This window comes from Streptomyces sp. NPDC029159 (assembly GCF_055564055.1).
This window is the reverse complement of record NZ_JBVHWT010000004.1, coordinates 226,809-283,245: the sequence shown is the minus strand read 5'-3', so window position 1 is coordinate 283,245 and position 56,437 is coordinate 226,809. Positions and strand designations below refer to the sequence as shown.

48 protein-coding genes and 1 tRNA gene (2 of these 49 only partly in view) are annotated in these 56,437 nt (G+C 72.3%); 22 read left to right on the top strand and 27 right to left on the bottom strand.

Translation table 11 applies throughout. The annotated features are described in order from the left end of the window. Together ACZ4U4_RS10860 and afsR are read right to left on the bottom strand one after the other, a co-directional pair. Nucleotides 1-70, bottom strand: the 5' end (the start) of a protein-coding gene (locus tag ACZ4U4_RS10860) for a laminin G (protein WP_467871548.1). Its footprint begins 206 nt before the window's first position; 70 of the gene's 276 nt are visible here — the first part of the coding sequence; its start codon is at nucleotides 68-70; its stop codon lies beyond the left edge, outside the window. Between the two features lie 215 nt (nucleotides 71-285). Further along, nucleotides 286-3,258: an SARP-family global regulator AfsR gene (afsR, locus tag ACZ4U4_RS10855; RefSeq protein ID WP_467871545.1), complete on the bottom strand. Its 2,973-nt coding sequence runs from the start codon at nucleotides 3,256-3,258 to the stop codon at nucleotides 286-288. A 480-nt stretch (nucleotides 3,259-3,738) separates the two neighbouring features. Here afsR and ACZ4U4_RS10850 point away from each other — a divergent pair, with 480 nt between their 5' ends. The 7 genes from ACZ4U4_RS10850 (at nucleotide 3,739) to ACZ4U4_RS10820 (ending at nucleotide 13,549) form a co-directional block, all read left to right on the top strand. Next, nucleotides 3,739-4,980: an amidohydrolase family protein gene (locus tag ACZ4U4_RS10850; RefSeq protein ID WP_467871543.1), complete on the top strand. Its 1,242-nt coding sequence runs from the start codon at nucleotides 3,739-3,741 to the stop codon at nucleotides 4,978-4,980. A 164-nt stretch (nucleotides 4,981-5,144) separates the two neighbouring features. After that, a complete protein-coding gene (locus ACZ4U4_RS10845; protein WP_467871540.1) occupies nucleotides 5,145-6,095 on the top strand; it encodes a TIGR03619 family F420-dependent LLM class oxidoreductase in 951 nt (316 codons plus the stop codon). 60 nt (nucleotides 6,096-6,155) lie between these two features. Further along, entirely contained in the window at nucleotides 6,156-6,941 is a 786-nt protein-coding gene (locus ACZ4U4_RS10840) for an SDR family NAD(P)-dependent oxidoreductase (RefSeq protein WP_467871537.1), read from the top strand. 182 nt (nucleotides 6,942-7,123) lie between these two features. Continuing rightward, nucleotides 7,124-8,251, top strand: a complete 1,128-nt coding sequence (locus tag ACZ4U4_RS10835; protein WP_467871531.1) for an LLM class flavin-dependent oxidoreductase — start codon at nucleotides 7,124-7,126, stop codon at nucleotides 8,249-8,251. Nucleotides 8,252-8,390: 139 nt separating this feature from the next. Next, nucleotides 8,391-10,130 (top strand): N-acyl-D-amino-acid deacylase family protein, encoded by a 1,740-nt coding sequence (locus ACZ4U4_RS10830; RefSeq protein WP_467872090.1) that lies wholly within the window; start codon nucleotides 8,391-8,393, stop codon nucleotides 10,128-10,130. Next, nucleotides 10,127-11,617, top strand: coding sequence for an aldehyde dehydrogenase family protein (locus ACZ4U4_RS10825; protein WP_467871529.1), 1,491 nt, complete (start codon nucleotides 10,127-10,129; stop codon nucleotides 11,615-11,617). The genes ACZ4U4_RS10830 and ACZ4U4_RS10825 overlap by 4 nt, the downstream gene beginning before the upstream one ends. Nucleotides 11,618-11,971: 354 nt before the next feature. Then, complete coding sequence (locus ACZ4U4_RS10820) at nucleotides 11,972-13,549, top strand: APC family permease (RefSeq protein ID WP_467871526.1); 1,578 nt, start codon at nucleotides 11,972-11,974, stop codon at nucleotides 13,547-13,549. A 102-nt stretch (nucleotides 13,550-13,651) separates the two neighbouring features. On the opposite strand, the gene ACZ4U4_RS10815 is transcribed toward ACZ4U4_RS10820, so the two are convergent. Then, nucleotides 13,652-15,172 (bottom strand): CehA/McbA family metallohydrolase, encoded by a 1,521-nt coding sequence (locus ACZ4U4_RS10815; RefSeq protein ID WP_467871524.1) that lies wholly within the window; start codon nucleotides 15,170-15,172, stop codon nucleotides 13,652-13,654. A gap of 209 nt (nucleotides 15,173-15,381) precedes the next feature. Between ACZ4U4_RS10815 and ACZ4U4_RS10810 the strand changes: the two genes are divergently transcribed. From ACZ4U4_RS10810 to ACZ4U4_RS10800, 3 genes are all read left to right on the top strand, one after another. Beyond that, nucleotides 15,382-16,206, top strand: coding sequence for a TIGR03619 family F420-dependent LLM class oxidoreductase (locus ACZ4U4_RS10810; RefSeq protein ID WP_467871522.1), 825 nt, complete (start codon nucleotides 15,382-15,384; stop codon nucleotides 16,204-16,206). Between the two features lie 219 nt (nucleotides 16,207-16,425). Beyond that, the gene (locus tag ACZ4U4_RS10805; RefSeq protein ID WP_467871519.1) at nucleotides 16,426-16,830 is read left to right on the top strand and encodes a VOC family protein; all 405 of its coding nucleotides are present in this window, start codon (nucleotides 16,426-16,428) and stop codon (nucleotides 16,828-16,830) included. Between the two features lie 39 nt (nucleotides 16,831-16,869). After that, nucleotides 16,870-19,530 carry a bifunctional FO biosynthesis protein CofGH gene (locus ACZ4U4_RS10800; RefSeq protein WP_467871516.1) on the top strand — a complete coding sequence of 887 codons (2,661 nt, stop codon included), beginning with the start codon at nucleotides 16,870-16,872 and terminating at the stop codon, nucleotides 19,528-19,530. A gap of 70 nt (nucleotides 19,531-19,600) precedes the next feature. Here ACZ4U4_RS10800 and ACZ4U4_RS10795 read toward each other — a convergent pair whose 3' ends face one another. Further along, nucleotides 19,601-19,864: a hypothetical protein gene (locus ACZ4U4_RS10795; protein WP_467871513.1), complete on the bottom strand. Its 264-nt coding sequence runs from the start codon at nucleotides 19,862-19,864 to the stop codon at nucleotides 19,601-19,603. Between the two features lie 300 nt (nucleotides 19,865-20,164). On the opposite strand from ACZ4U4_RS10795, the gene ACZ4U4_RS10790 reads away from it, so the two are divergent. Next, a complete protein-coding gene (locus tag ACZ4U4_RS10790) occupies nucleotides 20,165-21,286 on the top strand; it encodes an ADP-ribosylglycohydrolase family protein (RefSeq protein ID WP_467871510.1) in 1,122 nt (373 codons plus the stop codon). Between the two features lie 61 nt (nucleotides 21,287-21,347). On the opposite strand, the gene ACZ4U4_RS10785 is transcribed toward ACZ4U4_RS10790, so the two are convergent. From ACZ4U4_RS10785 to ACZ4U4_RS10760, 6 genes are all read right to left on the bottom strand, one after another. Continuing rightward, the gene (locus ACZ4U4_RS10785; protein WP_467871508.1) at nucleotides 21,348-22,916 is read right to left on the bottom strand and encodes a sodium:solute symporter family protein; all 1,569 of its coding nucleotides are present in this window, start codon (nucleotides 22,914-22,916) and stop codon (nucleotides 21,348-21,350) included. Nucleotides 22,917-23,315: 399 nt separating this feature from the next. Further along, nucleotides 23,316-23,792 (bottom strand): DUF2690 domain-containing protein, encoded by a 477-nt coding sequence (locus ACZ4U4_RS10780; protein WP_467871506.1) that lies wholly within the window; start codon nucleotides 23,790-23,792, stop codon nucleotides 23,316-23,318. A gap of 464 nt (nucleotides 23,793-24,256) precedes the next feature. Continuing rightward, nucleotides 24,257-25,480, bottom strand: a complete 1,224-nt coding sequence (locus ACZ4U4_RS10775) for an aminotransferase-like domain-containing protein (RefSeq protein ID WP_467871503.1) — start codon at nucleotides 25,478-25,480, stop codon at nucleotides 24,257-24,259. 191 nt (nucleotides 25,481-25,671) lie between these two features. Beyond that, a complete protein-coding gene (locus ACZ4U4_RS10770; protein ID WP_467871500.1) occupies nucleotides 25,672-25,872 on the bottom strand; it encodes a DUF397 domain-containing protein in 201 nt (66 codons plus the stop codon). 265 nt (nucleotides 25,873-26,137) lie between these two features. Next, on the bottom strand, nucleotides 26,138-27,004 hold the full coding sequence (locus ACZ4U4_RS10765) for a helix-turn-helix domain-containing protein (RefSeq protein WP_467871497.1): 867 nt from the start codon (nucleotides 27,002-27,004) through the stop codon (nucleotides 26,138-26,140). A gap of 307 nt (nucleotides 27,005-27,311) precedes the next feature. Then, entirely contained in the window at nucleotides 27,312-28,079 is a 768-nt protein-coding gene (locus tag ACZ4U4_RS10760) for a GOLPH3/VPS74 family protein (protein ID WP_030289299.1), read from the bottom strand. 237 nt (nucleotides 28,080-28,316) lie between these two features. On the opposite strand from ACZ4U4_RS10760, the gene ACZ4U4_RS10755 reads away from it, so the two are divergent. Further along, nucleotides 28,317-31,292 (top strand): D-alanyl-D-alanine carboxypeptidase family protein, encoded by a 2,976-nt coding sequence (locus ACZ4U4_RS10755; RefSeq protein WP_467871494.1) that lies wholly within the window; start codon nucleotides 28,317-28,319, stop codon nucleotides 31,290-31,292. A gap of 416 nt (nucleotides 31,293-31,708) precedes the next feature. Further along, nucleotides 31,709-33,232, top strand: a complete 1,524-nt coding sequence (locus ACZ4U4_RS10750; RefSeq protein WP_467871492.1) for a glycosyltransferase family 39 protein — start codon at nucleotides 31,709-31,711, stop codon at nucleotides 33,230-33,232. Between the two features lie 171 nt (nucleotides 33,233-33,403). Here ACZ4U4_RS10750 and ACZ4U4_RS10745 read toward each other — a convergent pair whose 3' ends face one another. Continuing rightward, nucleotides 33,404-33,715 (bottom strand): hypothetical protein, encoded by a 312-nt coding sequence (locus ACZ4U4_RS10745; protein ID WP_467871489.1) that lies wholly within the window; start codon nucleotides 33,713-33,715, stop codon nucleotides 33,404-33,406. A gap of 407 nt (nucleotides 33,716-34,122) precedes the next feature. On the opposite strand from ACZ4U4_RS10745, the gene ACZ4U4_RS10740 reads away from it, so the two are divergent. Together ACZ4U4_RS10740 and ACZ4U4_RS10735 are read left to right on the top strand one after the other, a co-directional pair. Continuing rightward, nucleotides 34,123-34,926 carry a hypothetical protein gene (locus ACZ4U4_RS10740; protein ID WP_467871487.1) on the top strand — a complete coding sequence of 268 codons (804 nt, stop codon included), beginning with the start codon at nucleotides 34,123-34,125 and terminating at the stop codon, nucleotides 34,924-34,926. A gap of 127 nt (nucleotides 34,927-35,053) precedes the next feature. Further along, nucleotides 35,054-36,397 carry a sensor histidine kinase gene (locus tag ACZ4U4_RS10735; RefSeq protein WP_467871485.1) on the top strand — a complete coding sequence of 448 codons (1,344 nt, stop codon included), beginning with the start codon at nucleotides 35,054-35,056 and terminating at the stop codon, nucleotides 36,395-36,397. Between the two features lie 100 nt (nucleotides 36,398-36,497). On the opposite strand, the gene recQ is transcribed toward ACZ4U4_RS10735, so the two are convergent. The 4 genes from recQ to ACZ4U4_RS10715 form a co-directional block, all read right to left on the bottom strand. Further along, the gene (recQ, locus tag ACZ4U4_RS10730; protein ID WP_467872088.1) at nucleotides 36,498-38,528 is read right to left on the bottom strand and encodes a DNA helicase RecQ; all 2,031 of its coding nucleotides are present in this window, start codon (nucleotides 38,526-38,528) and stop codon (nucleotides 36,498-36,500) included. 293 nt (nucleotides 38,529-38,821) lie between these two features. Beyond that, complete coding sequence (locus ACZ4U4_RS10725; RefSeq protein WP_467871483.1) at nucleotides 38,822-40,468, bottom strand: caspase, EACC1-associated type; 1,647 nt, start codon at nucleotides 40,466-40,468, stop codon at nucleotides 38,822-38,824. After that, nucleotides 40,465-40,833, bottom strand: a complete 369-nt coding sequence (locus tag ACZ4U4_RS10720) for an effector-associated constant component EACC1 (RefSeq protein WP_467871480.1) — start codon at nucleotides 40,831-40,833, stop codon at nucleotides 40,465-40,467. Before ACZ4U4_RS10720 ends, ACZ4U4_RS10725 begins: the two co-directional genes overlap by 4 nt. Nucleotides 40,834-41,036: 203 nt before the next feature. Beyond that, nucleotides 41,037-41,468, bottom strand: a complete 432-nt coding sequence (locus ACZ4U4_RS10715) for a DUF2000 family protein (protein ID WP_467871477.1) — start codon at nucleotides 41,466-41,468, stop codon at nucleotides 41,037-41,039. Between the two features lie 49 nt (nucleotides 41,469-41,517). Here ACZ4U4_RS10715 and ACZ4U4_RS10710 point away from each other — a divergent pair, with 49 nt between their 5' ends. Together ACZ4U4_RS10710 and mobA are read left to right on the top strand one after the other, a co-directional pair. After that, nucleotides 41,518-42,339, top strand: a complete 822-nt coding sequence (locus ACZ4U4_RS10710; RefSeq protein ID WP_467871475.1) for a helix-turn-helix transcriptional regulator — start codon at nucleotides 41,518-41,520, stop codon at nucleotides 42,337-42,339. 259 nt (nucleotides 42,340-42,598) lie between these two features. Further along, nucleotides 42,599-43,432: a molybdenum cofactor guanylyltransferase gene (gene mobA / locus ACZ4U4_RS10705; protein WP_467871472.1), complete on the top strand. Its 834-nt coding sequence runs from the start codon at nucleotides 42,599-42,601 to the stop codon at nucleotides 43,430-43,432. 111 nt (nucleotides 43,433-43,543) lie between these two features. On the opposite strand, the gene ACZ4U4_RS10700 is transcribed toward mobA, so the two are convergent. Beyond that, a tRNA-Arg gene (locus tag ACZ4U4_RS10700) sits at nucleotides 43,544-43,616 on the bottom strand. Nucleotides 43,617-43,858: 242 nt separating this feature from the next. Between ACZ4U4_RS10700 and ACZ4U4_RS10695 the strand changes: the two genes are divergently transcribed. Genes ACZ4U4_RS10695 through ACZ4U4_RS10685 form a run of 3 tightly spaced genes read left to right on the top strand, consistent with a single transcriptional unit; the run spans nucleotide 43,859 to nucleotide 45,475 of the window. Further along, complete coding sequence (locus ACZ4U4_RS10695) at nucleotides 43,859-44,557, top strand: class I SAM-dependent methyltransferase (RefSeq protein WP_467871469.1); 699 nt, start codon at nucleotides 43,859-43,861, stop codon at nucleotides 44,555-44,557. Nucleotides 44,558-44,559: 2 nt separating this feature from the next. Then, the gene (locus ACZ4U4_RS10690) at nucleotides 44,560-45,153 is read left to right on the top strand and encodes a nitroreductase family protein (protein ID WP_467871467.1); all 594 of its coding nucleotides are present in this window, start codon (nucleotides 44,560-44,562) and stop codon (nucleotides 45,151-45,153) included. Next, nucleotides 45,122-45,475 carry a DUF6092 family protein gene (locus ACZ4U4_RS10685; protein ID WP_467871464.1) on the top strand — a complete coding sequence of 118 codons (354 nt, stop codon included), beginning with the start codon at nucleotides 45,122-45,124 and terminating at the stop codon, nucleotides 45,473-45,475. The genes ACZ4U4_RS10690 and ACZ4U4_RS10685 overlap by 32 nt, the downstream gene beginning before the upstream one ends. A gap of 22 nt (nucleotides 45,476-45,497) precedes the next feature. On the opposite strand, the gene ACZ4U4_RS10680 is transcribed toward ACZ4U4_RS10685, so the two are convergent. After that, nucleotides 45,498-46,508: a methyltransferase gene (locus tag ACZ4U4_RS10680; protein ID WP_467871461.1), complete on the bottom strand. Its 1,011-nt coding sequence runs from the start codon at nucleotides 46,506-46,508 to the stop codon at nucleotides 45,498-45,500. After that, nucleotides 46,505-47,230, bottom strand: coding sequence for a tRNA-dependent cyclodipeptide synthase (locus ACZ4U4_RS10675; RefSeq protein ID WP_467871459.1), 726 nt, complete (start codon nucleotides 47,228-47,230; stop codon nucleotides 46,505-46,507). The genes ACZ4U4_RS10680 and ACZ4U4_RS10675 overlap by 4 nt, the downstream gene beginning before the upstream one ends. A 199-nt stretch (nucleotides 47,231-47,429) precedes the next feature. On the opposite strand from ACZ4U4_RS10675, the gene ppk2 reads away from it, so the two are divergent. Beyond that, nucleotides 47,430-48,263, top strand: coding sequence for a polyphosphate kinase 2 (gene ppk2 / locus ACZ4U4_RS10670; protein WP_467871456.1), 834 nt, complete (start codon nucleotides 47,430-47,432; stop codon nucleotides 48,261-48,263). Nucleotides 48,264-48,274: 11 nt separating this feature from the next. Here the strand turns inward: ppk2 and ACZ4U4_RS10665 are convergent, their stop codons facing one another. The 6 genes from ACZ4U4_RS10665 to ACZ4U4_RS10640 form a co-directional block, all read right to left on the bottom strand. Continuing rightward, nucleotides 48,275-49,516, bottom strand: a complete 1,242-nt coding sequence (locus ACZ4U4_RS10665) for a cytochrome P450 (RefSeq protein WP_467871454.1) — start codon at nucleotides 49,514-49,516, stop codon at nucleotides 48,275-48,277. Nucleotides 49,517-49,565: 49 nt separating this feature from the next. Then, nucleotides 49,566-50,960 carry an NAD(P)/FAD-dependent oxidoreductase gene (locus ACZ4U4_RS10660; protein ID WP_467871451.1) on the bottom strand — a complete coding sequence of 465 codons (1,395 nt, stop codon included), beginning with the start codon at nucleotides 50,958-50,960 and terminating at the stop codon, nucleotides 49,566-49,568. Next, on the bottom strand, nucleotides 50,950-51,192 hold the full coding sequence (locus tag ACZ4U4_RS10655) for a ferredoxin (protein ID WP_467871448.1): 243 nt from the start codon (nucleotides 51,190-51,192) through the stop codon (nucleotides 50,950-50,952). The genes ACZ4U4_RS10660 and ACZ4U4_RS10655 overlap by 11 nt, the downstream gene beginning before the upstream one ends. 155 nt (nucleotides 51,193-51,347) lie before the next feature. Further along, the gene (locus tag ACZ4U4_RS10650; protein ID WP_467871445.1) at nucleotides 51,348-52,634 is read right to left on the bottom strand and encodes an MFS transporter; all 1,287 of its coding nucleotides are present in this window, start codon (nucleotides 52,632-52,634) and stop codon (nucleotides 51,348-51,350) included. A gap of 84 nt (nucleotides 52,635-52,718) precedes the next feature. Continuing rightward, on the bottom strand, nucleotides 52,719-53,117 hold the full coding sequence (locus ACZ4U4_RS10645) for a hypothetical protein (RefSeq protein ID WP_467871443.1): 399 nt from the start codon (nucleotides 53,115-53,117) through the stop codon (nucleotides 52,719-52,721). Then, the gene (locus tag ACZ4U4_RS10640) at nucleotides 53,114-53,278 is read right to left on the bottom strand and encodes a hypothetical protein (RefSeq protein WP_467871441.1); all 165 of its coding nucleotides are present in this window, start codon (nucleotides 53,276-53,278) and stop codon (nucleotides 53,114-53,116) included. Before ACZ4U4_RS10640 ends, ACZ4U4_RS10645 begins: the two co-directional genes overlap by 4 nt. Before the next feature lie 102 nt (nucleotides 53,279-53,380). Here ACZ4U4_RS10640 and ACZ4U4_RS10635 point away from each other — a divergent pair, with 102 nt between their 5' ends. Then, the gene (locus tag ACZ4U4_RS10635; RefSeq protein ID WP_467871438.1) at nucleotides 53,381-54,028 is read left to right on the top strand and encodes a TetR family transcriptional regulator; all 648 of its coding nucleotides are present in this window, start codon (nucleotides 53,381-53,383) and stop codon (nucleotides 54,026-54,028) included. Nucleotides 54,029-54,058: 30 nt separating this feature from the next. On the opposite strand, the gene ACZ4U4_RS10630 is transcribed toward ACZ4U4_RS10635, so the two are convergent. The 3 genes from ACZ4U4_RS10630 to ACZ4U4_RS10620 form a co-directional block, all read right to left on the bottom strand. Further along, nucleotides 54,059-55,366: a M6 family metalloprotease domain-containing protein gene (locus tag ACZ4U4_RS10630; protein ID WP_467871435.1), complete on the bottom strand. Its 1,308-nt coding sequence runs from the start codon at nucleotides 55,364-55,366 to the stop codon at nucleotides 54,059-54,061. 41 nt (nucleotides 55,367-55,407) lie between these two features. Further along, entirely contained in the window at nucleotides 55,408-56,274 is an 867-nt protein-coding gene (locus tag ACZ4U4_RS10625) for a rhomboid-like protein (RefSeq protein ID WP_467871432.1), read from the bottom strand. A 94-nt stretch (nucleotides 56,275-56,368) separates the two neighbouring features. After that, nucleotides 56,369-56,437: the 3' end of a MarR family winged helix-turn-helix transcriptional regulator gene (locus ACZ4U4_RS10620; RefSeq protein WP_467871430.1), read on the bottom strand. The gene runs 438 nt beyond the window's last position; the window shows 69 of its 507 coding nt (coding positions 439-507); the start codon falls outside the window, past its right edge — the gene reads right to left on this strand; the stop codon is at nucleotides 56,369-56,371.

Genomic DNA, 56,437 nt, shown 5'->3' with positions numbered 1-56,437 from the left:
TGGGACGGTGGCTGTCCATCGGGTGCACGGTGTCGTTGCTGTCTCCGTGCTGCGGATGCTGCGTGGTCATGGTGGCTCAACTCCTGTGTGTGGGCGCTGATGAATCCACTCGCCCGGCAACTCCCCCGTGGGCTGCCGGACGAGCGGACCAGGGCCGGACACCGTAGTGGTGGGGCCATGGGTGCCGAGCCGCTTGCCCCCCGAGGCGGCGGACCGGCATCCATGAGAGTGCCGGGTGGCGATGAACGATCGATAAACGCCCGAAAAGAAGCCTCTGACCTGCGGCTACGCGACGATCGCGGAGGGGATCAACGGCTGCCCGGCGCCGTTCCCGGGCACCGGGTGAGGCACCGGGCCATCCGTGGACAGGCCCAGCTGCTCGTGGATGGAGACGACCTCCTGCCAGCAGACCTTCGCCCGGCCGGTGTGCCCGATCTGGTCGAGGGCGTGCCCCAGGGTGCGCAGCACCTCCGCCCGCCAGCGCCGGCCGCCGATCCCACGCAGCGCGGCCAGCGCCTGCTCGGCGTGGTCGGCGGCGCTGGTCGGGCGGTGCGCGGCGAGATCGACCTCGGCGAGCCGCAGATACGCCATCGCTTCCCAGAACCGCTGGCGGCTGTCCCGGAAGATGGCCAGCGCCGCGAACAACTGCTCGGATGCCTCGTCCAGTTGCCCGGCCAGGGTGAGTGCCATGCCCAGGGCGTACATGCCGTTGCCGAGGCGGCGGGTGGCCCCGGCCTCCCGGTAGCAGCTGATGCCCTGCCGGGCGAGGCGGATGGCGCTGTCGATACGCCCGGTGTCCAGGTGGACGCGGGAGAGGTTGCAGAGCGCGCTGGCCTCGGACTGCTTGCTCTTGTTCTCCTGGAAGGCGAAGAGCGCCTGGTTGAGATATGCCTCCGCCTCCTCGTGCTGGTGGCGGATGCTGGCGATGATGCCGCGGTCGTTGGGGCCGTTGGACGAGGCGAACGGATCGCCCGCTGCCAGCCCGAGCAGCGTGGCCAGCTTGGCGTGTTCATCGGCTTCGGTGAGCCGTCCGAACTGGGTGCAGATCGGCGTGAGTGACCAGTGGACCCGCCCGGCGGCGCGCCGGTCGTCGGCCTCCAGCGCGGCGGCCAGCAGGACGTGGTTGGCCTGCTCGTACTGCCGGTTGTTGGCGCCGGACTCGGCCGTGTCGCGGGTGAGCAGCAGCAGGTCGACGGCGCGCCGCAGTCCGGCGGGACCGGTGTGCTGGAGGGCGCAGGGGATGATGCAGTGGGTCTCGCTGAAGAGCCAGCTCAGCGCCTCGGAGCGGTCGGCGAAGTCGAGGCCCGGGTAGTGCGGCGTCTCCACCTGGGTGACGAGGGCGTCGCCGGGCCGCTCCAGCGCGTACATCCGGATGGCGGTCGCCAGGTAGAAGTCCAGCAGCCGGGAGAGGGCCGCGTCCCGCTCCTCCGGCGGCTGCTCGTCCCGTTCGGCGCAGGAACGCGCGTAGAGCCGCACCAGGTCGTGGAAGCGGTACCGCCCCGGGGCGGCGGATTCCAGCAGGGAGGTGTCGACGAGGGATTCCAGCAGGTCCTCGGTGGTGTCGATGTCCATGCCGAGCAGTGCGGCGGCCGCGGCGAGCGAGAGGTCGGGGCCGTCGGCGAGGCCCAGCAGCCGGAAGGCGCGGGCCTGCTGCGGCTCCAGCTGGCCGTACCCCAGCTCGAAGGTGGCCTTGACCGCGAGGTCCCCGGCGCGCAGCTCGTCCAGGCGGCGGCGCTCGTCGGCGAGCTTGCGGGCGAGGAAGGCGACGGTCCAGGTGCGGCGGGCCGCCAGCCGGGAGGCGGCGATGCGGATGGCGAGCGGCAGGAAACCGCAGGCGCCGACGACGTCCATGGACGCCTCGCGCTCGGCGTTGACCCGCTCCTCGCCGACGATCCGGGTGAAGAGGGTGAACGCCTCCTCCGGGCTCATCACGTCCAGGTCGATGAGTTGCGCCCCGGCGAGGTCGATCATGCGGGTGCGGCTGGTGATCAGCGCGGCGCAGCCCTCGGTGCCGGGCAGCAGCGGGCGGACCTGGGCGGCGTCGCGGGCGTTGTCGAGCAGTGCGAGGACGCGGCGCCCGGCGAGCGTGGAGCGGTAGAGCGCGGCGCGTTCGTCGAGGCCGTCCGGGATGGATGTCTCCGGGGTGCCCAGGGCGCGCAGGAAGGCGCCGAGGACGGCCTCCGGCTCGACGGGGGTGCTCCCGGCGCCCTGGAGGTCGACGTAGAGCTGTCCGTCGGGGAAGCGGTGGTGGGCGGCGTGGGCGACGTGCACGGCGAGGGTGGTCTTGCCGACGCCGCCGATACCGGCGACCGCGGAGACCGCCATGATGTGCCCCTCGGCGGTGGCGAGCTGCTCGCTCAGCTCCGAGACGAAGGCGGCGCGGCCGGTGAAGTCCGGGACGGTGGCCGGGAGTTGCTGCGGGCGCAGCAGGACCGGCTCGCCCGGCCCGGACTCGGTGCCGGGCGCCGCGGTCGCGTCCAGCTCCGGGTCGGCGCGCAGGATGCGCTGCTGGAGTTCGGAGAGGGAGGCGCGCGGATCGACGCCCAGCTCCTCGGAGAGGAGGCGGCGGGTGTCGGCGTAGACGGCGAGGGCCTCGGCCTGCCGGCCGCTGCGGTACAGCGCGAGCATCAGCAGCTCCCGCAGGCGCTCGCGGAGCGGGTGCGCGGCGGTGAGCGAGGTCAGCTCGGAGACCACTTCGGTGTGGTGGCCCAGCTCCAGCTCCAGCTCCAGCCGGGACTCCAGCAGCGAGCGGCGCCATTCGTCGAGGCGGGTGCGCTGGTTCTCGGCGTACGGGCCGCCCAGACCGGCGAGCGGTTCGCCGTCCCACAGCGCCAGCGCGTCGTCGAGGAGTTGCCGGGCGCGCACGCGGTCGCCGGCCGCCTTGGCCTTCTCGGCCTCGGCGGCGTACTGCTCGGCGTGGTGGTGGTCGAGGTCGAGCGGCTCTCCGTCGGCCGTGCGGATCGCATAGCCGCCCGACTCGCTGACCAGCAGCGCGGCGTCGTCCCCCAGGGTCTTGCGGATGCGGGAGGCGTAGGTGCGCAGGGCGGCGAGTGCGGCGTGCGGCGGTTCCTCGCCCCAGAGGGCGTCGACGAGTTCGGCGGCGGTGGCGGTGTGGCCGCCGCGCAGCAGCAGCGCGGCGAGCAGTGCCCGTTGTTGCGGTGACCCGACCGCCAGCTTGTGCTCACCGCGCCACGCCCGCACGGGACCGAGCACGGTGAAGCGCAGTCGCTCCCGCCTCTGTCCCGGACCGTCGACCATGGTGACCCCCTGCCCCTGCCGTCTCTGTGCTGTGATGGTGCCGTTCCGCAGTGTGCGCAACGGTCAGTCTGCCTTGTCCCGGTGGCCCGCGTCAGTAGGGGGCCGGACCGTCCACAAACCCTCCTCGGCCGACGGGAGTCGCGCCGGAGCGGGCCCCGCCGGTGCGGAGCGCCGCGCTCCGCCGGATGCGCCCCTCGTGCGAGGGCGCGCGCACCGAACCGCCGTGCGCCACGCCCCTCCACCTTCTCTCCGCTTCCGCCCTGCCTCGCCCGATCTATGCATGTCCATGCCACTTCTTCACCGGTTGTTCGCACGTCGTACGCCATGCCTCTGGGGCACGAAACCCGCGCCCTTACGGGATCGGATCGCGCGACTGCACAACGTAACCCGCCGAACGCCGTGTGCGCACCCGCCTGTGGACGGCGTTCCGCCCCTCCAGAGTTACTGACGATCCGTCAGATCGGCGTTACCGTACCCCTCATGGAGACCCACGAGACCTTTCCCCGGATCATCTCGGTGGACGACCACACGGTGGAGCCGCCCGAGGTGTGGCAGGACCGACTCCCCGCGAAGTACCGCGACACCGGCCCGCGGATCGTGCGCGCCCCCGTCGCGCAGATGACCTTCGTCGGCGGGAAGTTCACCCCGAAGATGGGTGCCCCCGGCGACGACGGCCCGCCGGCCGACTGGTGGGTCTACGAGGACCTGCACCGCCCGCTGACCCGCCTCGACACCGCCGTCGGTCACCCCCGCGACGAGATACGTCTCGAAGGCATCACCTACGAGCAGATGCGACCCGGGTCGTTCCGCGTCCCCGAGCGGCTGGCCGACATGGACGTCAACCACGTCCAGTCCGCCCTCTGCTTCCCCACCTTCCCGCGCTTCTGCGGCCAGACGTTCACCGAGGCCAAGGACCGCGAACTGGGGTTGCTGGGGGTGCGCGCCTACAACGACTGGATGGTGGAGGAGTGGTGCGGCCCGCAATCACACGGACGGCTGATCCCGCTCACCCTCATCCCCCTCTGGGACCCGGAACTCGCCGCCGCCGAGGTCCGCCGCAACGCCGCCCGCGGCGTCCGTGCCGTCTGCTTCAGCGAGATCCCCCCGCACCTCGGGCTGCCCGGCATCCACACCGACCACTGGGACCCGTTCCTGCGCGCCTGCGACGAGACCGGCACGGTCGTCGCCATGCACATCGGCTCCTCCTCGAAGATGCCGTCCACCTCCGCCGACGCCCCGCCCGCCGTCGGCTCCACCATCACCTTCGCCAACTGCTGCTTCTCGATGGTCGACTGGCTGATGAGCGGCAAGTTCGACCGCTTCCCGAACCTCAGGATCATGTACGCCGAAGGCCAGATCGGCTGGATCCCGTACATCCTGGAGCGCGCCGACATCGTCTGGCAGGAGAACCGCGCCTGGGGCGGCGTCGCCGAAAAGGTCCTCCGCCCGCCCTCCGAACTCTTCGCCGACCACGTCTACGGCTGCTTCTTCGACGACGCGTTCGGGCTCCGCAACCTCGACTCGATCGGCGTCGGCAACGTCCTCTACGAGACCGACTACCCGCACTCCGACTCGACGTGGCCCCGCTCCCGCCAGGTGGCGGAGGAGCAGATGGGTCACCTGTCGGGGGACGTGGTGGAGCGGCTGGTCCGGGGGAACGCGATCGAACTGCTGGGGCTGACGGGGGAGGGGCTGTGGGGACCGTCGGCGTCGGGCGGGTGAGCCGGCGACGGGGTATGGGCCTCGGCCCGGCGTGAGCTTGTACCGGAGCCCGAGGGTCTTCTACGCGTCCGCCCGTGCCCGCCTGCCTCTTGCCCGGCGACGGCGGAGCCCCCACCATTGCCGCACCATCGAGATATGACGACTCGTCAGATGTGAGGTGCCGGATGGTGCGGGTGCTGCCCGAGGGGCGGTTGGCTTATGGGATGCAGTTGCCGGTGCAGGCGCAGAGCGGGGTGTTCGCGGAGGCGTGGGAGGCCGGGGCGGGGCCGGGGGATCTGGTGGCGGTGGCGCGGGCGGCGGACGCGTACGGGTTCGCGTATGTCGCCTGCTGTGAGCATGTGGCGATTCCGCGGCGGCTGGCCGGGGCGATGGGGACGGTCTGGTACGACCCGGTGGCCACGCTGGCGCATCTGGCGGCGGTCACCGAGCGGGTGCGGCTGCTGAGTCATGTCGCGGTGGTCGGGCTGCGGCATCCGCTGCTGTCGGCGAAGCAGTTCGCGACGCTCGACCGGCTCTCGGGCGGGCGGCTGATCATCGGGGTGGGCGCCGGGCACGTCCAGGAGGAGTTCGAGGCGCTCGGGGTGGACTTCGCGCGGCGCGGGGCGGTGCTCGACGAGACGGTGGACGCGCTGAAGGCGGCGCTGGGGCCCGAGGAGTTCGTCGCGTTCGCGGGGGAGCGGTTCGCGTTCTCGGAGCTGGGGCAGGCGCCGCGCCCGGTGCAGACGCCGCGGCCACCGGTGTGGGTGGGCGGCTCCTCGCCCGCGGCGGTACGGCGAGCCGCGGAGCGGGGGGACGGTTGGCTTCCGCAGGGTGATCGACGCCTCCAACTCAGGGAAAAAATAGGGGTGTTGAGGGGTTTGCGGGAGGCCGTCGGCGTGGTGGAGCCCGCGGAGATCGGGGCCATCACCGAGCCGCTGTACGTCGGTGAGCCCGGGTGGGACGTCGGGCGCCGGACGCTGAGCGGGGTGCCCGAGCGGATCGCCGCGTCGCTGCGGGAGTACCGGGAGATGGGCGTCGACCAGATCCAGGTCCGGTTCCGGTGCCGGGGGCGGGAGGAGCTGACGGACCAGATGGCGGCGTTCGGGACGGAGGTCGCGCCGCTCTTGGGGGAGTGAGGCGCCCGAACGCGGAGCCGGGCGCGGAACCGACTACGAAACCCACGTGAGGGGCTGGGCATGGGCAAGTTGGACGGGCGGGTCGTCGTCATCACCGGGGCGGCGCGCGGGCAGGGGGAGCAGGAGGCGCGGCTGTTCGTGGCCGAGGGGGCGCGGGTGGTGATCGGGGATGTGCTGGACGAACCCGGGGCGGCGCTCGCCGAGGAGCTGGGGGCGGACACCGCGCTCTACGTGCACCTGGACGTGATGCGGGAGGACGACTGGACGGCGGCCGTGGCGGCGGCGAAGGAGGCGTTCGGGAAGATCGACGGACTGGTCGCCAACGCCGGGATCCTGCGGTTCAACGCGCTGACCGCCACGCCGCTGGCGGAGTTCCTGGAGGTGGTTCAGGTCAACCAGGTCGGCTGCTTCCTCGGGATCCGTACCGTCGCGCCCGAGATCGCCGCGGCGGGCGGCGGCACCATCGTCAACACCGCCTCGTACACGGGCGTGACCGGCATGGCGTACGTCGGCGCGTACGCGGCGAGCAAGCATGCCGTGCTGGGGCTCACCCGGGTCGCCGCGCTGGAGCTGGCCGCCCAGGGGATCCGGGTGAACGCGGTGTGCCCGGGGGCGGTGGACACGGCGATGACCAACCCGGCGGCGCTCGATCCGGATGCCGACCCGGAGGCGTCGGCGCGGGCGGTGGACGCGCTCTGCCGGAAGCTGGTGCCGATGGGGCGGATCGGGCGGCCGGCGGAGGTGGCCCGGCTGGCGCTCTTCCTGACCTGCGACGACTCGTCGTACATCACCGGGCAGCCGTTCATCGTGGACGGCGGCTGGCTGGCGGGCGTCGGTCTCGGGTGAGGGGGCGGCGGCCCTATCTGACGCCCCATCAGCTATTGACCCCTGGTAGTGCCGGTGGAACAGTCTGCGCAGGCCCGTTTATCTGACGATGCGTCAGAAGCGGTGAGTCACCCGCACGGCCCGTCACCCAGCGGCGTCCTCGCGAAGCGGCGTCGGAAGAGACGTAAGGACGGTGAACCCCCGTGGAATTCGGGATCTTCGTACAGGGCTACGTCCCCGCCGCGCGCGCCGCGGCCGACCCCGAGGCCGAGCACCATGCGCTGATCGAGGAGACGGAGTACGTCATCCAGGCGGACCGCTCCGGCTTCAAATACGCCTGGGCCTCCGAACACCACTTCCTGGAGGAGTACTCCCACCTCTCCGCCAACGACGTCTTCCTCGGCTACCTCGCCCACGCGACGGAACGGATCCACCTCGGCTCGGGGATCTTCAACCCCCTCGCCCCGGTGAACCACCCCGTGAAGGTCGCCGAGAAGGTCGCCATGCTCGACCACCTCTCCGGCGGACGCTTCGAATTCGGCTCCGGACGCGGCGCGGGCAGCCACGAGATCCTCGGGTTCATGCCGGGCGTCACCGACATGAACCACACCAAGGAGCTGTGGGAGGAGACCATCGCGGAATTCCCCAAGATGTGGCTCCAGGACGAGTACGAGGGCTTTAGCGGAAAACACTGGCAACTCCCGCCCCGCAAGGTCCTCCCCAAGCCGTACGGCCCCTCCCACCCGGCCATGTGGTACGCCGCCGGGTCCCCCTCCTCGTACGCGATGGCCGCGCGCAAGGGGCTCGGCGTCCTCGGGTTCAGCGTGCAGAAGGTCGCCGACATGGAGTGGGTCGTCGACTCGTACAAGAGCGCCGTCAAGGACGCCGAACCCGTGGGGGACTTCGTCAACGACAACGTCATGGTGACCTCGACCGCGATCTGCGCCGAGACGCACGAGAAGGCCGTGCAGATCGCGGTGGGCGGCGGGCTCAACTACCTGCAATCACTGCTCTTCCGCTACCACGACACCTTCCCGCGGCCCGACGGCATCCCCGCCTGGCCCGAACTGCTCCCCGACTACACCGAGGAACTGATCGAGCTGCTGATCGCCGAGGAGCTGATGATCTGCGGCGACCCGGACGAAGTCCTCACCCAGTGCCGCCGCTGGGAGGCAGCAGGAGCCGACCAGCTCTCCTTCGGCCTGCCCATCGGCATCAGCCGGGACGACACGCTCACCACCATCGAGCTCATCGGCGAGCACGTCATCCCGCAGATCGACACGGACCCGGTGCACCGGACGGCACGCTTCCGCCAGGCGGGCGGCGCCTGACGGGAACGCCCGCGGGCGCCCGGCGCCCGACAACCGCGGCCCGCCGCCGCACGGCGCGCCCGCCCCGTCCGCGCGCCCCCACCCGCACGACGCCCCCGTATGCCGCACGACGACCCGTATGACGAGAAGGGAACCCGCCATGCTCGACCACCTCATCCAGGGCGCCACCGTCGTGGACGGCACCGGCGCGCCCCGCCACCTCGCCGACGTCGGCATCTTGGGCGGCCGCATCGCCACCGTCGCCCCACCGGGCACCGTCACCGCACCCGCCCGCACCACCGAGGACGCCACCGGGCTCGTCCTCACCCCCGGCTTCGTCGACCCGCACACCCACTACGACGCCCAGCTCTTCTGGGACCCGTACGCGACCCCGTCCCTCAACCACGGCGTCACCACCGTCGCCGGCGGCAACTGCGGCTTCACCCTCGCACCGCTCCACCCCGACCGGCCCGGCGACGCCGACTACACCCGCCGCATGATGAGCAAGGTCGAAGGCATGTCCCTGATCGCCCTCGAAGAAGGCGCCCCCTGGGACTGGCACGGCTTCGGCGACTACCTCGACGCCCTCGAAGGCCGCATCGCCGTCAACGCCGGATTCATGGTCGGCCACTGCGCCCTGCGCCGCCACGTCATGGGCCCCGACGCCATCGGCGGCCACCCCACCCCCGACCAGCTCGACGCCATGACCGCCCTCCTCCACGACGCCATGGACGCCGGCGCCTGGGGCCTGTCCACCACCCAGTCCTCGACCCACTCCGACGGCGACGGCGCCCCCGTCGCCTCCCGCCACGCCGACCGCGACGAACTCCTCGCCCTCTGCCGTGCCGTCGGAGAACACGAAGGAACCCAGATAGAAGCCATCGTCTCCGGCTGCCTCGACCGCTTCGACGACGACGAGATCGACCTCCTCGTCGCCATGACCGGCGCCGCCGGACGCCCCCTCAACTGGAACGTCCTCACCATCGACGCCGCCGTGCCCGACCGCGTCCCCCGCCAACTCGCCCCCAGCGCCCGCGCCCGCGCCGCCGGCGGCCGGATCGTCGCCCTCACCATGCCGATCCTCACCCCCATGAACATGTCCCTCGGCACGTTCTGCGCCCTCAACCTCATCCCCGGCTGGGGCGACATCCTCGGCCTGCCCCGCCCCGAACGCATCGCGAAACTCCGCGACCCCGACATCCGCGCCACCCTGCTGCGCCACGCCCACAGCGAGGAGGCCGGCGTCTTCCGCCGCCTCACCGACTTCGACCGCTACGTCATCGGCGACACCTACTCCGCCGCCAACGACGGGCTCAGCGGCCGCGTCGTCCGCGACATCGCCGCCGAACGCGGCCAGGACCCCTTCCACTGCCTCGTCGACATCTGCGCCCACGACGACCTGCGCACCGTCCTGTGGCCGATGCCCACCGACAACGACCCCGCCAGCTGGGCACTGCGCCGCGAGACCTGGCGCCACGAGGACGTCCTCCTCGGCGGCTCCGACGCCGGCGCCCACCTCGACCGGATGTGCGGCGCCCCCTACACCACCCGCTTCCTCGGCGACTGCCTGCGCGGCCGGAAACTCGTCGGCCTGGAGGAAGCCGTCCGGATGCTCACCGACGACCCGGCCCGCCTCTTCGGCCTCCGCGAACGCGGCCGCATCGCCGAGGGCCACCACGCCGACCTCGTCCTCCTCGACCCGGAAACCATCGACGCCGGGCCCGCCACCCTCGTCCACGACCTGCCCGGCGACAGCCCCCGCCTCGACTCGAAGGCCCAGGGCGTTGTCAGCGTCCGCGTCAACGGCGTCGAGACCATCCGCGACGACACCGTCACCGGCGCCGTACCCGGCACCGTCCTGCGCTCCGGCCGCCACACCGCCACGGTGAGCACCCGATGACCGCGGCCCCGGAGCAGCTCTTCATCGGCGGCCGGTGGACCGAGCCCGACGGCGGACACCACGACGTTGTCGACCCGGCCACCGAGGAGACCGTCGGCCGGGCACCCGAGGCATCCACCGCACAGGTCCGCGCCGCCACCGAGGCCGCCCGCGAAGCCTTCGGCCCCTGGTCGCGCACCACCCCCGAACTCCGCGCCCGCGTCCTCGACCACACCGCCCGGCTGCTGCGCGAACGCCTCGCCCCGTACGCCGAACTCGCCCAACGCGAGAGCGGCGCCACCACCGCCACCGCCCGCGCTCTGCAGGTCGGCGTGGCCGCGGCCCGCTTCGCGCGGTACGCCCGCGGCGCCCTGGAACCCGTCGAGACCCCGCTGCCACCGCAGGTCAACCCGGCCGGACCGATGGGGAAGGCCGCGGTCATCGGCGCCTACGCGGCCCGCCGCCCGGTCGGCGTCGTCGCCTGCATCACCTCGTACAACAACCCCTGGGCCAACCCCGCCGGCAAGATCGCCCCGGCGCTGGCCATGGGCAACACCGTCGTCGTCAAACCCGCCCCGCAGGACCCGCTCTCCGTCTACCGCCTCGCCGAGACGCTCCAGGAGGCGCTGGACGAGGCGGGCGCGCCGCCCGGCGTGGTCAACGTCGTCTCCGGCACCTCCGCGGAGGTGGGCGCGGCGGCCGTGGCGGCGCCGGAGACCGACATGGTCAGCTTCACCGGCTCCACCGCCGTCGGCCGTACCATCGCCGAGGAGTGCGGCCGCGGCATGAAACGCCAGCTCATGGAGTTGGGCGGCAAGGGCGCCGCGCTGGTCTTCGACGACCTCGACGACGCCGGGCTGGACGCCGCCGTCGCCGGCATCGGCACCACCTTCTCCTTCTACAGCGGCCAGATCTGCACCGCCCCGACCCGCGTCCTCGTCCAACGCCCCCTCCACGACCGGCTGGTCGACCGCCTCGCCCGCTACGCGCGCCGCCTGCCCGTCGGCGACCCGCGGGCCCGGGGCACCGTCGTCGGCCCGGTCATCTCCGCCGCCCACCGCGACCGCGTCGAGTCCTACCTCGCCCTGGGCCGCGCCGAGGGGGCCCGGCTCGTCACCGGCGGGGAGCGCCCGCACGGCCCGGACACGGCGCGCGGTTTCTACGTCGCGCCCGCGCTCTTCGCCGACTGCACGCCCGGGATGCGGATCGTGCGGGAGGAGATCTTCGGGCCGGTCGTGGTGGTGCTGCCCTTCGACGACGAGGAGGAGGCGGTGGCGCTCGCCAACGACAGCGACTACGGGCTGCTGGACTACGTCTGGTCCGGCGACGCGGCGCGCGCCTTCCGGGTGGCGGCGCGGCTGCGTGCCGGTGGCGTCGGCGTCAACACCGTGGGCCGCAACATGGAGGCGCCGTTCGGCGGCTTCAAACAGAGCGGCGTGGGCCGCGACGTCGGCTCGTACGCGCTGCACGCCTACAGCGAGGTGCAGTCGGTGGTATGGACGGGGTGAGGCGCGGGTGAGGCGCCCCGGGCGGGCCGGCCGGCGGGCTTTCCCAGGGGCGGCCGGTGGGGCTTTCCGGGGTGGGCCGGTGGCGGTGGCGCGGAGGGGGCCACGTGGTGGCCGGGAGGCGTCCGGAAGTCGGACGGGAAATTTTTGAAAGGGGTAAATCGGGCGCTGCTGCGGTTACCGCACGGCGGGCCGAGGAGCCCCCAAGGCGCTGACTTGAAGGTTCAAACGGGATTCGCCATTTCATTACGCGACTGAAGCGCGATGTGCGGTTGCATAATGAAGGTGGCGCCGTGCCACCGATAAGCGGATTTCAGCCATCCGGATACGGAAACAGCAGCACTTAACGTCCTGTTCATGGTTCAGGTAGACCCCCGGCCCCAGACCGGAGACACGGTAACGAGCGTCCCCGCCACCGGCGGAGAAGCCCGTAAGGACACCCGCGGCAAGGGCTTGAGCGGCAACTCCGTCGGCCTGCTCGGCAGCGCGGTCATCGGCGTCTCCACCGTCGCCCCCGTCTACTGCCTCACCTCCACCCTCGGCCCCACCGCCGGAGAGGTCGGCCTCCAGATGCCGGCCATCTTTCTGGCAGGGTTCCTGCCGATGCTGCTGGTCGCCTTCGCCTACCGCGAGCTGAACAAGGCGGTCCCCGACTGCGGCACCTCCTTCACCTGGACCGTCAAGGCGTTCGGCCCCCGCATCGGCTGGATGTGCGGCTGGGGCCTGGTGATCGCGACGATCATCGTGCTCTCCAACCTCGCCGGCGTCGCCACCTCGTTCTTCTACCTGCTGCTCGGCGAACTCACCGGTAGCCAGGCCATCGCCGACCTCGACGGCAACAAGGCCGCCCACATCCTCACCTGCCTCGCCTTCATCGCCGTCGCCACCGCCATCAGCTACCGCGGCATGACCGCCACCAAAGGCGTGCAGTACGCCCTCGTCGGCCTCCAACTCGCCGTACTCGCCGTCTTCATCGTCATGGCCGTCGTCAAGGCACGCTCCGGCGCATTCGCCGGATCCCTCCACTTCTCCTGGACCTGGCTCGATCCCTTCGCCGTCCAGTCCTTCTCCGCCTTCACGGCCGGACTCTCCCTCTCGATCTTCATGTTCTGGGGCTGGGACACCTGCCTGACCGTCAACGAGGAGACCGCCGGCAGCGCCAAGACCCCCGGCCGCGCCGCGCTCCTCGCGATGCTCGTCCTCATCGGCTCGTACCTGCTGACCGCCATCGCCGCCCAGATGTACTCCGGCGTCGGCGACAAGGGCCTCGGCCTCGGCAACCCGCAGACCGCCGACAACGTCTTCGCCGCCCTTGCCGACCCCGTCATGGGCACCGCCCTCGGCGTGCTGCTGTTCGTCGCCGTCCTCGCCTCGGCCGCCGCCAGCCTCCAGACCACGTTCATCCCCGTGGCCCGCACCGTCCTCGCGATGAGCGCGTACGAGGCGCTGCCGCCGTCCTTCGCCCGTATCCACCCGCGCTTCCGGTCACCGGGCCGCGCCACCGTCGCCGCGGGCATCGCCACCGGCGTCTTCTACGCCGTGATGAGCCTCCTCAGCGAGAACGTCCTCATCGACACCATCTACGCCCTCGGCCTCATGATCTGCTTCTACTACGCGATCACGGCCTTCGCCTGCGCCTGGTACTTCCGCCGTGACCTGCGCACCTCCGTCCGCGACCTGTTCTTCAAGGGCGTCTTCCCGACCCTCGGCGGGATCCTGCTGACCGCCGTCTTCACCAAGACCCTCACCGACATGTGGAACCCGGCCTACGGCTCGGGCAGCTCGGTGTTCGGCGTGGGCTCGGTGTTCGTCATCGGGGTGGGGCTGCTGGCCCTCGGGCTCGTGCTGATGCTCGTCATGCAGCGGCGGAGCCCGGCGTTCTTCCGGGGGGAGGTGTTGGGGCGGGGGACGCCGGTGTTGGTGGTGGAGGAGTAGGGGGCGGGGCCCCTCCCCCTCCCCCTCCCGCCCCACCCACCCCGCCCCTCACCCACCCCACCCCCGGGCAGCATCGACTGCCACCCGCCCTCACCCCACCCCTCACCCCACCCCCAAGAACACCGGATTGGTCAGCGCCACCATCCGCCCCGGCGTCCCGGGGTCCGCGCCCGGACGCCGTACCTCCGCACGTATATACGCGGCCCGCGCCGAGCTGGTGGTCCACGTGACGGTGGCCGGGCCGCCGGGCGGTATCGGGGCGCTGTGGAGCTTGCCCTGGTCCGTGTGGAAGGAGGCGGTGCAGCCGGGCGCCCCGGAGACGGTGAGGCGGACGGTGGCGGCTGCGCCGCCGGGCAGCAGCAGGCGCTCGCCGATGCCCGCGTGTTCGCCGTGGGGGCCGCTGACGTCGAAGGACAGGTCGATGTCGGCGGATTCGGCGATCCACACCCGGCCCGCCCGTATGCCGTCCTGGAGGGCGTGGCGGGAGAGGTCGTCGGCGAGGACGACGGTCTGGGGCAGGCCGATGACGTCGGGGTCGCGGTGCGCGTCGCTGTGGCCGACGGCGGGCAGCCACCGGGGGCGGTCGCCCCGGGCGTGCTCCACCAGGGCGCTGTCCCAGGCGGCGAGCGCGGTCTCGTCCTCGGCGGTGTACGGGCCGTTCCACACCTCCACCGCGTCGGCGCCGTCGAGGCCGAACTTCCAGGAGCAGCCGATGCACGAGGCGTACGGGTGCGCGGGGATGGCCAGCCCGCCGGCCCGGTGGACGGCCCGTGCGTAGGCGCCGGGGGCCGTGTCGCGGGCGCGGCGCCGCCAGTCGAGGAATGCGCCGGGGTCGGTGCCGAGCGCCACGAGGTGGCCGTTGCGGGTGGTGATCTCCTCGCCGGTGAGAATCAGCAGGTCGTCGCCCCACAGGCCCTCCCACGCGCGGTGCGAGGACGTGGTGTTGTGCTCGGAGGTGTTGAGGAAGTCCAGGCGCGCGGCGCGGGCCAGCGCGGCGATCTCGGCGGGGGTGCGCCGCCCGTCGGAATGGACGGAGTGGATATGGCCGTCCCCGCGGTACCAGGCGCGGCCGCGGCCCCGGGCGCGCTCGGGCGGGTACACCGGCGGCGGGGTGCGCCCGGGGTCGCCGAGGCGCAGCGTCACGGTGATCTCGTAGGTCAGGCCCTGCGGCGCGAGGGTGTACGGGGCGAGCGCGAGGTGCCAGGTGCCGGGGTGCACGGGGCCGGGGAGGTAGCCGGGGGTGGCGTCGTCGGCGCGGAGGAAGAAGGTGCTGCGGGCGCCGCCGGACCAGCCGCGGAAGCCCCGGCCGCCGGGGGCGGTGCCGCGTTCGTCGAAGATGCCGATGTCGCAGGCGTTGCCGACGGTGCCGTCGGGGACGTCGGGCCGGTCGTAGCGGTAGGACACGGCGATCTCCCGGACGCCGGGCGGGATCTCGACCGGTACGTACACATGGTCCGGTGTGCCGGGCGGCAGATGACCGCCGACCGTGCGGGTCAGCGTGGCGCCGCCGGCACCGCTGCCGCCGGACGCGGGTGCCGCGGCGGCGAAGCGTACGGGCCCGAGGGCCAGGGCCCCGGCCGTGCCCGTGGCCGCGGAGAGTTTGAGTACCTCGCGCCGTTCCATTCCCGCCCCCTGATCTCGCTCCGATGCCCGTGCACCGACCCGCGCGGCGGCCCGTCGCCGGGCCGGACCGCGCCGTCGCCGCGGCGTGTGTGGCGCCGCGTGAAAACTGTTCTACGCGGGTGTGACACGGTGGGAAAGGGCTGTGGATAACTCGCGGACGGTGAGGCAACATGCGCTGACCGACACGGTTCACACGGAGGTGCGCGCGGATGCGGATCGCGACCACGATCTTCCTTACCGACGAGACGATCCGGCCCGACCGCCTGGCCAGAGAGCTGGAGCAGCGCGGCTTCCACGGCCTCTACCTTCCCGAGCACACCCACATCCCGGCGGCCCGGGATACCCCCGCGCCCATGGGGGAGCCGCTGCCCGACGAGTACGGCCGCTGCCTCGACCCGTTCGTCGCGCTGGGCCAGGCGGCCGCCGTCACCGAGGAGCTGCGGCTGGGCACCGGCATCACCCTCGTCGCCCAGCACGACCCCATCGACCTGGCGAAGCGGATCGCCACCCTCGACTTCCTCTCCGGCGGCCGCTTCACCCTCGGCGTCGGCCTCGGCTGGAACGTCGAGGAGGCCGCCGACCACGGGGTGCGCTGGTCCACCCGCCGGGACCTGGTCCGCGACCGGATGGCGCTGATGCGGGCCCTGTGGGCACCGGAACCCACCGCCTACGAGGGCCCGTTCGGCTCCGTGCGCGCCTCGTTCGCCCACCCCAAACCGGCCGGTGGCGCGCCCCGCGTCCTGCTCGGCGGCGCCGCCGGGCCCCGGCTCTTCGCCGATCTCACCACCTACGCCGACGGCTGGCTGCCCATCGGCGGCCACGGTCTCGGCGAGGCGCTGCCCGCGCTGCGTACGGCGTGGACGGCCGCGGGGCGCACCGGTGAGCCCGCCGTGGTGCCGTACGCGGTCCGCCCCACGCCCGGCAAGCTGGCCCACTACCGGGACCTCGGCATCGGCGAGGTGGTGCTGCAACTGCCGCCCGCCGCCGAGCCGGAGGTGCTGCGGACCCTCGACGACTACGCGCAGTACCTCTGAGGCGGCGGTGCGCCACCACCGGGCCGCGCGCCCGGCGGCGCGTCCTAGGACCACCGCCCGACCCTCCCGCCCCGGGAGCCCCGACCGTGGACCGATCCGCCGCCGTACGGCCGGGCGTACCGTCGAAGACACGGGGTGCTTCCGTACGGGGCGGGCACGACGGCCGTCCCGTACGGGAGGCGGCCCCGCCCGGTAGTCCGCGGCCCCTAGGAGATGACCATGCCGCAGCTCGACCACACGATCGTCCACAGCACCGACCGGTTCGCCTCCGCCCGTTTCCTCACGGAGCTGCTCGGCGCCCCCGAGCCCCGCGCGTACGGACCGTTCGCCGCCGTCACCCTCGACAACGGCGTCGTCCTCGACTTCGCGGAACATGTCGCACCCGGTGGGGACTTCGTCCCGACGCACTACGCGTTCCTGGTGACGGAGGACGAGTTCGACGAGATCTTCGGCCGGATAAAGGACAGGAACCTTCCCTATTGGGCCGATCCCCGGCATACGAACCCGCAGGCCATCAACCACCACGACGGCGGCCGCGGCGTGTACATCGACGACCCCGACGGGCACGCCATGGAGTTCATAACGCGTAAGTACTCGGAGGCTCTGCTCACAGGTTTGCAGTGATCTTGTTCCGGTGTCGGTGTGCGCTCGTATGCTCGGAGGATGACTTCCAGCGCGCAGGTACCTGACCAGGGATCACACCGCTCACACGCGCCGTCGGCGGGCGGCACGGAGCCCTCCGCACCGCCCGCCGCGAACGCCGTCCGCCGCGCCCTGCGCCGGGCCCGTGACGGCGTCGCGCTGGACGCCGGCGAGGCGGCGGTCCTCCTCCAGCTCCGCGGCGACGACCTCAAGGACCTGTGCGCGAGCGCGGCCCGGGTGCGGGACGCGGGTCTGGAGGCCGCGGGACGGCCCGGCGTCATGACGTACTCCCGTGGGGTGTTCATCCCGCTCACCCGGCTGTGCCGCGACAAATGCCACTACTGCACGTTCGTCACCGTCCCCGGCAAGCTGCGCCGCGACGGCCACGGCATGTTCATGTCGCCGGAAGAGGTGCTCGACATCGCCCGCCGCGGCGCCGAGATGGGCTGCAAGGAGGCCCTGTTCACGCTCGGGGACAAGCCTGAGGACCGCTGGCCCGAGGCCCGCGAGTGGCTGGAGGCGCACGGCTACGACGACACCATCTCCTACCTGCGCGCCATGGCCATCAGGGTCCTGGAGGAGACCGGGCTGCTGCCCCACCTCAACCCCGGCGTGATGTCGTGGACGGACTTCCAGCGTCTCAAGCCGGTGGCGCCCTCCCTGGGCATGATGCTGGAGACGACGGCGGAGCGGCTGTGGAGCGAGCCGGGCGGTCCGCACCACGGCTCACCCGACAAGGACCCGGCCGTCCGGTTGCGTGTCCTGGAGGACGCCGGCCGCTCCAACGTCCCCTTCACCACCGGCCTGCTGATCGGCATCGGTGAGACCTATGAGGAGCGTGCCGACTCCCTCTTCGCGCTGCGCCGCATCCAGCGCTCCTACCACGGCATCCAGGAACTGATCATGCAGAACTTCCGCGCCAAGCCGGACACGGCCATGCGCGGGATGCCGGACGCCGAACTGGAGGAGCTGGCCGCGACGATCGCGGTGGCCCGGCTCATCATGGGCCCCTCGACCCGTATCCAGGCGCCTCCCAACCTTGTTGACGGCGAGTACGAGATGCTCATCGGCGCGGGCATCGACGACTGGGGCGGCGTCTCACCGCTCACCCTCGACCACGTGAACCCCGAGCGTCCCTGGCCGCAGATCGACGAGCTCACCGAGCGCACCGCCGCCGCCGGCTTCACCCTGCGCGAACGGCTGCCCATCTACCCCGAGTTCCTCCAACGAGGCGAGCCCTGGCTCGACCCCCGGCTGCTCCCGCACGTCCGCGCCCTCGCCGACCCGGAGACGGGCCTGGCGGACGAGGACGCCCCCGTCGTGGGCCGCCCCTGGCAGGAGCCCGACGAGGGCTTCTCGCTCGCCCCCTCCGGCCGCACCGACCTGCACCGCACCATCGACACCGAGGGCCGCACCGGCGACCGCCGCGACGACTTCGACAACGTCTACGGCGACTGGGAGGCGCTCCGCGAGGCCGCCGCCCCCGGGATGGCACCGTCCCGCATCGACGCCGACGTCCGCGACGCCCTCAAGCAGGCGGCCGACGACCCGACGCGGCTCACCGACGCGCAGGCGCTCGCCCTGCTGCACGCCGACGGCCCGGCCCTCGACGCGCTCTGCACGATCGCCGACGAGCTGCGCCGCGACACCGTCGGCGACGACGTCACGTACATCGTCACCAGGAACATCAACTTCACCAACGTCTGCTACACCGGCTGCCGGTTCTGCGCCTTCGCGCAGCGCCGCACCGACGCCGACGCCTACACCCTCTCCCTGGATCAGGTCGCCGACCGCGCCCAGCAGGCGTGGGACGTCGGCGCGGTCGAGGTGTGCATGCAGGGCGGTATCCACCCCGATCTGCCCGGCACGGCGTACTTCGACATCGCGCGCGCCGTCAAGGAACGCGTCCCGGGGATGCACGTCCACGCCTTCTCGCCCATGGAGGTCGTCAACGGCGCCACCCGCACCGGCCTGTCCATCCGGGACTGGCTGGCCGAGGCGAAGGCCGCCGGGCTCGACACCATCCCCGGCACCGCCGCGGAGATCCTCGACGACGAGGTCCGCTGGGTCCTCACCAAGGGCAAGCTGCCCACCGCCACCTGGGTCGAGGTCATCAAGACCGCCCATGAGCTGGGCATCCGCTCGTCGTCGACGATGATGTACGGCCATGTCGACCAGCCACGGCACTGGCTGGGCCATCTGCGGCTGCTGGCCGACATCCAGAAGTCGGCGCGGGAGAAGGGCGTCGAGGGCTTCACGGAGTTCGTCACCCTGCCGTTCATCCACACCAACGCCCCGGTCTACCTCGCGGGCATCTCCCGCCCCGGCCCCACCACCCGCGACAACCGCGCGGTGACGGCCATGGCGCGGCTGCTGCTCCACCCGTACATCACCAACATCCAGACCAGCTGGGTCAAGCTCGGTACGGAGGGCGCCGCCGAGATGCTCCGCTCCGGCGCCAACGACCTGGGCGGCACCCTCATGGAGGAGACCATCTCCCGGATGGCGGGCTCCAGTTACGGCTCCTACCGCTCCATCCAGGACCTGCTGGCCATCGCCGACGCCGCGGGCCGCCCGGCCCGCGCCCGCAACACCACGTACGGCCCGGTGCCCGAGGAGCGGCAGCGCGCCGCGCACGCCTCGGACGGCCATCTGCCGGAGCTGCTGCCCGTCCTCGACTGAGACGGACGGCGGTACGGCGGCGGGGCGCCCGGCGGGATGCGGGGCGCCCCTCGCCGGGCGCCCGCGTGCCCTAGGGCGGCGCGCCCCCGTCGCACTCCGTCTCGTGCTGGAGGATGCACTGCTGCCACTGCGCGAGCGCCTGCGCGCGGTCACCGCCGGAGTCCTGGGCGGCGGTGATCAGCGCGTCCGCGGCCATGGCCGCCAGCCGGACCGCGACATGGCAGACATCGCGGTGCGGGAGCGGCCGGAGAAGTTCCACCGCGCCGTCGCTGTCGCCGGAGAGCGCGGTGGCGACGACGGCCATGGTGGTGCGGTCCCACTCGTACTCGGACATGCGGTGAGCATGCCCACCCCGGCCCGCCACCACCTTCGAACTCCCCCCTGAACCTGGCCCATCGCCCGGGATCCCGCCCCCACCTGCGCGTTCATCCGGCGCATCGGCCCGCTGCGGCCGGTCGGTACGGAGGTCTCGGGCGGACGCGCACCGATCGGGAGCGGACCGATCAAAAGCCGCCAGATGTGCGTCTTGTGGCATTCCGTTCCTGTCCTTAACCGCTCCATCACGGTCGATTACAGTGCTGCGCCAGGGGGTCCGTACGGGGCCGACGGGCGTGATGGGCTTCGGGAGGGCACAGTGAGCGCAGCGGCAGGCACCACCGCCATCTGGGGCCGCGCCGAACAGCAGGACTTCCGCAGCCGGGTCCGCGGCTGCCTGCTCGGCGGCGCGATCGGCGACGCGCTCGGCGCCGGCGTCGAGCCCGACTCCCTGGACGCCATCCGCGAGGCCCACGGCCAGGAAGGCGTCACCGACTTCGTCCCCGCCTTCGGGCGCCGCGGCGCGGTCACCGACGACACCCAGATGACGCTGTTCACCGTCGACGGCCTGATCCGCGCCCAGGTCCGCCGCGACACCGGCGCCTGGCACCCGCCCACCGACGTGCACCGCGCCTACCTGCGCTGGGCCGCCACCCAGCGCGACTGGGGACCGGACGAGCGCAAGGAGGACGACGGCTGGCTGGCCCGCGAGGAGTGGCTGTACGCCCGCCGCGCACCGGGCCGCGACTGCCTCACCGGCCTCGGCGACGACACCATGGGCACCCTGGACAAGCCGAAGAACCCCGACTCCAAAGGGTGCGGCGCCGTGATGCGCTCCGCACCGTTCGGTCTGCTCGTCGGCTGGGAGCCGCAGCTCGTCTTCCAACTCGCCGTCGAATGCGCCGCCCAGACCCACGGCCACCCCACCGGCTACCTCGCGGCCGGCGCCTTCGCCGTCATCAGCCACGCCCTGGCCCGCGGCGACGACCTCGACAGCGCCGTCCAGAAGGCCCTCGCCCACCTCGCCACCCGCCCCGACCACGAGGAGACCACCGAGGCCCTCAAGCGCGCGCTCGGCGCCGTCCGCCAGGGCATGCCGACGGCCGCCCGGGTCGCCTCGCTCGGCGAGGGCCGCACGGCCGAGGAAGCCCTCTCCATAGGCGTCTACTGCGCACTCGTCGCCGAGGACGTCCGCCACGGCCTGCTGCTCGCCGTCAACCACGGCGGCGGCAGCGACTCCACCGGCGCCATCTGCGGCAACCTCCTCGGCACCCTGCACGGCGAGACCGCACTGCCCCCGGTCTGGCTGGTCGAGCTGGAGGGCCGCGACACCATCCTCCAACTCGCCGACGACTTCGCCCTGGAGATGACCCAGGGCCCCGCCCTGCACGGCCCCGCCGGCTCCGCCCCGGGGTGGCTCGCCCGGTACCCACGGGCCTGACGGGCACCGGGGGAGCGGCCACCGGCCCCGAGCTCCACCCGCCCGGCGCGCGCCCGGCCCGTCACGCCCTCCCCGCGCGCCCCGCCGCCCCGTCCGCCCGCTGCCCGGGGACCCGCCGGGCCGGGCCGAACCCGTCCTCCCCGTCCCCGTCGCCGTTGATCCGCTCCAGGACCGCGTCCCGCTCCGGGGTGTCCTCCGGCCTGACCAGCCCGATCAGCAGGAACAGCACCAGCGAGGTGGCCACCGGCGCCACGATCTGGATCTGCAGCTGCACCCCGTCGATCCCGTAGTTCGTCAGCCAGAACGCGAACAGGCCCGCCGCCCACGACACCAGCGCCGCCGTCGGCCCGGACCGTCGGCACCGCCGCACCATGCCCAGCAGGAACGGGATCGAGATCGGCCCGACCAGACCGGCCACCCACTTGATGACCACCGTGATGATGTCCTTGAACGCCGGCGAGTTGACCTGCGTCGCGATCGCCATCGACAGCGCCAGGAACGCCACCGTCGACAGCCGCGCCGCCAGCAGCCCCGCCCGGTGCGACCACCCCCGCACCCGCGCGCCGACCCCCGGCAGCGCCGGGGCGATGTCCCGCGTGACGACCGCCGAGATCGCGTTCGCGTCCGACGAGCACATCGCCATCGTGTGGGAGAAGAACCCGACCACCACCAGACCCAACAGCCCGTGCGGCAGCAGCCGTTCGGTCAGCAGCGCATACGCGTCCGACGCGTCCGGCTTCTGCGCCCGCACCAGCAGCGGCGCCAGCCACATCGGGAAGAACAACACCACGGGCCACACCAACCACAACGCCGCCGACAGCCGCGCCGACCGCACCGCCTCCCGCGCACTGCGCGTCGCCATGTACCGCTGCGCCTGATTCCACATCCCGCCGCTGTACTCGAAGGTCTTGATGAAGAGATACGCCAGCAGGAACGTCAGCGTGTACGGCCCGGCGGTCGGCGCCGTGTGCCCCGCCGGCAGCCGGTCCCACGCCGTCCACACCGCCCCGAAGCCCCCGAGCTGCGCCACCACCGTCACCAGCATCGCCACCCCGGCCAGCAACTGGATGACGAACTGCCCCAGCTCCGTCAGCGCGTCCGCCCACAGCCCGCCGACCGTGCAGTAGATCCCGGTGACGACGCCGGTGATGAGGATGCCCTGGTTGAGCGACATCCCCGTGAACACCGACAACAGCGTGGCGATCGCCGCCCACTTGGCGCCCACGTCCACGATCTTCAGCAGCACCCCCGACCAGGCCAGCGCCTGCTGCGTCGGCAGGTTGTAGCGGCTCTTGAGGTACTCCAGCGGCGACGCCACGTGCAGCCGCGACCGCAGCCGGTTCAGCCGCGGCGCGAACAGCCGCGCCCCGATGGCGATCCCCATCGCGATCGGGAACGCCCAGGTGACGTACGAGGTGATGCCGTACTGGTACGAGATGCCCGCATAGCCGGTGAACATCACCGCGCTGTAGCCGGACATGTGGTGCGAGATACCGGACAGCCACCACGGCATCCGGCCGCCCGCCGTGAAGAAGTCGCCGACGTCGTCGACCCGCCGGTGCGACCACACGCCGATCGCGACCATCACACCGAAATAGCCGACGAGCACGGCCCAGTCGAGACTGTTCATGCCCCCTCCAGGGGTCCGCCTGATGAACGTGGACCACTTCGCCGTGACGTTCCGTGGGGCGGTTCCCCGTGCGGGAGCGGGGACGTGGGGATTGAACCGTCCGCCGCGTGGACCGGTCAAGGCCCCAAGAATCAAGGATGTGAACGACGGTCACCAAGACGAACGATTTTGCCCGCTCTTGACCGGACGGGGCGTTGTCCCCCGTCCACCGCCACCCCCACGATGTGCGGACACTTCGCCGGGCTCCGCAGGCCCGACCAGCACCGCCACCACCGTCCCGCACCAGCGGCACGGCGACCGGCCGCACGGGAGCGGGATCCCGTGCGGCACCCCACCGCACCGCCGGGAGGAACGCGCCACCGACGAAGCCACCGGCACCCGGGCGGGCGGCCCCGCGCCTCACTCCCAGTCCGACCGCTCCGTGCCCTCGAAGCAGTAGGTGACCCACTTCCCGGCCCGGTGCGTACTGGTCGACGGCACCGCACACAGCCGCACCCGGAACGTCCGGCCGACCGTCGCCATGTCGGTGTACTTGTCGTGGTTGTAGTCGATGACCGCGCTCCGGGACGAGCCGCCCCGCACCCGGACCGTCACCGTGTCCCCGGGCTCCCCGTTGACGATCCGCCCCCACACGGCGCCGCAGGTCTTGCTGTAGCGCAGATGGATCCGTACGGGGTTGCCCACCTGCGGCTCCCAGGTGACCGCGTCCGCGGAACACTGCCCGGCCGGGCTCTTCCCGTCGCAGCCCGCCCCGGGGCAGCCCGGCGGCGGATCCTCGAACGCCTTCTGGATCGCCTCCACACCGGGCGGCACGAGCGCCCCGGCGACCGCCGCGGCCACCGCCACCACCAGCGTGTGCCGCGCATGCGCCCGCAACCACCGCCCACCTGCGCGTATCCGGGCCCCGAACCGGCCAACCGGCCCCGGCCGCGGGCCGCCGGACGGACCGGTGACGGGCGGACCGTCGGCAGGTGGATCGGCGGCGGGTGAATCGGGGGCAGGCGGATCGGTGGTGGGCGGGGTGGGAGCGGCGGGCGGGACGCCGTCCGGCTCCCCGCCCCCGGGCCGTTCCGCGGGATCGTGTGCGCGTGTGCTCATCCGGCCTCCTGAGAGGTCCCTGGCCTGCCCCGATTCTCCCCCGGCCGGAGCCCCACCGGAAGCGTTCTGCCGGCCGCGGACCGGGGCGCGGGGAAGGGCGGACGGGCTCAACAGGCTTGCGCGGGACGGAAGATGGCCGTCCGCGATCCCGCGTGCGCCCGCCCGCCGTGCGCCCCCGCGCACCGCCTGCGCCGCACGCCCCCCGGCGGAACCCCGGAGCGCGCCACCGCACCCGCGCCCGTTCAGCCCGCCGGACGGGCGTCCCGCAGCGCCGCACCCAGCCGGACCAGCCCCTCGCCGATCTCCTCCGGCGGATGCGTCACGAACGAGAGCCGCATCGCCGCCACGTCCGGCGGCCCCGCGAAGAACGGCGCCCCGGGCACGTACGCCACGTCGTGCCGCACCACCCCGGGCAGCAGTGCCGCCGCGTCGTACCCCGCGGGCAGCGTCGCCCAGACGAACATGCCGCCCGCCGGACGGTTCCACCGCGACCCCTCGGGCAGCGCCCCGCCCAGCCCACCGAGCAACGCGTCCCGCCGCGCCCGGTACGCCTCCCGCACCCGCACCAGATGCGCCTCCATGTCCGCCACCGCCAGATACCGCGCGGCCGCCGCCTGATCCACCGTCGAGGAGTGCAGATCGGCGGCCTGCTTCGCGATCACACAGGCCCGCCGCAGCTCGGCCGGCGCCCGCAGCCACCCCAGCCGCAGCCCCGGCGCCATCACCTTCGAGAACGACCCCAGCAGCGCCGTACGGTCCTCCGCCCCCGGGAACGACGCGATCCACGGCACCGCCTCCCCCTCGAACCGCAGCTCGCCGTACGGATCGTCCTCCGCGATCCACAGCCCCCGCCGGGCCGCCACCGACGCCACCGCCGCCCGCCGCTCGGCCGACAGCGTCCGGCCCGTCGGGTTCTGGAACGTCGGCACCAGATAGAGCAGCTTCGGACCGACCCGCGCGGCGATCTCGTCCAACGCGACCGGGTCGAGCCCCTCGTCGTCCGTCGGCACCGGCACCACCCGCGCCCCCGCCAGCGAGAAGATCTGCAACGCCGCGAGATAGCAGGGGTCCTCGACGAGCACCACGTCGCCCGGCTCCAGCAGCGCCGTCGTCAGCAGCGTCAGCCCCTGCTGCGACCCGGTGGTCACGACCAGATCGTCCGCGGCGGTCGCCAGCCCCCGCGCGGTGGCCCGGGCGGCGACCGTGGCGCGCAACTGCGGATCACCGTCGGTCGGCGAGTACTGCAACGCCCGCCGCGGCTGCTCGGCCAGCACGTACCGGAACGCGTCGGCCAGCCCCGCGGTGTCGAACAGCTCCGGCGCGGGCAGCCCGCCGGCGAACGAGATGACCTCCGGGCGCGCGGTCAGCGCCAGGATGTCGCGCACCGGGGAACTCCCGGTCCGCACCGCCCGGGAGGCGAGCCCCGGGGCGGGGACCGTGGAGGCGTGCTGGGCCGGATCTGTCATGGCGACTCCCATCGCTCGCCCGGGGCGCGCCCCGCCCCGGCTCGGTCGCCGGAGCTTAAGCCGCCCGCCCGGCCCGGCACAGGGGGCCACCCCCGGCTCCGGACAGGGGAGAGCCCCCTCGGCCTGGACAGGGGATCCGGTCGAGAGGGCTCGGAGCCGCGCGACGGAGGCGCGGCGGTCTGACGGGCCGGTCAGGCCAGGTCGAAGGCGCCGCCGGCGACATCCGACACGAAGGTGTTCCAGGCGGAGTTGTCGAAGGTGAGGCGCGGGCCCTCGGGGTCCTTGGAGTCGCGCACCGCAATGGCCGCGGTGGCCGGCACGGCGATTTCCACACAGGCACCGCTGGCGGAGTACGACGACTTCGTCCAGGAGAACGCGGAATTGGGCTGCATGACCTTGTTCACTATTGGCTCCGGCTACTGTGAGTTGCTGCGGATTCGGTCGTGCCGACGCTACGCGCCAACTTCACCTGCAGCGGGAGCAGTTCACCCGTCCGAATGGCGTGCTTCTGGATCTCTTTTCAAGGCGCCGGGCACAGGTGTACCTTGCCGATCCGGCCGCCGGGGGCCTCCGCCCACACCGCTCTGACCGGCGCTTCCGGCCCCTCCCGCCCCGCGCGGCGCCACCCGGGCGGGGCGGAATTCGTTGGTGCGGATCTCAACTCAACGCATCGGCGTGCTGCTTGGCGGCGGCCGCGATGAATTCCCGACTCTGGTCGGCATTCAGCGCCTGTGCCCGAAGATGTTCGTACATGATCGTGTACTTGTTGACGTCGTTCGCTTTCTCCAGATAGAGATCGCTCGTGACGCCTTCGATGTAGACCACGCTCGAATCGGAGGTGGCATCGAATTCCAGAATGGAGAACGTGCCGGACATTCCGGCGTGCGCTCCCGTGTCGTACGGCAGCACCTGCACCGTCACATGCGGCAGATCGCTCATCTCGACGAGATGCTCCAGCTGCTCCCGCATCACGGCGTGACCGCCCACCACCCGCCGCAGCACGCTCTCGTCGAGCACCACCCACAGCCGCAGCGGATTCTCCGGATCGTCCACCCGCTCCTGACGCCGCAGCCGCACCTGGGTCCGCTTCTCCAGCTGGTCGGGCGGCAGCTCCGGCAGCACCCCGGGGATCACCGCCCGCGCATACCGCGGTGTCTGCAGCAGACCGGGCACCACCAGCGATTCGTAGACCCGCAGGGAAGCGGCCTCGGTCTCCAGGCCGATGTAGACGCTGTACGGGATGTCGCCGAACGCGTGCCACCAGCCTTGCTGCCGGGAGTCCTTGGCCATCTGCATCAGGGATTCCACTATCCGGCGGTCCTCGACCTCGTACACGCTGCACAGGTCACGGACGTCGCGCTGGCTGATGCTGCGGCGGCCGTTCTCCAGCCGGCTGATCTTCGACTGGGAGACCAGCAGCCGCTCGGCCACCTCCTCCGCCGTCATGCCCTTGAGCTCGCGGAGCCTGCGCAGCTCCTGGCCCAACCGGCGTCGTCGGACGGTGGGGTTGACATGGGACGCCACGGGACGTGCACCTCCGGGTCCGTACTGCTGTTGTTCCGTGTCAGCAGAGTGCCACCCCGGATGGACGCCGCGCAGTCAAATGCACACAGAAGGCGAGCACGCCGCAGCGCGGGGCGGCGGACCGGCCGTCCGTCCGGAACGGCCGGCCCGTCGCCCCGCGCCAACTGCGGCTCCCGAACGGGCTCGTGGGGACGGTTCTGCAACGAGGCGGCGCCCCGGCGGCGTACGGAACACCGCTCGGGGCACCGCCCGGAGCATTACGGGAGCGTGCGGACGGCGCACACAGCGCCCCGCGCGCCCCCGGCGATCACCGTGCGCCGGCCCGGGCCATGCTGCCGTGCCCGTGCCGTGAGGGAACCGGCACTCCGGACGCGTTCGCCGCGCCCCGGCCGGCCGGCTGACGCGCCGGGCCGTGGCCCGAACCCGCCGCCGGTGTCCGCCGCGGCTGCGCCGCGACGCCGTTCTGGACGTCCATGACCGCGTGCGCGACCAGGCCGCCCATGGGGTCGTGCCGGATCAGATCCCGGAGGCGGGAGCGTGATGAACGCCCTTCGTTCCCCGGGTAGAGGTGCTTGCCGAGGCCGACCGCATGGGCCAGCGCGGCGAGCGCAGCGGTCCGCGGGTCCGGCGGTACGCCGGTGCGGATCGCGGTGTCGAGCCGGGCCCTGATTTCCCGGCTGATGGCCGTCTCCGTCGCCTGGTAGCGCGTCGTCGGCAGCACCCCGCACATCTGCCCCTCCACGGCATGGACCATGCCGCAGCGTTCGAGATGCGAGAGATACGTCTGGCGCAGCCCCAGTCGGGGCCCGCCGATCCAGTGGACCGCGCGCACCGGACTGCCGCGTCGTCGCAGCAGTTCGAGCGCGGAGTCCAGAGTCGGATCTCCGGTCGGCCGTGGCATCACCACGGCGATACGATCCCCGTCCGGGGCTATCCGTCCTGCCAGAGCCAGCTCCACTAGCTGGGCCCCGGCAAGGCCGAGGTCGAGCGACTGCGGCTGTGCTGTGGTGCCCGTTGCCGGGTCCAAAGCCAGCAGCAGAAGCTCCTCCGGAATTGTTCTGCGGCTCCTGCCCATCCATGCCTCCCCGCGTGGATGCATGACAGGGTGACCCCTCTCACATTCATCTGTCGAGAGTGCGTGGGGGGTTCGGCAGGGAACCTACAGGTATGTCGTTCTCGTCTAGCACGTCGACGGCTACCTCCACGGGACCCGGCGGAACGAGGTGGCGTGGGGCGGCGGGATCCGCGCCGTGCGGACACAGGACACTTGGGAACACTGGGCCAGGCAGTGCGACATACGAAGGAGACATCGGTGGCGGGCGAGTCCCCCGACAAGTCGGGCAAGAAGCAGGCGTCGGGGAAGATGCGGGGCGCGGACGACCCGCGCCTCGCCGTCCTCCGGGGGGAGCCGGCGGAGGCGACGGAGGAAACCACGGAGGCCACGGAGCCCGAGAAGGCCGAGGAGGCCGGACGCGGGGCTACCGAGGCTGCCGAGGCGTCCGGGGTCACGGAGGCGCCGAAGAAGCCGGAGAAGGCGACGGACGGGGCTTCTGGGGCCGATGTGGCGCCTGAGACGGCCGAGCCCACCGAGACCGCCGGGGCGAACGGGGCGGCCAAGAACGGCGACGGCCCCGGCGACGACCGGCTGCGGGCCGCCGTCGCCGCCTGGGTCGCGGGCAAGGACGACGACACCGAGAGCACGGACGCTTCCGACGCCTCCGACGACGCGGGCGCCGATGCCTCCGACGCCGACGACGTTGCCGACGGCGAGGGTGCAAAGGGATCCGCAAAGGCCATAGGCGCCGCCGCGGGAGGGGTGAAGGGCTCCGCCGCGGAGGCTGCCGAGACGTCCGGCGCGGACGCCGGGGACGATTCCGGTACGCGGTCCGGCGCCGATGACGCCGCCGACGCCGGTGGCGCCCGTGACGAGGGCGCGGACGGCGCCGAGCCCGCCGGTGAAGCGAAGGCCGGGAGCGGCGACGCCGGGAACAAGGGCGGCGCAAAGCGCCCCAAGGGTGAGGAAGCCAAGGCCGCGGACCGTAAGGCGTCCGACGCCGAGGACACGGCCGCCGCGGACGGCAAGCCGGTCTCCGGTGCCGAGGGCGGCGACGCCTCCGCGGCGGACGGCGGCGACGCGTCGGACGAGGACGACGACGTGGACCGGCCGACGGCCGTCTTCACGACCAAGGGCAAGAAGTCCGGCACGGACGAGGAGCCCGTCGACGACGCCACCCGTGTCTTCACCATCGCGAAGTCCGACGGCAAGCGGAAGCCGACGGCGAAGGCGGAGCGCGAGGGCGCCGAGGCCGAGGCCGACGACGAGAGCGCGAAGTCGGTGAAGGACCCGCGGAAGGGCGAGGACGGGTCCAAGGCCGAGTCCAAGCCTGAGCCCAAGGCCGCGGACAAGGCGGGCAAGAGCGACGGCAAGGCCGAGCCCAAGGGCAAGGACGAGGCCGACGAGAAGGGCGGCGCGGACGCCGACCTGGTCGACCCGCCGACCACCGCCTTCCGTATCGCCCCGCCGACCGGTTCCAAGTCCGCGAAGGGCGCCACGTCCGACAAGGACGCGAAGGCCGACGCCGCATCGTCCAAGGACGCCAAGGAATCCGACGCCAAGGACGCGAAGGCATCCAAGGACGAGCCCAAGCCCGGCGACAAGAGCGACAAGACCGCGGGCAAGGGCGGCGGTGCCGGTAAGTCCGCCGCTGCCGAGCGGGACGCCGAGCGGACCAGCCAGTTCGTCGCGCTGAAGTCGGACGACACCGGTGCCGCCGGGCGGTCCCTCGGGAAGACGGCCGCCAAGGCGGGCGAGAAGGACACCGGTGCGAAGGCGGAGGCCACGACGGGCCCGACGGCGCCCGGCAAGCCCGGAACGGACAAGTCCGCAGCGGACAAGGCCGCGTCCGGCAAGCCCGCGGCCGCCAAGCCCGGTGAGGCCGCGGCCGCCGCCGGGCCGCAGCCGCTGCCCGAGAGCGAGCGGACCCGGCAGGAGCCGCTGCCGCCGCTCGACCTGCTGGCGCAGCTCACCAACACCCCGCCGCCGCCCGAGACCACGCTGCGTACCGTCGTCCGGCGGTTCAAGATCTGGACGCCGCTGGTCATCCTGCTGGCGATCATCTTCGTGGTCGTCCAGTCGCTGCGGACGCTGCCGGAGCCGACGCTGGCCGTCGGCGAGTCGACCGCGTTCACCTTCAAGGGCGGCAAGCTCGCCATGCCGTGGCCCGGTCAGGGGCAGTCCGCGGCGGAGGTCGTCGGCGTCGGCAGCCTCGGCACGTCCGGGCCGCAGAAGCCGGTGCCGACCGCGAGCGTCGCCAAGGTCATGACCGCCTACGTCATCCTCAACGACCACCCGCTGAAGAAGGGCGAGAAGGGCGCCACCATCACCATCGACGCCAAGGCGGCGGCCGACTCCAAGAACAAGGACGAGTCGCGCGTGCCGCTGAAGGCGGGGCAGAAGTTCAACCAGACGCAGATGCTCCAGATGTTGATGATCCCCTCCGGCAACAACGCCGCCCGTCAGCTGGCACGGTGGGACGCCGGGAGCGAGGAGGCGTTCGTGAAGAAGATGAACGCCGCCGCCGGCAAGCTCGGCATGACGAACACGACGTACACGGACCCCAGCGGCCTGACGAAGACGACGGTGAGCACCGCCGTCGACCAGCTCAAGCTCGCCCGTGAGGTGATGAAGAACGGCGCCTTCCGCGCCGTCGTCGCCACCGAGAACGTCCAGATCGACGGGCTGCCGGAGCGGCTGTTCAACAACAACAGCCTGCTCACGACGATGCCGTACGTGGTCCGCGGCATCAAGACCGGCTCCAGCACCCCCGCGGGCGGCGCCTTCATGTGGGCCGCGTACCGCACCGTCGGCGGCAAGGACCAGCTGCTGCTCGGCGTCACGATGGACCAGCGCGCCAACAGCTCCGACTCCAACGCCCACCTCAAGCTGGCGCTCGACAACAGCGCGAAGGTGATCAAGGCGGCCCGGGAGGCGCTGATCGCCGACACGGTGGTCAAGAAGGGGCAGGTCGTCGGCTATGTCGACGACGGTCTCGGGGGTGAGACGCCCGTCGTCGCCACCAAGGACCTCACCGCGGTGGGCTGGCCCGGTCTGCAGGCCGCCTTCTCGATCGGCAACGGCGGCAAGACCGTGCCGCACACCGCCAAGGCCGGGACGAAGGTCGGCGTGCTGACCGTCGGCAGCGGCGACAGCACCCAGCAGGTGCCCGTCGCCCTCGCCGAGGACCTGACCGAGCCCACCTTCGGCGCCAAGCTGACCCGCATCGGCTGAACCCCGGCCCCGTACGGGGTGAGCCCGCCCCGTCCCGTACGGGGCCGGGCCTCGCCCCGTACGGGGCCTTCGCCGTCCCGGCACCTCCGGCCCGGGCGGCCCCGTACGGGGGAAGGCCCCCGCGCCCCACCGGAAGCGCGTCCGACCCGTAGGGGCCGCACGCCGGGGGAGCGAAGCCGTCCCGCCGTCCGAGGGGAGCGGCGGCCCGGCCCCTAAGGGATGAGACGCCGGGCCCATTCCTGGGGCGAGCATGGGACCGCCCCTCTCCGGGGGCACCTCCGGCGGGCCCGGGCCACCACCCGCCCCGCCCGCCCCGCACGCGACCGGAGCCCGCCATCGACGCCACCCGAACCGAACCGGCCCCCGCACCCCCGGCCCAGCCCCCCGCGCCGCCCGCCCGGCGGCTGCGGAACACGGTGGTCTGGGCCCCCGCCGCGCTGATGTGCGCGCTCGGCGCCTGGGGACTGCGCCGCGACGGCGCGATGTGGCGCGACGAGATCGTCACGTACGACATGGCACACCGCGCCCCCGCCGCGCTCTGGGCCACCCTCCGCCACATCGACGTGGTGCACGGCCTCTACTACGCGCTGATGCACCTCTGGTTCACCGCCTACGAAGCGGTCCTCGGGCCCGGCGGACTCCTCGGCCCGGCCTTCGGCGGCGCCGTCGGCCGCACCCTCGGCGAGGACGTCATCGCGCTGCGGCTGCCGTCCCTCGCCGCCATGACCGCGGCCGCCGTCGGCGTCGCGCTCCTCGGGAACCTCCTCGTCGGGCCCCGCACCGGCCGCTGGGCCGGAATCGTCTTCGCGCTGCTCCCGCCCGTGCAGCAGTACGCCCAGGAAGGCCGCTCGTACGCACTGGTCTGCGCCCTCGTCGTCTGGGCCTGCCACCTGCTCGTACGGATCGCGGTCCGCACCCGGTGGACGCCCGGCCGCCCGTGCCGCGCCCTGTGGGGCGGCTACGCGGCCCTGATGCTGACGGCGTGCCTGCTGCACGAGTTCGCCGCCCTGGTGCTTCCGGTGCACGGCGCCGCGCTCATCCTCGGCCGGCTGCCGCGCCGCACCCTGCGCACCTGGGCCCTCACCGCCGCCGGCGTCCTCGCCGCACTCGTCCCGCTCGCCCTCTACAGCACCCGCCAGTCCGACCAGCTCAGCTGGCTGATCTGGCCCGACCCGCTGCAACTGCTCACCTTCGCGGTGCTCGCCGCCACCGGCATCGCCTGCTCCCGCGCCCGCATCCGCTCCCGCGGCCCCATCGGCCTGCGCGCCCTCGGCCTCCCCCTCCTCCTGCTCCCCACCCTCCTCCTCTTCCTCCTCTCCACCGCCGAACCGGCCTACGTCGACCGCTACGTCCTTTACTACCTGGCGGGCTTCGCGCTGCTGGCCGGCGCCGCGCTGGCCCGGCTGCTGCGCCCGGTGGGGGAGGACGGCCAGACCGGCACCCGGCTGCGGCGGCGCGCCCTCGTACTGGCCCTGGTCGTCGTGGCGTCGCTGCCCGTGGACATCCGGCTGCGGATGCCGGTCAGCCGGGTCGACGACGCCACGGCCGTCGCCCACGCCGTACGCGCCCTCGCCGGGCCCGGCGACGGCCTGCTCTTCACCCCGGCCCGCCGCCGCATCTGGGTCGCCGCCCACCCCGACACCTACCGTGACCTGCACGATCTGGCCCTGCGCCGCGACCCGGTCGCCTCCCGCACCCTCTACGGAACCGAGCGCTCCGGCGACACCATCCGCGACCGGATGCTCACCGCCCCCACCGGCCGCATCGTGGTCGTGGGCGACGGCCCCGACCAGCCGCACGACCCCAGCGATCAGGAAATCGCCAAACGCACCACCCTGCGGGAGGCGTTCGTCCTCTGCCGGAGCCGGCTGGTGCACGGCGGGCGGGTGGCGCTCTACGCACGGAGCGAGGCGGGGTGTGGGGCGCCCGAGGGGCGGTAGGGCGCGGCGGGCCGGTGCCCGGGCGCTCGTAAAGAAGCTGCCGCCGAGCAGCGGGTTCGGCGGTCGGCCGGTGCGGTGCGGTGGTGGGTGAACGGTGGCCGGTCAGCCCGGGAGGGGAGCCGGTCGGGCTGTCAGCCCGGGAGGAGGGTGGCCGGTCGGGCTGTCAGCCCGTCACATCCCGCGGCGGTTCGCCGTGGCGCCGCCCAGCGCGGAGTCCTGACGGCGGCGGCGCGTCGCCAGGCCCACCATGCCGAACGCCACCAGCGCGCCGAACCCGGCGACGAGGAGCGCCGTCGGCAGGTGGCCGACCTTCTCCGCCAGCCCGGCCAGCCCGTTGTCCGGCAGCATGATCGCCGTACGGTCGCCGACCACCGGCCCGGTCGTATCGGCGGCGACGGCCGCACCGGCGGGCAGCAGCAGCGCGACGAGCGCACCGGACGCGACGGCAACGGTGCGGATCACAGAGCGACGCTGGTCGGACATCGGGCACTCCTCGTCAGGACGGATCGGGCGGATCGGTGGATCGGATGGGCACGGTCGGGAGGGCGGCGATGCGGCGCGCCCGGCTCGTGCGCTCTCACAAGCGTCCCGGGACCGGCCCCGAAGACGGATCTCCACCGTTCACACGACCGTCCCGGGGCCGGTCCCGGACCGATTCCGCGGGCCCTACGCTACGGAGCTTGTTTCACGGGAAACCGTACGTCGTGTAACAGTCACGCGATCTCTGCGCACGGTCCCGTCACGGAATGGCCCACCTGAACCCTCCGCCCCCACGCCACCTTGGGTAACTTGGCGCTGTATGTACCGATTCATCTGCGCGGCGCTCCCGGAGTCGGCGGGCCCGTGCCCCTGCCCGGTGGCGCCCGCCGCTCAGGGAAGGCGGTGACCGGATGCGCCGACGGGCCCTGGCGCCGCTCGCCGTGCTGCTCCCGCTCGCCCTCGTCGCGGGGTGCGCGGGGTTCGAGGGGCTGCAGAGCGACGGACGGGCCAGAGAGGTGAAGGCGCCGTTCGCGCTGTGGACCGACCACTCGCCCGCCCCGCCGAGCCGGAGCGACAACCCCGTCGCGCTCGAACCCGTACCGCACATCCCGCACCTCCCGAGCGGCGACATCGCCGACGCCGACCCGCGCGCCGTCCTCGACGCCGATCTGACCGCCGACGGGCAGCGGCCACCGCCGCCGGGCTCGGTGCGCCGCCCGGTCCTCAACGACCTCACCGGCGACGGCAAACCCGAACTGATCATGGCCGTGGACCTCGACGACCGCACCAGCGACCTGCGCGTCTACAGCGTCCGGCACCAGGTCGTCACCCGCGTACTGGCCCTGCGCGGCGTATTGGCCGGCGTCGAACTCGCCGCCGGCCACCTCGTCGTCCGCGAGCCCACCAAGGACCCCCGCTACGTCAGCGTCACCGACTACCTCTGGGACAAGGACCGGATGACGCTCTGGGACCTCACCCTCGACGACGCCCGCAAACCCCAACCCGCCCGCAGCGGCACACCGGAGCCGATCCCGCCGGTGCCGCCTGCCGTCGGGCCAGGCGCCGGGGTCGGAGCTGCGGCCACGGCAGGGAGCGCCGCGGCGCCCGCCGCCCAGGTTGCCGCCTCGCCCGCCGTTGCGGCTGCGGCTGTCGCTCTGCCCGTCGCCGGGCCCACGCCTGCCGCCGCGCCCGCGCCGCACGGAGTGGGGCGATGAGCCCGAGGGGAGGGCGGGGATGAGGTGGCCGGGGCGGTGGCGTGGGTCTTCCGGGGGGCCTCCCCCCTCCCCTCCCGCCCCCACCCCTCCCCACCCCTCACCCCACCCTCGTGCGACCCCGCGCGGCGTGCCGGGGCGGCTCGTCGCGCTGGGCCGGCGGGCGGTGCGCCGTGCGGCGGTCTCCCTGCGGTGGAAGATCGCGTTGACGGTGACCGCCGTGTGCTGCGCCGTCGCCGCGGTCCTCGGTGTGCTGGTGCACAACGCGGTGGCCCGTCAGACCGTCGGCCAGGTCCGCAAGGAGACGCGCGCGGATCTCGACATCGCTCTGGACCTCTTCGAGTACGGCACCTCCCGTGAGGGCATCAACTCCGTCCTGGACCCGCCCCAACTTCCCGGCCCGCTACGTAAGTTGGTACGCAGTGGCCGGCAGGGCAGCATGGTCGGTACGTATCGGGGGCGTCCCGTCATGTGGGCGGCGGCGCCCGCGGGCGATCAGATCATGGCCGTGTGGTCGCCGTACGGGAACACCAGCCGGTCCCTGGAGAAGTTCGACACGGCCATCCTCGGGTCGGCGGTGCTGGCCGCGACGGCGGTGGCGCTCGCCGGACTCTTCCTCGCGCACCGGATCAGCCGCCGGCTGACGAGGACCGCGGCCGTCGCCCGCCGGATCACCGCGGGCGACCTCGACGCCCGGGTCGGCGCGCCACCGGGCGGCGGGCCGGACGAGTCCACCGGGGGTGGCGCGTCCGGCGGCGACGAGGTGGCGGCGGTCGCCGCGGCGCTGGACTCGGTGGCCGGGTCGCTGCAGAGCCGGCTCCAGGCCGAGCAGCGCTTCACCGCCGATGTCGCACACGAGCTGCGGACGCCGCTGACGGGCATCCTGGCCTCGGCCGCTCTTCTCCCGGAGGGCCGCCCCAAGGAAATGATCAACGACCGGCTGCGGGCGCTGCACCGGCTCACCGAGGATCTGCTGGAGATCTCCCGCCTCGACTCCGGCGCCGAACACGCCGACCTCGCCTCCTACGACCTGGGGACGCTCGTCGAACGCTGTGTGCACGCCACCGGGCTCGACACGGAGGTCCGGACCGTGTCCTCCGGTGTCGTCGAAACGGACCGGCGGCGCCTGGACCGCATCCTCACCAACCTCGTCCTCAACGCGCACCGCCACGGCCGCCCGCCCGTCGTCGTCACCGTCGACGCGGCCCCGGGCGGGGCGCCGGGCGGCGCGCCGACGATCGAGGTACGCGATCACGGCCCGGGCTACCCGGACGATCTGCTGCGGCACGGTCCGCGGCGCTTCCGCACCGATGCGCCGGGCCGTGGCCGCGGTCACGGACTGGGCCTGACCATCGCCGTCGGCCAGGCCGCGGTCCTCGGCATCGACCTCCGCTTCTCCCGCGCCCCCGACGGCGGCGCCCGCGCGACCCTGCACCTTCCCCCGCCTTCCCCCGAACACGATCACACCCCCTGATCTGCGGTTTCCCCTCGCCGGGCGGAGGTCGAGGGCGCCCCGGAAGCCGGGCCGTCCTCTCCCAGCGCCCGGAATCAGGCGCCGCCCGAACCCCTTGCCGTCACCAGTCGATGTCCTCCGGCGGCTCCGGCGCGTCCCAGTCCTCCGGCGGAGGCTCGGGCAGGTCCACGGCGCCCGCCGGCCCGTCGAAGTGGCTCGGACCACCGGCGCGCCGGGCCGCGGGCGCGGCGGCTGCTGCCGCAGGCCGCGCCGCCGCGCCGACGGGCTGCCCGGCAGCAGCCGCGGTGTCGCCCGCGCCGTCGCCGCCCGCGAGCACCTCCAGGATCTGCGCGCCGTACTTCGCCAGCTTGTTCTCGCCCACGCCGTTGACCGTGCCCAGCTCGGCGGTGGTGGCCGGGCGGGCGACGGCGATCTCCCGCAGCGTCGCGTCGTGGAAGATCACATACGCCGGGACGCCCTGTTCCTTCGCCGTGCTGCCGCGCCAGGCACGCAGCGCCTCGAAGACCGGAAGCGCCGCCTCCGGCAGATCGACCGGCGCCCGCTTCCCCTTCGCCGACTTCGCCTTCGCCGCCCGCGCCGCCTTCTCCGGCTCCCGCCGCATCGGCACCTCGCGGCCACCGCGCAGCACCTCGCCGCTCGCCTCGGTCAGCACCAGCGTGCCGTAATCGCCCTCGACGGCCAGCAGTCCCTGGGCCAGCAACTGCCGCACCACGCCTCGCCATTCGACGTCCCGCAGATCGGTGCCGATGCCGAAGACGCTCAGCGCGTCGTGGTCGAACTGGACGACCTTCGCGGTCTTACGGCCCAGCAGGATGTCGATGATCTGGCCGGCGCCGAACTTCTGCCCCCGCTCCCGCTTCAGCCGCACGATCGTCGACAGCAGCTTCTGCGCCGGCACGGTGCCGTCCCAGGTCTGCGGGGGCGCCAGGCAGGTGTCGCAGTTGCCGCACGCCGAGCTCTCCTGACCGAAGTAGGCCAGCAGCCGCACCCGGCGGCACTGCACCGTCTCGCACAGCGCGAGCATCGCGTCCAGATGCGCCGACAGCCGCCGCCGGTGCGCGTCGTCGCCCTCCGAACCGTCGATCATCTTCCGCTGCTGCACCACGTCCTGCAGCCCGTACGCCAGCCACGCCGTCGACGGCTGGCCGTCACGCCCCGCACGGCCCGTCTCCTGGTAGTAGCCCTCCACCGACTTCGGCAGGTCCAGATGGGCCACGAACCGTACGTCGGGCTTGTCGATGCCCATGCCGAACGCGATGGTGGCGACGACGACCAGGCCGTCCTCCCGCAGGAACCGCGACTGGTGCGCGGCGCGCGTCCGGGCGTCCAGTCCCGCGTGGTACGGCACCGCGGCGATGCCGTTCTCCGCCAGGAACTGGGCGGTCTTCTCCACCGAGGCGCGGGAGAGGCAGTAGACGATGCCGGCGTCCCCGGCGTGCTCGGTGCGCAGCAGCTCCAGCAGCTGGCGCTTCGGCTCGTTCTTCGGCGCGATGCGGTACTGGATGTTGGGCCGGTCGAAGCTCGCCACGAAGTGCCGGGCCTCGCCCATCGACAGCCGCGAGGTGATTTCGGTGTGCGTCGCCTCGGTGGCCGTCGCGGTCAGCGCGATCCGCGGGACATCCGGCCACCGCTCGTGCAGCATCGACAGCGCCAGATAGTCGGGCCGGAAATCGTGGCCCCACTGGGCGACACAGTGCGCCTCGTCGATCGCGAAGAGGGAGATCTTGCCGCGGTCCAGCAGGCTCAGCGTCTGCTCGACGCGCAGCCGCTCCGGCGCGAGATACAGCAGATCCAGCTCACCGGCGAGGAACTCCGCCTCCACCAGCCGCCGCTCCTCGACGTCCTGCGTGGAATTGAGGAACCCGGCCCGCACACCCAGCGCCCGCAACGCGTCGACCTGGTCCTGCATCAACGCGATCAGCGGCGAGATCACGATGCCGACACCCGGCCGCACCAGCGACGGAATCTGGTAGCACAGCGACTTGCCGCCACCCGTCGGCATCAGTACGACGGCGTCCCCGCCGCCGATCACATGCTCGATGATCTCCTGCTGACTCCCGCGGAAGGCGTCGTAACCGAACACCCGGCGCAGCACCTGCACCGCTTCGCCCACATCCGGCTCGACCGCCATGTCGCTGCCTGCGCTTTCTGCCACCTCGACCTCACCCATGCCTGAAAGCGTACGAGGAATCCACCCGACCACGCCGAGCCTGTGGACAACTCCGCTCCGTGAGGACGGGTGAGTGTGCCAGCAGCGCCTCTCCGGTGGGATACGCACGCGCGGCAGGGCGCGCCAGGGGCGCGATCCAGCAGTCCGATGTAGGGCCGAGTGGTGTGCTTCGCCGGGTGTGAGCTGAGAGCTGGAGGCAGTCACGAAGAGCTGAGGTGCTGCCTCGCAGCTGTCGGCGGTGGAGGCTTGCCGCCTCACTCTCTCCAGCGGTCGCGGTGCTGCCTGACGCACTCCAGATCGATGAGGTGTTGCGGGTGCGCATTCAAGGTGCCCGTCTTCTGGCCGGCCCGGACAATGCCGAGGTCATCGTTGAATACGATGGCGCCGGAATCCATCATCACGTGGCAGTTTGGGCAGAGACAGAGCGCATTGCCGACGGTGTCCGGGCCGTTGTGCGGGCTCTCCAGGGGCTGAATGTGCGCGCCTTCGCTGTAGCTGCCGCCCGGCACTTCGATGCGGATGCCGCATATTTGACACCGATTGTCATACCACTCTTTCACCTGGCGATGAACGGAGTTGCTTCTCACGATTCGCTGCACGGTGTTTGTCGAGTGGTTCGGCTTTCCGTCGACGTCTTTCATCGGTTCCGCGAGCTTACGTTTGGCTGCGGACCTGGTCGCTCCGGCTACTTTTCCCTGCCGCTTTACTTCAGGGAGCGGAGTTCCCTCGCAAGCCTCCAGTCGAAACTGCCAAATCAAGAATCCGTCAAGGCTGGATTTGCTTCCATAGCTGGTCACGCGGTAAAGGCCGTCGTACCGGTACCCCTTGGTCGGTGCGTATGAGGAAACGCTCTGCCAGCCACGGATGACGCGGACGGGGAGGCCTTCTAGGTAGCTGGTCACCAGGGCCGCATTTCCCGGGTCGTCCAGGGACTGATCGCTGACCTGGTTGCCGGCCGCGTCCTGCCCTCCGTGCCCGGTATAGATGATGACGTCCCCACGATCCTCGTCATCCTTGTAGCCGCCGGAGATGACTATGGACTCTGCGCCAGTTTTTCTGGTTCCGCAGATACCGGCCTGGAGAGGGCGGTGCACTCCTGCGTCGTGTGCTTGGCGGCGAGTACTGAACTGACGCCCGGGACGGATGTCGGACACCTCGCCGATCGAGCGGCGTGCGGTTGCTTGGCGGCTCTTGGTGAGGATGAGATCCCCCGCGGCGTTGATCGCGCGGCGCTGGGGTGGGGGAAGGCCGCGCGACATGAGGCGGAGTTCCACCTTTCGAAAGACCTCGTCCAGCGTGAGTGTCTCCTGATACTTCAACGCCGCCAGCAGGGCGCCCGTAAAGGCTGTGTACTTTTCACCCGTCGGCGCGTACGAGGTCGCATTCGCCGTTGTCGACGTCATGGTATAGGTGCCGGCTATGTCAATTTGCCCGGTGATCACCCCGTTCCTGTCGGACATCGCCTCGACTGCTCGGCCTGAAAAGCAGCAGTCCAAAACGAGTATGCGAACGGATGCGGGGCTGGCCGCGAGCTCTTCCCGGAGCGTATCGAAGGGGAGTGCCGTCCATCGCAGCTGATCGGGATTCGTGGACGACAAGGTCAAGTAGAGCCTGCCGCGCTCGTCGACCATTCCATGCCCGCTGTAATATACGAACAGTACGTCTGTGGCTTCTGCACTCAGAGAAAGAGCCTGGCCAATTTCTGACGTCGTGCGCGGATCACTGAGAAGCGTGCAGTGATTCGGTGGCAGGGATCCGATTGTTGAACTGGTCAGCGCCCCTTGGAGGCCTGTCAGGTTGGCCGCGACGGCTGGTATGGGAGGAAATCCCTTCGCCTCTGGGAAAGTTCCGGAGCCAATCAGTACTGCTCGCGACCGGGAGGGGTCGGGGAGGCGAGTCACGATTCACCCCCCTCCCGTATTATGCGTTCCAAATCCCTAGTCAGTGCCACGGCGTCGACCCGCTTGGCGTCGACCTCGATACTCTGCCCACCGCGCGTGGTCACGGTAAATTTGACATCCGATCGGCGCTGCGAAATCCATGATGTCAGCGAGCCGGCAAGAGCTGCCAGAACGCCTCCGGACCCGGCAGCGACCGTGAGCGTTTCGAGGAGTCCACCCATCTCATTCGGTCCGACCGGAGCGTGTTCCGGTCGGACCTGTCCGCGAAGTGCGTCGTCCCACCGCAACCAGCCCAGGAGTGACCGTAGTTCGGCATCTCCGGAGTCGGTACGGATCCACAGCGGCTGAGAGTCAGGATGTATCACAGGCGCATCTTGCCGGATTCGAAATAAAAACGCATCACCATTCGTGCGGCAACATGAAATACGCGACGTGTCGATACGTGGCGTAGCCTTGAGTGTGCAATTTGTAATGGATTCCTGGTGGGTGCCACCTCACGACTCTGTTTCCGTGCCCTGTTGTCGGGCTAGCAGCCAGTGGTCAGCGGCCGGCAGTCGCAGCCCGCCCCTTACGGATGCATCCGCGCCCCCTTGACCACCTTGTCCACCGCGTTGCGCGGCCCGTACACCGCCAGGCCCACCACATCCAGCTGAGCCGTCGGTACGGCCCGGACCGCCGCGCGGTTGTCGCGGTCGTTGCCGGTGGCGAAGAGGTCGGAGGTGAACACCGAGCGGGGGAGCGCGCGGGACAGGGCGCGGCCGTGGGCGGTGGTCAAGGTCTCCTTCGTCCCCTCGAAGACCAGCACGGGCTGGCGGAACATCGGCAGGTACGGCGTGCCGTCGGCGTCGGCGTACGGCTCGCCGATGATCTCGGGGATCTCCGTGCCGACCCCGCTGACCAGGAAAGTGGTCACATTCAGCCGCTGCCAGACCGCCAGATCGTCACGGAGCAGCACGGCGATCTTGGTGTCGAAACGTACCGGGGCGTTCTCGTTCGTCATGCCCCGAGGCTGTCAACTGCCCCGTCGCCCCTTCTTGTACGTTCTTTGCATGGTGGCGCGGCAGGAGATCTCCGCATGGCGCCCCGGCATCCCGGGGGTCGTGGAGGTGCTGCACGCCCGGTTCACCGAGCACGCCTACCCGATGCACCTCCACGACGTGTGGACGCTGCTGATCGTCGACGACGGTGCCGTCCGCTACGACCTGAACCGCCGCGCCCACGGCACCCCGCACGACTCCGTCTCCCTGCTCCCGCCCCAGGTCCCGCACAACGGCTCGTCCGCCACCGCCCGCGGCTTCCGCAAGCGCGTCCTCTACCTGGACCTGACCCAGCTGGACGAGGGCTTCATCGGTCCCGCGGTGGACGGCCCGGACCTCGCCGACCCCCTGCTGCGCCGCCGCATCGGCCGGCTGCACACCGCCCTGGCGTCCCCGGGCGACGAACTGGAGGCCGAAAGCCGCCTCACCCTGATCGCCGAACGGCTCCGCGGCCACCTGCGGCCCCGCCTCCTCACCGCACCACCGCCGCCCGGCCATGGCCCGGCCCACGCCCTGCGCGACCTCCTCGACGAACGGCTGCTCCCCGGCGTCCGCCTGGACGAGGCCGCACGGCTGCTGCACGCCCACCCCGCCCACCTGGTACGGGCGTTCACCGCCACGTTCGGCATCGCCCCGCACCGCTATCTGACGGCCCGCCGCGTCGACCGCGCCCGCCGTCTGCTCCTCGACGGACTGCCCCCGGCGGAGACGGCGACCGCGAGCGGCTTCTACGACCAGCCGCATCTGACCCGCCACTTCAAACGGTTCCTCGGCGTCACCCCGGGCCGTTTCGCCCGCGGGCCGTCAGCGGCGACGACGCCGCATCGTCCATGACGACGCCGGGCGGTTGTGGTCGATGACGATGACGTCGTCCCGGCCGCATCCGCAGCGCCGAGCGCGGTACCCGGCCGCCACCCTTCGCCGGACCGCGTTACGCCACACGAGACACCAGGGCATAGATGGATGAGCCGAAGCTGCCGTCGGTCTCCGTGCGCAGCCGAGGCGATGCCGGTGCGCGACAAGTCCCCGGCTTGGAGGGGGCTTCAGGGCTCTGGATGGATGCGGGACCGGCTGTGGAGGGGGATTTTCCGGCATGATCGTGCCTTATCGCAGGCGTGGACGGGGCGGGGCCGAGGAGTTGAGCACCGGCGCAGGCACCGCAGAAGGAGCTTCCGGAGCCGTTCAAGAGGGCCGGGCCGGCGGCCGGTGGAGCGGACGCCACGACGCGGTGGTGCTGGCCGGAGGGCGCGCCAGACGCCTGGGCGGAGCGGACAAACCGATGGTGCGCGTGGGGGAGAGATCCCTGCTCGACCACGCGTTACGGGCATGCTCAGGAGCACGATCGACCATCGTGGTGGGCCCCCACCGGCCGACCGCCTTACCGGTCCATGAGGTGCAGGAGAATCCGGTGTACGGCGGTCCGCTGGCAGCCCTGGCAGCCGGCATGGAGCGGGTTCACGCTCCGTTCGTGACTGTCCTCGCGGCCGATCTCCCCTTCGTACGCCGACACATGCTGGAAGAACTCCTGTCGCAGGCAGCCGCCTCCGGGGCCGAGGGAGCGATGATGCTGGAGACCCAGGGCCGGGACAACCCGTTGTTCGCCGCGTACAGGACCCACGCCCTCCGCCGGGGCCTGGCACACCTCACCCGCCGCTACACCATCCTGGCCGGCCTCCCCATCCGCCTGCTCACGGACGGCTTGGCACTCCGGTACCTCCCCGACGTGGCGGGAGCATCCTTCGACTGCGACACCTGGGAAGCGGTCACCCTCGCCAGAGCGGTCGCGGCTGCGGAAGGGGGCAGGGATGAGATGCCGGAACAGTCTCTTCGTCAGCCGATGAGCCACCTGACACCGGTGGCTACCGTCCCATCACGCAACAACGGACGCCTACTCGGATGTGGGATCCCGAGCCCGGTGCCCGAATGAGGCGACTCCCGGGGAGGGACGTGGCCCCTATGTGGACTCTGGACAGAGCAAAGGCCCCCCGTCCGAAAGAACGAGGGGCCTCACACATGCTCTGACCTGCTGCGTAGCCAGTGCCCCCGGCAGGATTCGAACCTGCGACACCCGCTTTAGGAGAGCGGTGCTCTATCCCCTGAGCTACGGAGGCGGGGTCCTGCGTGAAACCTGAGGAGGGCTCTGGGCTTCTTCCGGTTTCGGCAAGAGGGACCGCCGGGAGCGGCGGTCCCAGACAGGTTAGCGGATGGGGGTGGGTGGTGGGGCTGGGGCCGGTGTCCGGGCACTGGCCCCAGCCCCCAAGAGAGCCATTCCGGCGCAATCAGCTGTAAAGCCGTACGTCAGCCATCGCGTACGGGCACAGATCCCCCGTCCGATATGTGGCTGGAGGTCCCCATGGTTCAGCAATATGACGCGATTGCGGTGCGGGATGCGGATGTGGAGCGGGTGGTGGGGCCTTATCGGGAGCGGGTGGAGATTCCTTCGCTGTTGGGGGCGCTGGGGGCGGTCGAGGGGGCCTCGGTGCTGGATGTGGGGTGTGGGTCGGGGGCGTATGCGCGGTTGTTGAGGCGGCGGGGGGCGGCCGAGGTGGTGGGGGTGGATGTGTCGGCGGGGATGGTGGCCGAGGCGCGGCGGGCGGAGGAGCGGGAGCCGTTGGGGGTGCGGTACGAGGTGCACGATCTGGTGGACCTGCCGGTGCTGGGGGAGTTCTCGGCGGCGATCGCCGTGGCGGTGCTGCATTACGCGGACAGCCGGCGGGCCCTGGCGCGGATGGGTGAGCGGATCTGCGCGAACCTCGCGCCCGGGGGCCGGTTGCTCGCGCTGGTGGGTAATCCGCGCCTGCACGGGAACGGGCCGCAGGCGAATGGCTTCGTGGTGCACCGCCCCGCGGGTGTCCGGGACGGGGACCCGTACACGATCTCCGTGCCCACCGTCCCCCCGATGACGTTGCGCGTGCACCACTGGGGCTGCGGAACGCTCGAGGAGGTGCTGCTCGCCTCGGGGTTCGCCCGGGTGGTCTGGGAGCCGTTGCAGGGGCTGGCCGGCGAGGGTGAGGAGCCGGTGAATCTTCTGCTGCGTGCGGAGAAGGGGTAGCGGTGGACAGGGAAGTGCAGGTGGGAACGGCCGAGCCGCGTCCGGGCGTACGGATCGCCACGGCCCGCGGCGCGGAGACGCTGGACGTCATCCGTACGCGCGGGGTGGTGCGTTCCTACACCGACGAGCCGGTCGGTGACGAGCTGCTCGCCTCGTTGCTGGAGGCGATGCTGGCGGCCCCTTCCGCCTCCAACAAGCAGGCATGGGCGTTCGTGGCGGTGCGGGCGCCGGAGCGGGTGCGGCGCCTTAGGGCGTTCGCGCCGGGGATCATCGGGGTGCCGCCGCTCGTGCTGGTCGCCTGCGTCGATCATGCGCGGATGACGGGCGATCCCCATCTGTGGGACGTCGGCTCGCTCTGTGTGGCGATGGCGGTGGAGAACTTCCTGCTCGCCGCGCATGCGCAGGGGCTGGGCGGCTGTCCGGTGAGCAGCTTTCTGGCTGAGCCCGTGCAGCTGCTGCTGGGGCTGCCCGGCGCTCTCGAACCTCTTCTGCTGGTTCCGGTCGGCCGACCGGACCAGCCCCTTCAGCCGTCGCCCCGCCGCGCCCCACAGGAGGTGGTCCGCCATGAGCACTGGCACCCCACGCACCCCGGATGACCAGGGTCGGCAGGACGGGGAGGAGTTGGCGTTGCTCGCCGCCTATCTCCTCAGCAGCGCCCGCCGGCTGCTGCAGGAACCGCCGTCGTACGCGCTCTACCGGCTGATGGACGGCGCCCGCCGCGTCCTCGCGCTGTACGCGGACGGGGGCGGCAGCTCTCCCGAGCTGGTCGCGGTCCACGCCGGGCTGGACGATCTTCTGCACCAGGCGCCCGACGAGAACCGCGACTACGCGGCGCTTCTCGACGGCATGTGCCGGCAGATGGTCGCCGGCCTCCAGCTGCCCGCACCGGAGGCCGCCGCGCCCGCGCCGCCTTCCTGACGCCGCTGCCGCCGGGCCGGTGTCAGGCCCGGCGGGCCTCCAGGACGCTCAGCCCCGCCCCGGTGTCGATCAACCGGCGCGAGGCCAGGCCCGCTTCGGTCAGCAGCGCCTCGTACTCCTGGGCGGTCCGTTCGCGGCCGCCCAGCAGGACGAGCATCACCACGTCGAGCACTTTCGCCGGGTGGGGGTGGCTGCCCGGCGGGATCAGCCGCTCGATCACCAGCAGCCGTCCGTCGGGGCCCATGGCCTGCCGGCAGCCCCGCAGGATGGCGACGGCCTCCTCGTCCGGCCAGTCGTGCAGGATCCACTTCAGGAGGTAGAGGTCGCCGCCCGGCGGCAGGGCGCCGAAGAGGTCGCCGGCGACGGTCCGGCAGCGGTCGGCGAGGCCCGCCGCCGCGATCCGCTCCCGGGCCGCCGCGACCACATGCGGCTGGTCGAAGAGCACGCCCTCGGTGCCGGGGAACGCGCCGAGGACCGTCAGGAGCAGAGAGCCGTCACCCCCGCCGATGTCGACGATCCGGCGTGCCTCGCCGAAGTCGTAGGCGTCGACCAGCGCCGCGGCGTCCCGGCGGGTGACCTGGGCCATGCCGGCGTTGAACAGTCCGTCGGCCTCCGGCCGGGTGCGCAGGAAGTCGAAGAAGGGCTTGCCGTAGGTCTGCGGGAAGGTCGCCTCGCCGGTGCGCAGGCTGTGCATGGCGTCGGCGAACGAGTGGCCCACCAGTTCGGAGAAGGCCAGCATGGCGTGGACCGAGTCCGGGTGGTCCGACCGCAGGTACTCCCCGGTCGGGGTCAGCGTGAAGACCCCGGGCTCCACCTCGTGGAAAACGTCCTCACCGGCCAGTACGCGCAGCAGCCGGTGCAGCGCGTCGGGGTGGGTCCGGGTGGCCGCCGCCAGGTCACCGACCGGCCGCGGGCCTGCGGCCAGCGCATCGGCGACGCCTGTGGCGGCCACCAGGTGCAGGGCGCGGGCGGCGAGCAGGCCGTCGCTGAGGTTCAGCAGGCGGGCGCCGCCGGGGTCCGGGCCCCCGGTCATGCGTCGGCTCCGGTGGACCAGGCGGTGGGCCGGACGACCACGTAACCCTGGTTCGGCGCGGCGCAGAGCACGTCGTGGTCCGGCTCCTTGAAGTACTCCACGATCGGGGTGCTCACGTGGTAGCAGACCGCCGAGGAGCCCACGCCCAGGATGCCGGGGCTGTCCACGAAGAACGGCAGCTCGGCCAGCAGGTACTCCAGCCCCGCTTCCATGACGTGCGGCACCCGCTCCCCGGGGACCTCCCTGCCGTCGAGGAAGTGGTGCACCATCTCCTTGCACGCGGCGGCCAGCCGGTCGCCGGCGGCGACCGCTTCGACCACGCGGGAGCGGACCGCCTGGTACTCCTCCCGTTCGAAGAAGGACGACATGGGCTGCATCCGCACCTTCTCCGAGCAGGCCCCCAGCCGTTCCACCGCCCGCCGGGTGCGCCGCCGGACATCGCGGATCTGCGACTTGGCGAGCTTGGCCGCATGACCGGTTTCGTTGCCGAGGGCGACCAGCATCGTGTCGATGTGGACGTCGGTGTAGATGACGTCGACGGTGGAGAAGTGGCGGATCGCCCAACCCAGCAGGCCGGCCAGCCGCTCCTGGGTGAAGTAGCTGTTCCCCGCGCTCACCCCGATCACGGCGTGCTCCCCCTGGTCCCAGACCTGCTGGGACCGGGGGCAGCTGGCGTACGCCTGGAAAGTCTCTGCAGAGTCGAAAGACTGGCCATCGGCCATGGGCTCTCCCCACGAACGGGATGATGAGCTGCCCGAGCTGACAGGGCGCTCCGGCATGTGAGCTGTACCCGCACATTCCGCCCGCCTTCTCGGTCATGCGGGTGAAGGCGTCCGGGGGAGCCGCCGCGGCACCGGTGGCGCTGCCCCGTTCGGCCCGTACGCCTGACCGCGCCGCCGCTCTCCTCCGTACTGTCGGTGTATGGCGGAAGCGAAGGGGGCCGAGGGGAAGGGCGGTGGCCGCCGGAAGCTGTCGCGGTCGCGGTACGAGCAGGAGCTGTACCGGCTCCAGACGGAGTTGGTGAAGCTCCAGGAGTGGGTACGCGGCTCGGGGGCGCGGCTCGTCGTCGTCTTCGAGGGGCGGGACGCGGCCGGCAAGGGCTCCACCATCAAGCGCGTCACCGAGTACCTCAACCCCCGGGTGGCGCGGATCGTGGCGCTGCCCCGGCCCACCGAACGCGAGCGCACCGAGTGGTACTTCCAGCGCTACACGGCACATCTCCCCGCGGCGGGCGAGATCGTCCTCTTCGACCGCAGCTGGTACAACCGGGCCGGCGTCGAGCGGGTCATGGGGTTCTGCACCCCGGCCGAGCACCGGCGGTTCCTCCGGCAGTGCCCGATCTTCGAGCGGATGCTGGTCGAGGACGGGATCCTGCTGCGCAAATACTGGTTCTCGGTCAGCGACGAGGTGCAGGAACAGCGCTTCCGGCGGCGGCTCGAAGACCCCGTGCGGCGCTGGAAACTCTCCGCCGTGGACCTCCAGTCGCTCGCCCGCTGGGAGGAGTATTCGCAGGCCAAGGACGAGATGTTCGTCCACACCGACATCGCGGAGGCGCCCTGGTACGTCGTCGAGAGCGACGACAAGCGCCGGGCCCGGCTGAACATGATCGCCCATCTGCTGTCGACGCTCCCGTACACCGACGTCACCCCGCCGGTCCTCGAACTGCCGCCGCGCCCACCGCCCACCGGCTACCGCCGCCCGCCGCGTGACCTCCAGAACTACGTCCCGGACTACGCCGCCGAGCTGGAGACGTGAGGCGCGGCCGGTCAGTCGGCCACCCCCTCGATCACCACCGGCAGATGCCGCGGCCCCCGCAGGACCGCGTTGCGGCGGTAGGGCGGCGGGTCCTCGGCCAGTCGGGGGCCGGTGAGGCGGCGGGTGAGTTCGGTGAGGGCGAGCTGGGTCTCCAGGCGGGCCAGGGGTGCGCCGAAGCAGGTGTGGATGCCGCTGCCGAAGCTCAGATGCTGGTTGTCGGGGCGTTCGGGGAGGAAGCGGTCGGGGTCGGGGAAGCGGCGGGGGTCGCGGTTGCCGGAGGCCAGCAGCAGCCAGAGGGAGGCGCCCTTGGGGATGGTGGTGCCGGCGATGTCGATGTCCGCCAGCGTGGTGCGCTGCGGGAGGAATTGGACGGGCGGGTCGAAGCGGAGCAGCTCCTCGACGAACGGGGCCGCGAGGCCGGGCTCGTCCCGCAGGCGCCGGAGCAGGTCGGGGTGGCGGAGGAGGGTGAGCATCCCGTTGGTGATGAGGTTGACGGTGGTCTCGTGGCCGGCGATCAGCAGCAGGGCCGCGGTGCTCACCATCTCCAGCGGCGACATCCGGCCGTCCGGGCCGTGGTCGGTGGCGAGGGCGGAGAGCATGTCGTCGCGGGGCGCCCGGCGGCGCTCCTCGACCAGTCCGGCGAGGTAGGCGGCGAGGTCGGCGCGGGCCCGCCGGAGGGTCTGCCGCTGCGCGTCGCGCTCCTCGGGGGTGCCGTGGACGGGGTCCAGCCCGGCGGCGATCGTGTCGGCCCAGACGTGGAAGCGGGGCTCGTCCTCGCGGGGGACGCCGAGCAGCCGGCAGATCACCGTGACGGGGAAGGGGTAGGCGAAGCGGTCGACGAGGTCGAGGTGGTCCCGGTCCCGGAAGCCGTCGATGAGCTGGGTGACGATCTCGGCCAGCTCACCGCGCATGTCGGAGATGCGGCGGGGGGTGTGCGGCGGGCCGAACGGCCGCATCGCCAGGTCGCGCAGCCGGTCGTGGTCGGGCGGGTCGAGGCGCAGGAACGTCGGCGGCAGGTTCGGGTCCTCCTCTTCCTGCCCGAGGAACGCGGCGGCCTCCGGGTTCAGATTGCGGGCGTCGGAGCTGACCCGCGGGTCGTGCAGCAGCTCCTGGATCTCCCAGTACGTGCTGACCAGGTAGGGGCCCGTCTCGTCCCGGATCACCGGGGTCTTCCGGAGCTCCGCGTAGAGGGGGTAGGGGTCGGCGCGGTGGGTGGGGTCGAGGATCTGACGCAGGGGTGAGGCCGACGTCATGACGGTTCCTTCCGGCTTCGGGCGGGCGGAGTGAGGGGCGCGCGCCGGGTCATGCGCGCCGTGGGGTGAACGTGAGGCGCCGGTCGGCCGGGGAGTGGCCGCTGAGGGTGACGGTCGGGCCGTGGGTGGGCAGCGACGGGTCGGGGAAACCGGCCGCCACCGGGTGGCTCCCCTCGGGCCGCCGGTCGACGGTGGGGAACTCCGGCGGGAACGGCGCCGCCCGCTCGATCTGCCGCTCGTAGAACTCCAGCCATTTCCCCTGGTCGAAGGTGGTGGCGGCGATGACCCGGCCCTGGTGGCCGTAGACCGCGGTGAAGCGGTGCTCGGTGAGCGAGCCCTGGGTGACGAGGAGTTGGTCGGCCATCGGCGGGACCCCGACGGACTTGATGTTGACGCCGAACTGCGCCGACCAGAACGACGGCATCCACAGATGAGGGCGCCGGTCCGCACTGGCGCTGATCATGTTGTGCGCGGCGGTCTCCGCCTGCGCGACCGCGTTGCCCCAGTGCTCCAGGGAGAGGAACTGGTAGCCGAACAGCGGATGCGGGGAGCGGGCCACGTCCCCGGCGACGAACACGTCGTCCGTGACGATCCCCCGCACGTCGAAGGCGCGGCACCCGGCGTCACAGGCGATACCGCGGGGCCCCGCGCCGAGGCCGGAGCCCGCGAGCCATTCGGTGTTCCGGGTCGCGCCCAGGCAGACGATCACCACGTCCGTGTCGATGGCCGTACCGTCCGAGAAATGGGCGCGCCGCACCCGGCCCGCGGGGTCCCCTTCCAGGCCGGTGACCTGCACCCCGCACCGCAGATCGACGCCGTGCGCCCGCTGCAGCTCCGCCGCCACCTCGCCGATCACCCCGCCGAGCGCGCCCACCAGCGGCGCCGGGCCGCGCTCCGCGACGGTGACCGGCAGCCCCCGCCCGCGGCAGGCCGAGGCGATCTCGGAACCGGTGAATCCGGCGCCGATGACCAGCACCCGCCGCGGCCCGGCCGACAACCGGTGGTGCAGCCGGGCCGCATGGTCCCGGGTGCGCAGCACGAACACCCCGTCCAGATCCGACTCCAGCTCGTTCGGCCAGGGCCGGGAGCGGACACCGGTGGCGATCAGCAGCCGGTCGTAGGGGACGGTGTCGCCGTCGGCGAGCGTCACCTCCTTGGCGGCCGCATCGAGCCCGGCGGCTGCGGTGCCCAGCCGCCACCTCGCGTCGATCGCCCGGCGCCGCGGCAGCGCCGTGTGGTCGGGGGGTACGAGGCCGAGCAGCACCTGTTTGGACAACGGCGGCCGGTCGTACGGTTCGTGGGGCTCGTCCCCGATCATCGTGAGCGTGCCGCGGAAGCCCTCCGCGCGGAGCGTCTCGGCGGCCCGCAGTCCGGCGAGCGAGGCGCCGACGACGACGATGCGGCCCTCGCGGCGGAACGCCTTCAGAAAGCCGTCAACCGACACGGGAGGCACCCGCCCGTCCGCCGTCGGCCGCCCGCGCCACGTCCTCGTCCTCGACGGTGATGGCCTGGACGGGGCAGGCGTGCGCGGCCCGGAGCACCTGTGCGCGCCGGTCGTCGGCGGGCTGCGGGTCGTACATCAGCGCCTCCGCGCCGTGCAGGGTGAACACGTCGGGCGCGAGAAAGGCGCACTGCGCATACCCCTGGCACCGGTTGAGATCGACGACAAGCCTCATCGGGCATCCGCTCCTTCACGACGTGGTCGGGCACCCCGCCGCTCCGCGCGTCGGCGCGCACCCCGGGAATCCGCCCGCCCCGCTCCAGCATCGGAGGGGGCCCGGGGCGGTGCACCCTGGCCGGTGCGACGGGGTGACCCGGGGCGCGGTGCCCGTCAGACGGCGGTGCGCCCGGCCGGTACGTCCCGCAGGGTGCGCAGCGGTGAGAAGACCACGAACAGCGCCGCCGACCACATGCCCAGCGCGCAGATCCACAGGGTCGGGCGCAGCCCGGCGCCGGTGGCGAGCGCACCGCCGAAGAGGGAGCCGAGCGGGATGACCCCGTAGGCGATCCACAGGTAGACGGCGCCGACCCGGCTGAGCAGCGCGGGTGGGGTGACGAGCTGGCGGTACGAGAGGGACGCGACGTTGAACAGGGTGCTGTTGGCGGCGAGGGCGGCCAGGCCGATCGAGTACAGCAGGACGCCCCAGCCGGGCGCCGCGAGCGGCATCAGGAAGTACAGCGGGCCGGGCGCGAGCATCGACACCCAGATGATCCGCGCGGTGCCCACCCGCCCGGCGATGCGGCTGGCGAGCGCCCCGGTCAGCAGCCCGCCGACGGAGCCGACGGTGAAGACCAGGCCGACGGCGGAGGTCGGCGCGTGCAGTGCGCGCACCATGAACGTCACGGCGATGGCGTTGGCCGCGGTGACGAAGAAGTTGGACACGCTGGTGCACAGCAGCAGCTTCAGCAGCACCGGCTCGCGGCGGACGAAGGCGGAGCCCTCCCGCAGGGCGGCGCGGAACGGGACCCGCTCCGGTGCGGCGGGTGCGTCGGCGGGCGCCCGGGGGACGCGCATCAGGGCCAGGGTGAGGGCGCTCAGCGCGTAGGTGAGGACGTTGGCGAAGAGGGCGCGGGAGGCGCCGATCGCGCCGACCAGCACCCCGCCGAGGCCGGGCCCGGTCAGCTCCGCCAGCGATTCGCACATCCCGAGCTTGCCGTTGCCGTCGACGAGTTGGGCGCGGTGCACCAGCTTCGGCAGCTGCCCGCGGTAGGCGACGGTGAAGGCGACGGTCAGCACGCCGGAGACCCCGACGACCGCGTACAGGTACCACAGCGTCAGCCGCCCGGCCAGCGCCATGAGCGGGACGGAGAGGATCAGCAGCAGCCGCCCCAGATCGCAGACGATCATGAGCTTCCGCTGGTCGACGCGGTCGGCGAGGATTCCCGCCGGGAGCGAGAAGAGCAGGTACGGCAGCCAGCCCAGCGAGGTGAGCAGTGATACCTGGAACGTGCTCGCGTGCAGCGTGTCGAGGGCGAGCAGCGGCAGCACGATCAGTGCGACGCGGGGGCCCAGGGTGCCGGCGCCCTGTCCGCACCAGAGCAGCAGGAAGTTGCGGTTGCGCCAGAGCGATCCGGCGGGCGCTGCTGCCGGGGGGCTCTGCGGTGACGTCGATGTCATGTCCACGCCCCTCATCGTGGCAGGGGGTGGAGGCGCTCCGCCGGTGAACGGGCCGGTGGGGCTCGGGCGTCGACTGCCGTCCGGTCAGCCGCCCAGGTGCCAGCTGACCGTGGCGTCGGCGGCGGTCAGCGCGGCCAGGATGATCAGGTCGGCGGCGCCGAGGGCGAGACCGAGAACGGCGCGGCCCCGGCGGCGGGTGCGGCGGACCAGGGCGAGAGCGCCGAGGACGAGGGCGCACGGCCCCAGAACGACGTTGAACACCAGGGTGCCGAGCAGCCCGAGCACGAAGGATGCGACGGCCATCCCGTCGGCGGACGCCGTTCCCGCACGGGGCGCCGCGGCGGCAACCGTGACAGCGGCCGATTCGTCGCCGGAATCGGCAACCGATCCGCCGCCCCCGGTGTTTGAGAGGTATGACGCACCGGCAGGCGCAGCGCCCTTCGACCGTCCGGCCGGTGCCTTGACGAGGGAGGTGGGGGTCATCGGGTGGTCCCCTCGGCGGAGTGACGGCGTTCGCGCACGGAGAAGACGAGCAGCCAGCCGGCGATGACGGCGGCGGCGAGGAGGGTGACGGGGAAGGGGAGGTGTGCCGCGGCGCCCAGCAGGATCCCCATCAGAAGGAGGGCTGCGACGAGAAAGAGCATCGTTCTGCCTTTCCGATTCGGAGGACAGTTGTTCACTCACTTCCGTCAGTGTAGGGCGTCACCGGGTGGAGAAGTTCGGAGAACGCTTGTTTACTGGATGATGTGAGTCACACCGTAGGGGTCCGCCAGGCCCAGAAGCAGAAAACCCGTCAGGCACTGCTCGACGCCGCCCTCGGGCTGCTGGAGGAGCAGAGCCTGAGCAGTCTGGGGCTGCGGGAGGTGACGCGGACGGTCGGCATCGCCCCGACCGCCTTCTACCGGCACTTCCGCGACCTGGGCGAACTGGGCGTCGCCCTCGTGGAGGAGGCGCTCGGCAGCCTGCACGCCATGGTGCGCACCGTCCTGATCGAACAGGCGGAGGTGGAGGCACAGATCGAGAGCGCGGTGGCGGTGGTCGACCGGCACGTCCGCGAGCACCCCGCCCACGTACGGTTCGTGGCCCGCGAACGCCACGGCGGGGTACGGGCCGTACGGCAGGCCATCGCAGGCCAGTTGGAGCGGTTCGGCGCCGAGGTGGCCGAGGCGCTCGCGGTCCAGCCGGCGGCGCAGGGGTGGGCCGAGCGCGATCTGCGGATGCTGGCGGACCTGTTCGTCGACCGGCTGGTCACGACCGCCACGGCGATCCTCGACACGGAGGACGCCGACGACGCCGAAGCGGCACGGGCACAGGTCGTCGAGGCGGCCCGGTGGCAGATACGGCTGATCACCGTCGGCCAGCAGCACTGGAAGGACGAGGCGGGGGTGGGGTGAGGGGTGGGGTGGGGAGGGGGGAGGGGCCCCTCACCCCGCCGGCGCCGAAGGCAGAGAAGGCGGCCGCACCCGGATCCGGAACGTCCCGTCCGGCGCCGTGCCGAGCACCGTGAGGGCGGTGCCGCTGTCGCGGTCGGTGAAGGTGGTGCCGGGGCGGTAGGTGGCGTCGGAGAGTTCGGCGTCGACGTAGCGGTCGCCGGTGTGGCAGCCGCCGCTGCCCGGCGTCGCGTCCATGACCTTGAGCGGTCCGCCGCCGGAGCGGACGTCGGCCGACACCCGGTAGACGAGGACGCCGGGGCGGCACAGCGCGGGATCGAGCGGCCCCCGGGTGCGCGCCTCGGCGACGAGCGCGGTGTGGGGGGAGGTCGGAATGACGGCGATCTTCGTGCCGCCCGGGGTGGCCAGCGGGGTCAGCGTGTGGTCGGCCACCGGGCTGCCCGGTGTCACGCAGTCGATCTGGTCGGCGGCGAGCCAGCCGAGTTTCCATTTGTGCCAGCCGAGGAAGTCGTTGCTCGGGCCCCAGTCCTCGCCCATCGGGTCCCAGTGTCCGACCGCGGGCGGTGCCTCGCGTCCGTCGGTGAAGTAGAGGTCGGGCAGCCCGAAGGAGTGGGCGTTCTCGTGGTTGACCACCCGGAAGGCGCTCGGTCCGGGCTGTCTGCTCCAGAGGAACGACACATTGCGGAACGGCACCCCGTCCTCGGTCCGCAGCCCCATGTCGCCGCCGCTGAACGTCACCGACAGGACCGTACGGGTCGCGGGCGGGCCCGCGTCGGGGGCGGCGACGACGTTGACGAGGTCGTAGTCGCGGAAGTCGACGGAGGCGTCGACGGCGTGGACGATCTCGCGGGCGAGGGCGTGGTAGCCGCTGTCCGAGCCCGCGTCGAAGGTGGCGCCGCGCTGGATGCCGTACGCGGCGAGCGGCTTCGTCATGTGCAGCCAGCGCAGCAGCGGTGCGGGGCGGTAGCGGAGGCGGCCGTACGAGCTGCGGTGGAAGTAGTCGGACGCGGCGGGGAAGAACTCCGCGTACCGGGCGCGCGGGCTGAGGGTGGCGCGGGCGTCCGGGAAGTCGATGAAGAGGGTGAGGGCCTTCACGGTGCCGCGGGCGCGGGCATAGCCCTCGGGGGTGGCGGTGGTCTCGCCGACGTCGTCGCTGACGCCGCGCAGGGCGCACGGCCCGTGCCGGCCACCGGGCGGCGCGGGGCCGGCGGGTATGTCGGGGGGTGGGGGGCCGACCGCCCCCGGGGGTATGGAGAGCGGGGCGGGGGACCCGCACAGCGCGATGGCCGCGGCCACGGCCGACGTGCCTGCGGCGAACGCCGCGGAGATGCACCGCTTCATAGGGTCACCCTCCGGTGCCCGGTGGGCGGACGCGCGGGGAGTTACGTCATCCGGCGGGCGTACCGGATTCCGGGGGTGCGGTGCGGCAGTGGAGTGACGGGGTCCGGCCCGGCGGTGCGGAGGGCGTTGCTCCGGTCAGCGCCTCCGGGGGCGCCGGTGACCGTCGCTCCCCCGGTGTCCGCCGCCGGTGCGGTGGCCCCCGGGTGCCCGGCCGTCCCGGAGGCGCCCCGGGTGAGCGGCCGGCAGGCGAAGCCGATCAGTGCGGCGGCGAAGTGGCCGACGTCGGTGAAGCCGCGGCCGGTCAGCAGCGGTGCGCCGTAGAAGGCGAGGATGCCGAGCGCGTAGGCGTACCGCCAGGGGCCGGTGAGGCGGTAGGTGAGGACGGCCGCGACGCCGGCCAGTGCGTAACTGACGCCGACGTCGAGGGTGTTGACCGCGGTGTGCGGGGCGGCACCGGTGTGGATGGCGACGGCCAGGACGCCTTCGCTGAGGTAGGTCGCGCCGATGTGTGCGGTGCCGAGGACGGCGAGCCAGCGCCGGGTGCCGAGCCAGCGTTCGGCGGGGACGTGGAGGGCGTTGTAGAGGACGAAGTAGAGCGGCCAGCCGCCGCCGTCCAGCCACAGTGCGCTGGTCAGGAGCACCCGGCCGGGGGAGTGCAGCAGGTTGTGGATGTTGGTGGAGCGTTGCTGGAGGAAGTCCGTGAGGACGGCCGGGCTGAACCGGTGCATGATCACCGACGTGACCAGCAGGATCGCCAGCCAGAGGAAGGTGCCCGGCGCCCGGCGGAGGTAGGCCCGCAGGTGCCCGGCGGGGCCGCCCGCGGAGCCGGCGGTCGGTCGCCGTGTGCGGTGCCGCGTGCGCGTCGCGCGGGATATCCGGCGGGCGGCGCGCTTGAACCTGGCGCACATGGCGGACAAATTACCAAGAGGCGGGCGCCGGGGCGCGGTGGAGGAGCGCCCCGCGGGGCGCTTCACGGGGCGGACCGGGCCGTGGTGCCGTGCCTCAGCGGAGCCAGGGCAGGTCGGCGCCCTTCGGCTGGAGGCCGTCCGCCATGACCCGGCAGATCTCGGC

Excerpts from the sequence above, each read along its gene's own strand:
- afsR (WP_467871545.1), bottom strand. The coding sequence starts at position 3,258 with ATGGTCGACGGTCCGGGACAGAGGCGGGAGCGACTGCGCTTCACCGTG.
- ACZ4U4_RS10850 (WP_467871543.1), top strand. The coding sequence starts at position 3,739 with ATGGAGACCCACGAGACCTTTCCCCGGATCATCTCGGTGGACGACCAC.
- ACZ4U4_RS10845 (WP_467871540.1), top strand. The coding sequence starts at position 5,145 with ATGGTGCGGGTGCTGCCCGAGGGGCGGTTGGCTTATGGGATGCAGTTG.
- ACZ4U4_RS10840 (WP_467871537.1), top strand. The coding sequence starts at position 6,156 with ATGGGCAAGTTGGACGGGCGGGTCGTCGTCATCACCGGGGCGGCGCGC.
- ACZ4U4_RS10830 (WP_467872090.1), top strand. The coding sequence starts at position 8,391 with ATGCTCGACCACCTCATCCAGGGCGCCACCGTCGTGGACGGCACCGGC.
- ACZ4U4_RS10825 (WP_467871529.1), top strand. The coding sequence starts at position 10,127 with ATGACCGCGGCCCCGGAGCAGCTCTTCATCGGCGGCCGGTGGACCGAG.
- ACZ4U4_RS10820 (WP_467871526.1), top strand. The coding sequence starts at position 11,972 with ATGGTTCAGGTAGACCCCCGGCCCCAGACCGGAGACACGGTAACGAGC.
- ACZ4U4_RS10815 (WP_467871524.1), bottom strand. The coding sequence starts at position 15,172 with ATGGAACGGCGCGAGGTACTCAAACTCTCCGCGGCCACGGGCACGGCC.
- ACZ4U4_RS10810 (WP_467871522.1), top strand. The coding sequence starts at position 15,382 with ATGCGGATCGCGACCACGATCTTCCTTACCGACGAGACGATCCGGCCC.
- ACZ4U4_RS10805 (WP_467871519.1), top strand. The coding sequence starts at position 16,426 with ATGCCGCAGCTCGACCACACGATCGTCCACAGCACCGACCGGTTCGCC.
- ACZ4U4_RS10800 (WP_467871516.1), top strand. The coding sequence starts at position 16,870 with ATGACTTCCAGCGCGCAGGTACCTGACCAGGGATCACACCGCTCACAC.
- ACZ4U4_RS10795 (WP_467871513.1), bottom strand. The coding sequence starts at position 19,864 with ATGTCCGAGTACGAGTGGGACCGCACCACCATGGCCGTCGTCGCCACC.
- ACZ4U4_RS10785 (WP_467871508.1), bottom strand. The coding sequence starts at position 22,916 with ATGAACAGTCTCGACTGGGCCGTGCTCGTCGGCTATTTCGGTGTGATG.
- ACZ4U4_RS10775 (WP_467871503.1), bottom strand. The coding sequence starts at position 25,480 with ATGACAGATCCGGCCCAGCACGCCTCCACGGTCCCCGCCCCGGGGCTC.
- ACZ4U4_RS10770 (WP_467871500.1), bottom strand. The coding sequence starts at position 25,872 with ATGCAGCCCAATTCCGCGTTCTCCTGGACGAAGTCGTCGTACTCCGCC.
- ACZ4U4_RS10760 (WP_030289299.1), bottom strand. The coding sequence starts at position 28,079 with ATGGGCAGGAGCCGCAGAACAATTCCGGAGGAGCTTCTGCTGCTGGCT.
- ACZ4U4_RS10745 (WP_467871489.1), bottom strand. The coding sequence starts at position 33,715 with ATGTCCGACCAGCGTCGCTCTGTGATCCGCACCGTTGCCGTCGCGTCC.
- ACZ4U4_RS10740 (WP_467871487.1), top strand. The coding sequence starts at position 34,123 with ATGCGCCGACGGGCCCTGGCGCCGCTCGCCGTGCTGCTCCCGCTCGCC.
- recQ (WP_467872088.1), bottom strand. The coding sequence starts at position 38,528 with ATGGCGGTCGAGCCGGATGTGGGCGAAGCGGTGCAGGTGCTGCGCCGG.
- ACZ4U4_RS10715 (WP_467871477.1), bottom strand. The coding sequence starts at position 41,468 with ATGACGAACGAGAACGCCCCGGTACGTTTCGACACCAAGATCGCCGTG.
- ACZ4U4_RS10710 (WP_467871475.1), top strand. The coding sequence starts at position 41,518 with ATGGTGGCGCGGCAGGAGATCTCCGCATGGCGCCCCGGCATCCCGGGG.
- mobA (WP_467871472.1), top strand. The coding sequence starts at position 42,599 with ATGATCGTGCCTTATCGCAGGCGTGGACGGGGCGGGGCCGAGGAGTTG.
- ACZ4U4_RS10695 (WP_467871469.1), top strand. The coding sequence starts at position 43,859 with ATGGTTCAGCAATATGACGCGATTGCGGTGCGGGATGCGGATGTGGAG.
- ACZ4U4_RS10685 (WP_467871464.1), top strand. The coding sequence starts at position 45,122 with ATGAGCACTGGCACCCCACGCACCCCGGATGACCAGGGTCGGCAGGAC.
- ACZ4U4_RS10680 (WP_467871461.1), bottom strand. The coding sequence starts at position 46,508 with ATGACCGGGGGCCCGGACCCCGGCGGCGCCCGCCTGCTGAACCTCAGC.
- ACZ4U4_RS10675 (WP_467871459.1), bottom strand. The coding sequence starts at position 47,230 with ATGGCCGATGGCCAGTCTTTCGACTCTGCAGAGACTTTCCAGGCGTAC.
- ppk2 (WP_467871456.1), top strand. The coding sequence starts at position 47,430 with ATGGCGGAAGCGAAGGGGGCCGAGGGGAAGGGCGGTGGCCGCCGGAAG.
- ACZ4U4_RS10665 (WP_467871454.1), bottom strand. The coding sequence starts at position 49,516 with ATGACGTCGGCCTCACCCCTGCGTCAGATCCTCGACCCCACCCACCGC.
- ACZ4U4_RS10655 (WP_467871448.1), bottom strand. The coding sequence starts at position 51,192 with ATGAGGCTTGTCGTCGATCTCAACCGGTGCCAGGGGTATGCGCAGTGC.
- ACZ4U4_RS10650 (WP_467871445.1), bottom strand. The coding sequence starts at position 52,634 with ATGACATCGACGTCACCGCAGAGCCCCCCGGCAGCAGCGCCCGCCGGA.
- ACZ4U4_RS10645 (WP_467871443.1), bottom strand. The coding sequence starts at position 53,117 with ATGACCCCCACCTCCCTCGTCAAGGCACCGGCCGGACGGTCGAAGGGC.
- ACZ4U4_RS10640 (WP_467871441.1), bottom strand. The coding sequence starts at position 53,278 with ATGCTCTTTCTCGTCGCAGCCCTCCTTCTGATGGGGATCCTGCTGGGC.
- ACZ4U4_RS10630 (WP_467871435.1), bottom strand. The coding sequence starts at position 55,366 with ATGAAGCGGTGCATCTCCGCGGCGTTCGCCGCAGGCACGTCGGCCGTG.
- ACZ4U4_RS10625 (WP_467871432.1), bottom strand. The coding sequence starts at position 56,274 with ATGTGCGCCAGGTTCAAGCGCGCCGCCCGCCGGATATCCCGCGCGACG.